Source organism: Ileibacterium valens, from assembly GCF_001945525.1.
GTDB lineage: Bacteria > Bacillota_I > Bacilli_A > Erysipelotrichales > Erysipelotrichaceae > Ileibacterium > Ileibacterium valens.
Genome location: NZ_MPJW01000199.1, coordinates 1 through 46176, shown reverse-complemented (window position 1 = coordinate 46176; position 46176 = coordinate 1). Strand labels below are relative to the sequence as shown.

The 46176-nt window shown below is 37.6% G+C and carries 41 protein-coding genes; all 41 read right to left on the bottom strand.

Going from position 1 to position 46176, the window contains the following annotated elements:
• A partial coding sequence (gene tnpA, locus BO222_RS10630) for an IS66 family insertion sequence element accessory protein TnpA (RefSeq protein ID WP_198931968.1) occupies nt 1–288 on the bottom strand: 288 nt, incomplete at its 3' end.
• 263 nt (nt 289–551) lie between these two features.
• Nucleotides 552–2423 (bottom strand): LCP family protein, encoded by a 1872-nt coding sequence (locus tag BO222_RS10625; RefSeq protein WP_075820778.1) that lies wholly within the window; start codon nt 2421–2423, stop codon nt 552–554.
• A 113-nt stretch (nt 2424–2536) separates the two neighbouring features.
• Nucleotides 2537–3982, bottom strand: a complete 1446-nt coding sequence (locus BO222_RS10620) for a flippase (protein ID WP_075820777.1) — start codon at nt 3980–3982, stop codon at nt 2537–2539.
• 60 nt (nt 3983–4042) lie between these two features.
• On the bottom strand, nt 4043–5149 hold the full coding sequence (gene glf / locus BO222_RS10615) for a UDP-galactopyranose mutase (RefSeq protein WP_075820776.1): 1107 nt from the start codon (nt 5147–5149) through the stop codon (nt 4043–4045).
• A gap of 52 nt (nt 5150–5201) precedes the next feature.
• A complete protein-coding gene (locus tag BO222_RS10610; RefSeq protein WP_075820775.1) occupies nt 5202–5990 on the bottom strand; it encodes a hypothetical protein in 789 nt (262 codons plus the stop codon).
• Nucleotides 5991–6042: 52 nt separating this feature from the next.
• On the bottom strand, nt 6043–6849 hold the full coding sequence (locus tag BO222_RS10605) for a hypothetical protein (RefSeq protein WP_075820774.1): 807 nt from the start codon (nt 6847–6849) through the stop codon (nt 6043–6045).
• 66 nt (nt 6850–6915) lie between these two features.
• Nucleotides 6916–7671, bottom strand: a complete 756-nt coding sequence (locus tag BO222_RS10600) for an ATP-grasp fold amidoligase family protein (RefSeq protein WP_158024600.1) — start codon at nt 7669–7671, stop codon at nt 6916–6918.
• A 108-nt stretch (nt 7672–7779) separates the two neighbouring features.
• Nucleotides 7780–8709 (bottom strand): glycosyltransferase domain-containing protein, encoded by a 930-nt coding sequence (locus BO222_RS10595; RefSeq protein ID WP_075820772.1) that lies wholly within the window; start codon nt 8707–8709, stop codon nt 7780–7782.
• Nucleotides 8710–8916: 207 nt separating this feature from the next.
• Complete coding sequence (locus tag BO222_RS10590) at nt 8917–10191, bottom strand: lipopolysaccharide biosynthesis protein (protein WP_075820771.1); 1275 nt, start codon at nt 10189–10191, stop codon at nt 8917–8919.
• A gap of 160 nt (nt 10192–10351) precedes the next feature.
• Nucleotides 10352–10525 (bottom strand): hypothetical protein, encoded by a 174-nt coding sequence (locus BO222_RS13810; RefSeq protein ID WP_158024599.1) that lies wholly within the window; start codon nt 10523–10525, stop codon nt 10352–10354.
• Between the two features lie 3 nt (nt 10526–10528).
• Complete coding sequence (locus tag BO222_RS10585) at nt 10529–11182, bottom strand: reverse transcriptase domain-containing protein (protein ID WP_083647797.1); 654 nt, start codon at nt 11180–11182, stop codon at nt 10529–10531.
• 39 nt (nt 11183–11221) lie between these two features.
• Nucleotides 11222–11416, bottom strand: a complete 195-nt coding sequence (locus BO222_RS10580) for a hypothetical protein (protein WP_075820769.1) — start codon at nt 11414–11416, stop codon at nt 11222–11224.
• 699 nt (nt 11417–12115) lie between these two features.
• Nucleotides 12116–14077, bottom strand: coding sequence for a hypothetical protein (locus tag BO222_RS10575; protein ID WP_075820768.1), 1962 nt, complete (start codon nt 14075–14077; stop codon nt 12116–12118).
• A gap of 43 nt (nt 14078–14120) precedes the next feature.
• A complete protein-coding gene (locus BO222_RS10570) occupies nt 14121–15233 on the bottom strand; it encodes an ATP-grasp domain-containing protein (protein ID WP_075820767.1) in 1113 nt (370 codons plus the stop codon).
• Nucleotides 15234–15256: 23 nt separating this feature from the next.
• Complete coding sequence (locus BO222_RS10565; RefSeq protein ID WP_075820766.1) at nt 15257–16411, bottom strand: EpsG family protein; 1155 nt, start codon at nt 16409–16411, stop codon at nt 15257–15259.
• Entirely contained in the window at nt 16408–17334 is a 927-nt protein-coding gene (locus BO222_RS10560; RefSeq protein WP_075820765.1) for a glycosyltransferase, read from the bottom strand. The genes BO222_RS10565 and BO222_RS10560 overlap by 4 nt, the downstream gene beginning before the upstream one ends.
• A complete protein-coding gene (locus BO222_RS10555; RefSeq protein ID WP_158024598.1) occupies nt 17318–19699 on the bottom strand; it encodes a glycosyltransferase family 2 protein in 2382 nt (793 codons plus the stop codon). Before BO222_RS10555 ends, BO222_RS10560 begins: the two co-directional genes overlap by 17 nt.
• 164 nt (nt 19700–19863) lie before the next feature.
• Nucleotides 19864–20628, bottom strand: coding sequence for a glycosyltransferase family 2 protein (locus tag BO222_RS10550; protein WP_075820764.1), 765 nt, complete (start codon nt 20626–20628; stop codon nt 19864–19866).
• Between the two features lie 50 nt (nt 20629–20678).
• A complete protein-coding gene (locus BO222_RS10545; protein ID WP_075820763.1) occupies nt 20679–21716 on the bottom strand; it encodes a GDP-mannose 4,6-dehydratase in 1038 nt (345 codons plus the stop codon).
• 65 nt (nt 21717–21781) lie between these two features.
• A complete protein-coding gene (locus tag BO222_RS10540; RefSeq protein WP_075820762.1) occupies nt 21782–23476 on the bottom strand; it encodes a hypothetical protein in 1695 nt (564 codons plus the stop codon).
• Nucleotides 23476–24246, bottom strand: coding sequence for a DUF4422 domain-containing protein (locus BO222_RS10535; protein WP_075820761.1), 771 nt, complete (start codon nt 24244–24246; stop codon nt 23476–23478). Before BO222_RS10535 ends, BO222_RS10540 begins: the two co-directional genes overlap by 1 nt.
• A 352-nt stretch (nt 24247–24598) precedes the next feature.
• Nucleotides 24599–25453: a dTDP-4-dehydrorhamnose reductase gene (rfbD, locus tag BO222_RS10530; RefSeq protein WP_075820760.1), complete on the bottom strand. Its 855-nt coding sequence runs from the start codon at nt 25451–25453 to the stop codon at nt 24599–24601.
• Nucleotides 25454–25518: 65 nt separating this feature from the next.
• Nucleotides 25519–26553: a dTDP-glucose 4,6-dehydratase gene (rfbB, locus tag BO222_RS10525; RefSeq protein ID WP_075820759.1), complete on the bottom strand. Its 1035-nt coding sequence runs from the start codon at nt 26551–26553 to the stop codon at nt 25519–25521.
• A 119-nt stretch (nt 26554–26672) separates the two neighbouring features.
• Complete coding sequence (gene rfbC / locus BO222_RS10520; RefSeq protein WP_075820758.1) at nt 26673–27254, bottom strand: dTDP-4-dehydrorhamnose 3,5-epimerase; 582 nt, start codon at nt 27252–27254, stop codon at nt 26673–26675.
• Between the two features lie 9 nt (nt 27255–27263).
• Entirely contained in the window at nt 27264–28151 is an 888-nt protein-coding gene (rfbA, locus tag BO222_RS10515; RefSeq protein ID WP_075820757.1) for a glucose-1-phosphate thymidylyltransferase RfbA, read from the bottom strand.
• A 126-nt stretch (nt 28152–28277) separates the two neighbouring features.
• Entirely contained in the window at nt 28278–29468 is a 1191-nt protein-coding gene (locus tag BO222_RS10510; protein WP_075820756.1) for a methyltransferase domain-containing protein, read from the bottom strand.
• Between the two features lie 6 nt (nt 29469–29474).
• A complete protein-coding gene (locus BO222_RS10505; RefSeq protein WP_075820755.1) occupies nt 29475–29942 on the bottom strand; it encodes a DUF2304 family protein in 468 nt (155 codons plus the stop codon).
• Nucleotides 29942–30649, bottom strand: coding sequence for a glycosyltransferase family 2 protein (locus tag BO222_RS10500; RefSeq protein WP_075820754.1), 708 nt, complete (start codon nt 30647–30649; stop codon nt 29942–29944). The genes BO222_RS10505 and BO222_RS10500 overlap by 1 nt, the downstream gene beginning before the upstream one ends.
• A gap of 52 nt (nt 30650–30701) precedes the next feature.
• On the bottom strand, nt 30702–31679 hold the full coding sequence (locus tag BO222_RS10495; RefSeq protein ID WP_075820753.1) for a glycosyltransferase: 978 nt from the start codon (nt 31677–31679) through the stop codon (nt 30702–30704).
• A 132-nt stretch (nt 31680–31811) separates the two neighbouring features.
• Nucleotides 31812–32582 (bottom strand): glycosyltransferase, encoded by a 771-nt coding sequence (locus tag BO222_RS10490; RefSeq protein ID WP_075820752.1) that lies wholly within the window; start codon nt 32580–32582, stop codon nt 31812–31814.
• A 22-nt stretch (nt 32583–32604) separates the two neighbouring features.
• A complete protein-coding gene (locus BO222_RS10485) occupies nt 32605–33564 on the bottom strand; it encodes a glycosyltransferase (RefSeq protein WP_075820751.1) in 960 nt (319 codons plus the stop codon).
• 30 nt (nt 33565–33594) lie between these two features.
• Entirely contained in the window at nt 33595–36024 is a 2430-nt protein-coding gene (locus BO222_RS10480) for a glycosyltransferase (RefSeq protein WP_075820750.1), read from the bottom strand.
• A gap of 226 nt (nt 36025–36250) precedes the next feature.
• The gene (locus BO222_RS10475) at nt 36251–37030 is read right to left on the bottom strand and encodes an ABC transporter permease (protein ID WP_075820749.1); all 780 of its coding nucleotides are present in this window, start codon (nt 37028–37030) and stop codon (nt 36251–36253) included.
• Nucleotides 37027–38151 (bottom strand): ABC transporter ATP-binding protein, encoded by a 1125-nt coding sequence (locus tag BO222_RS10470; RefSeq protein WP_075820748.1) that lies wholly within the window; start codon nt 38149–38151, stop codon nt 37027–37029. The genes BO222_RS10475 and BO222_RS10470 overlap by 4 nt, the downstream gene beginning before the upstream one ends.
• Nucleotides 38152–38199: 48 nt before the next feature.
• On the bottom strand, nt 38200–39579 hold the full coding sequence (locus BO222_RS10465; protein WP_075820747.1) for a hypothetical protein: 1380 nt from the start codon (nt 39577–39579) through the stop codon (nt 38200–38202).
• A complete protein-coding gene (locus BO222_RS10460; protein WP_075820746.1) occupies nt 39572–40864 on the bottom strand; it encodes a lipopolysaccharide biosynthesis protein in 1293 nt (430 codons plus the stop codon). Before BO222_RS10460 ends, BO222_RS10465 begins: the two co-directional genes overlap by 8 nt.
• Nucleotides 40851–41984 (bottom strand): dTDP-4-amino-4,6-dideoxygalactose transaminase, encoded by a 1134-nt coding sequence (rffA, locus tag BO222_RS10455; RefSeq protein WP_075820745.1) that lies wholly within the window; start codon nt 41982–41984, stop codon nt 40851–40853. The genes BO222_RS10460 and rffA overlap by 14 nt, the downstream gene beginning before the upstream one ends.
• Nucleotides 41985–41989: 5 nt before the next feature.
• The gene (locus BO222_RS10450) at nt 41990–43156 is read right to left on the bottom strand and encodes a glycosyltransferase family protein (protein ID WP_075820744.1); all 1167 of its coding nucleotides are present in this window, start codon (nt 43154–43156) and stop codon (nt 41990–41992) included.
• A gap of 5 nt (nt 43157–43161) precedes the next feature.
• A complete protein-coding gene (locus BO222_RS10445; RefSeq protein ID WP_075820743.1) occupies nt 43162–43587 on the bottom strand; it encodes a hypothetical protein in 426 nt (141 codons plus the stop codon).
• A 184-nt stretch (nt 43588–43771) separates the two neighbouring features.
• Nucleotides 43772–45601: an LCP family protein gene (locus BO222_RS10440; protein WP_075820742.1), complete on the bottom strand. Its 1830-nt coding sequence runs from the start codon at nt 45599–45601 to the stop codon at nt 43772–43774.
• A gap of 255 nt (nt 45602–45856) precedes the next feature.
• A partial coding sequence (locus BO222_RS10435) for an IS66 family transposase (protein WP_143357008.1) occupies nt 45857–46176 on the bottom strand: 320 nt, incomplete at its 5' end.

The following is a 46176-nucleotide window of genomic DNA, read 5'->3' as shown; positions in this document are numbered from 1 at the left end:
ACGGATCGTTCGGTCGCTGTCAGTGATTTCAATCACCGGCTTTGGACTCTCGTCTGATCCTTCCAAATCCAGGAAGACCGTCCTGTCAATTTCTACGAATTCAAGAGCCGCTGAAGCAGGCGATACGGCGGCAGCTTTTCTTCGCCAGTACTGGAAGGTGGATAAAGCCAGGCCGTTTTGGACGCAGAAGCCAGCCTGAGTCAGACCTGACACCTGGTATTGATCAACCAGGTTCATCCACTGTTCCTGATTCAGTTCACGGGATTTGGAAAACAGATAATTATGCATAAAATCCTCCAGTTCTAGTCGAATACAGAATATCGACTGGAACCGGAGGATCTAAGCCCGTGCAAATTTCAAAAGGTTACTGTCTGTCTGAGCTTTCAAAGCGTATCCGACATGAAAGCGTAGAAATCTGATACGAAAAAGTCTGACTTGCTTCTTTGGGCCAGTCAGACTTTTTACTTTTATTCATTCAAAAATTTCATGCCATCTCTCAAAATCAGCCAGTCAAAACACTTATTTGATCTTGTAAAGTACGAATTATATTTTCAGGCAGCCGGTTGTTGAGTAACAGCCGCCGGTTCCTGAGAGGGTTCAGGAGCAGGTTCTGGAACAGGTTCCGGTTCAGGCGTTGGTTCAGGAACTGGAACAGGGGCTGGCTCAGGTTCAGGCGTTGGTTCAGGAACTGGGTCTGGTTCAGGAGCAGGCGTTTCTGGAACCACCGGCGGAGTATAAATCGGCGCTTCTACAACCGGCGCATTATAGACGGGCTCATTATAAACTGGTTCCTGGACCGGTTCATAATATTCGTACTCAGCTGAATATTCAGGATCAACCTGATTATTGCCTTCAGTTTCTGCTTCTCCATAGTCTGGAGCCGGCGCTTCATACGTATCAATCATATCTGTAATTTCTTTTCCAGAATCTCCACTTTGAACTGCTTTGATCAGTTTATCTGCAAACTTCACCGTATTCTGATCAAGAATAACTACAGAAGCGTTTCCGTAAGCTTCAGCACAATATCGATTGTCTGGTGTTCCGGATAAAGAATAAGAGATAAATGTCCATTGAGGCATCTGATCAAGCTGAAACTGAATCAGTTCAGAAATTTCATCCTGGGAAACGTCAGTCCAGAAGTTCCCTTCGATCGCATCAATCAAAGCGGGATATCTGGCAATAACTTCTGGGGAGGTTGCTTTCCTGGCAATCTGAGTCAGAACTTCCTGCTGGTTTTTAATTCTTTGAAAGTCACCTTCAGTATAGGCATATCGCTCTCTTGCATAACATAGAGCAGCTTCCCCATTCAGATGATTGACTCCCTCTTCAACACCATATTCGGTTCCAAACATATCGTTGGTATAGAAATAATCTACAGCATAACCAGGGGCTACATTGACATCAATTCCGCCTAACGCGTCTACGATACTGACAACAGCTGAAAAGTTAGCCCGGAATACATAGTTGATATCAATTCCCATCAGCTCTTCAATGGTTTTTGCGGTTGTATTGTAAGTATGAATTCCAGTATGAGTCAGTTTATCGTACTGTCCTTCCAGACAGTCATATTCAGGATCGCAATATGTCTTAACATAAGCATCCCGGGGAATACTAACTAAAAGCACAACATGGGTCTTTGGATTCACCACCGCAAGCATATTTACATCTGAACGGTCAGTATCACCCAGCCCACCGCGTGAATCAGATCCATTAATTAACACTGTAAATGGTTCTTCAGTAATATCGGTTACTGCATCAGCCGCAGATGTCGCATTCGTATAGTAAGTAAACGAATAAATCACTTCTGCCTTATCTTTAAAATCTGTGAATTTAGCTAAATGGGTAATATTGGACTCGTGAACCTGATTAATTGCGATTGCACTGACTTCCTTATCGTATAATGCATCTGCTAACGGACCAAAATTATCGTATTGTTCTTCCTTAACTGTAATTCCCTTATCCTTTAAATCATTCAGTAAATGGGTTATTCCAACTGCATTTACATTTTTGACGACTCCGATTTTCTTATCCTCAAGATCTTTATCTGATTTGATTGCAGAATCTTTCAAGGCATACACCTGAACGACATTGGCAATCTTACCTGAATGAGCTGCTGTCAGGGCTCCAAGCATATTCCCGGTCTTGGCTACATAGAAAGAACCAAATCCACATCCCGCTGCTAAAGCCACCGCCAGAACAGAACAGGCGATCTGGGTTCCTGTCTTTTTTGCCGCAAATAAAACAAGCACCGAGACCAGACCGCAGAGTATGGCAGCAGCGGCGATCAGAATCAGCATATAATTCTGACTCAGAATATTCAGAGCATTAATCTGACCGACAAAAAGCACGGTTACAATGCATAACAAAATACAGATCAGAATACGGATGAGTAAAAACTTCTTCGATGTACCGTCTGAATTCATAGACTATCCTCACTTTCAACTCAATCGTCGATCTTCAGGCAGACTGAGTATAAATGAAATTACTTTAAACATAATAAAATAATCCGCGCTGAAATCATAGTTTCTTATGTCAATCAAACCTTACGATGGATAATTCCATTCAAAATCTGTTCACCAGAGAGCAATAAAGTAATCCCTATCATTCCAAAATATATAATTCCACTGACGGCAAGATAAATAAAAACGGGCAATGAACTAAAGATTTCCAGTCGGATAAGCCAGAAAGCAGGAATACTGACCAGAAGAACAAGTATCAGCTGTTTCCACTCTGTTTTGGGTAATATTTTCCTTAGCATTGAACGTAAAATCCAGAATTGCCAGGCAGTGACAACCGTCTCGGCAATTAATGTTCCAATTGCAGCTCCGCTGCTTGCCATCGACGGAATCAGAAGACAGTTAATCAGTAAATCAGTCACTGCTCCGGCACAAACCGAAATCATGACCTGCTTTTCTTTGCCCGTTGGAACCAGGATCTGTATCCCTGTAATATTCGAAAGACCAATCAGGACAAGAGTAGGCATCAGTATAATCATCGGCATTGCCGCTGCGAGATAATCCTGTCCACTGATCAGAAGAATCGTTGGTCTTGCCATGACCATACAAAACAGACTGACGGGGATTGAAAACAAAAGCACAAAGCTGATGGCTTTTGAAATCAAAGCTTTGAATTCTTCGTTTCTATTCTGGGAAGCATATTCGCTCAGTCTTGGAAGCATGACAGTTCCTAATGAAGTGACCAGTGTCACCAGAAGTGACTTTATTTTAATTGCAGCGTTATAAATCCCAACATCATAATCAGATTTCATAAACCCAAGCATGACTGTATCCAAATTGGTATAAACCGTCGTAGCTACCGTCATGCCAAAGAAAACCATGATTGGTTTCATATGTCTTCTAAAATCCATCTCCATTCCTTTGGCTGCTTTCAAATAAGGAATTGCCCTGAAAAAATTAACAAATCCAGAACCAAAAGAAGATAGAACCGTCATCACTCCATACCATAGGTAATCCTGTTCCGTATGGATGAATAAGAACATTGTAACAACCGCAATCACTTTAAAAATCAGGGATACAAGCGTAATTGCAGAATAATCCTCTAATCCCTGAAACAGCCAGGTGACACCAATCACATTAAGGAAAATCGATGCTGAAGCGATGATCATTAACGTCTTCTCAGCAGCCATCTGCGGAACAAGAAACAATGCCGCTCCAAAAGCTGCATAGGCAAACAAGGACATGAACAGGTTGATACACAGAAGCTCCTTGAGTACCAATGCCAATTTGACCGGATCATTTTTATTCTGAGCCACCGCTCTGACCCCATAAGTTGGAATTCCAAGCATGGCAGCCATAGTAAAATAAGCAGCTGTTGACATGGCAAACGCGACTTTTCCTGTTCCGACGGGCAGAATGACGCGTGAAACATACGGAAAGGTGATTAACGGAAAAAGAATGGAGGATGCGCTTAAAATAAAATTCATGATGAAGTTGTAATGAATAGAATGTTGTTTCTGTTTCATATCAGTCTTCCCACCTTTTTGAACCATATTAGTTATTCATATAGAAAAAAAGAGAATCTTTTACTGATTCTCTTTCATTCGATCATATTTTGCAAGCGCGGAGGCAATGACCTGATCCATATCGTAGTAACGATATTCACCAAGACGTCCGCCAAAGATAACATTCTCTTCCTGATCAGCCAGCTCTCTGTATTTCTGATAGAGCTCAGTATTCTTTTCATCATTGACAGGATAATAAGGCTCATCACCTGGTTTCCAGTCCATCGGATACTCTCTGGAAATGATCGTCTTATCACTGCCGGTATCTTCAAACCATTTATGTTCAATGATTCTTGTAAATGGAGTTTCACGATCCGTATAATTTACGGCAGCATTTCCCTGAAAATTCGGAATATCGAGCTTTTCTTCTTCAAAGCGAAGCGAACGGTATTCGAGCGGGCCCAATTTGAAGTCAAAGTAAGCATCAATTGGCCCGGTATAAATGGTCAGATCCGCCAGTGAATCAAGCTCTTCTTTATTTTCAAGATAATCTGTGTTCAACCGAATATCTGCACCATCAAGCATATTCTCAACCATCTTCGTATAGCCACCCATTGGAATCCCCTGATAGAGTGCATTGAAATAGTTGTTATCAAAGGTCATTCGAACCGGCAGACGCTTAATAATAAAAGCTGGAAGTTCGGTACAATCCCGTCCCCATTGTTTTTCAGTATATCCTTTAACCAATTTTTCATAAATATCTCTGCCGACAAGCGAAATGGCCTGTTCTTCCAGGTTTGTTGGCTGATGATCAATTTCCTTTCGCTGTTCATCAATTATTTTCTGGGCTTCATGGGGCGTACTGACACCCCACATCTGATTGTAGGTATACATGTTAAAAGGAAGTGAATAGAGCTTTCCTTTATAGTTTGCAACTGGAGAATTGGTAAAACGATTGAATTTAGCAAAACGGTTTACATAATCCCAGACTTTATCACTATTTGTATGGAAAATATGAGCACCATACTGATGGACATGAATTCCATCTTCAAAACGGGTATATACATTTCCTGCAATATGATTTCGTTTATCAATAACAAGAACTTTTTTTCCATCGTCCATCAGCTGCCTGGCCATCACCGCACCATACAGACCGCTTCCGACGATCAAGACATCATATTTTTTCATAAATAACTCCTTTGTTAGACTATGGGAGCTTTTACAGTTGGTAACACTCAGCTTACTTCAGACGAAACTGATCCAGACTGATATGGCTTCCTGATTGAATCTGACCAGTACTCACCTGCTCAAAGAATTGCTTCATTGCCCCGGTATTGATCATTTTTACGTTATAGTCAGAAAACCGTCTGCTCTTTTCATTGGTATATATTTGATCGGGTCCTGTTTCAGTAGAATGAATTTCTTCCAAAAGTCCATCCTTGTTCAGTGTAAATGACAGTGAATTTTCTGAACCGGGAACCTGGGAGTCGGCTGCATTTTTCGCTTCGACTTCAATTACATAGCTGCCCTTTTCCGTCGCTGTACTTTTAAATTCATTTCCTGAATACAGATAGGCTGCAGGTATGGAAATATAATCCTCCACCTGCATCTCTTCATCGACCTGATAAAAGTCCTGAAATATACCCCCATCATCAATAAAAGCCCACATTCCTGAGAGAACTTCGAGATAGCAGCCATCTAAAGTATGTTTATGCCCATTCTTTAGTCTGTATTGAGCAATTCGGCTGCCGCCTTCTGGAAATTCTGAAATCATGTATAGATTTTCCTTGTCAAATTCCACACTGACTTCAAACGACGTATCTTCATTCGCTTCAGGGGAGCGGAACTTTTCGATCGAATTCATTCGATAGCTGGTCAGTCTGAGATCATTGCGGTCAACCTGCTCAAGAACCTCATGAATAGAAAGAGTTGAATTTTCTGTCTGAGAGGAAGAGTTTATGGGTGCTGCACAACCGGCCAGCATCAAAGTACCTAGCAAAGCAGCATCTCTGGTTTTTGATAATGTCATTCAACTTTCCTTCTCTCTTTATGTTTATAAAATCCTTTATCTTCTATCTTATTTAATCATGTTTCCAGAAAAACCAATACAATAATTTACGGTAGACTTTAAACCAGAATTTATCATGATATTTATTTTGAAGGTGATATCTCTTCTGAGAATCTTCCGGCAGCAAAAATTCCATGCCTGCCCCCATCTTGACTTCACAGGGGTGACACATCCCACAGGGACGTCCCTGATAAGGCTGATGGCAGAACCAGACATGTTTCATAATATCAAGATAACCCCATTCCTTAATGAGTCGAAGCATGTCTGATTCAGTTTTTTCAAAAATAGGCAGCAGGATATTTCCAAACAAAAGCATTCCATCTTCGGATGATTCATCAGGATCGGCACAATACTCTTCAATCCCATTGACTTCTTTACGAATCACTTTACAGGAATCAAGAACCGCATGAATCATATGTGATTCTTCAACAGGTAATTTCTCAATTCCTAATTCAATTTGAGGATGATCATAAACATAGCTTGAAAGATATTCCATCTGAGTGCCTAACCCAGTTTTTTCTCTGACTCTTCGATAAGCAGCGGAAACTTCAGGATGAAGTTCGATATTTCGAATATCTACACTGATCAGATCAAGAAAATCAGCCTGAGTTTCTGGCCGTTCTTTCAAAAGCTGAGTAATTTTATCCATGGCTATGCGTTCAAATTTTTCGGAATGACGATCATCCCCATGAAGATAGTATGGCTGGATCTGAACCGGCATTCGAGAGAGTTCACAGATCCTGAAACTTGAATCCCATCCTCCAGTCCAGAAAATCTTTACTATAGGTTTTTCACTTTGCGTTTCGTTCATTTTGTTCATACTTTCTAAGACATCTTGGTCATTTCAGTTTTTTAAAAGGCTCTATTTAACTATTTAACTACATAACTAAATCCATTCACCGAGCTTTTTATCCCATTTATCCGGTTTGAATCCTTCAAAGCCGCAGGCAGGAATAAAAGTCATTTCTCCAAAATAAACAGAACCATCGATTTCAAACAGATCCACTCGAACGAATTCAAAAGGTTCTGAAAGCTTTTGAGCCATAGAAATCATTTCAGATAACTGCTTTGGTTTTTCAGGAATCGAATCTGCGTTTGGATGTTTCACTCTTTCCATATCGAGATGATTCCAGGAACAGTCGAAGAAATCTTCTTTTAAATTGCTGGATCGTTCGGAACAAACCAGAATAATTTCCGGTTTTCCATGAAAACAAAAAAGCTTATAATCCTTCAAATCATTTCCCATATATTTTTCGACGATCAAAGCGGGCCTGACATCTTTGTACGGAGCTTCCCGCCATTGATTGTAATAATTCTCTTTCAGATTTTTCTGAATCTCTTTTTTTATCTTTGAGGAGTATGGATTCTTTTCAGAAATAATCCATACTCCTCCTGAATTATGCGTTGTTTTTAAAACGAATCGCCTGGGTAAATTTGTTAAAGATTTTTCAAACTCTTCGAGATCTGAAAAAGTCGCGATCGTTGGAATAATGCATTCTTTTGACAGCAAACTGGCCGCTTTAGATTTCGCAAGATGTTTATCTACCCATTCACTGTAAATTGGACCAGAATATTTCAGCTTGAGCAATTGAAGTTTTTCATTAAAAGTTTCAGGTGAATTCCAATTTAATTTTTTATTCATCAATCCTCGAAAAGTGCAGCTCAGATATAGTCGATCTGGCAATAGTTTAAATGGAATTTTTGATTGAACCACAAATGGAATTTTCCATAATTTATTAATTAACGACATTTAACTCGCATGCCTTTCAATTTCAACCAGAGGGTTCTTGTAGATATCATTTCCCAGATTCCCTATATCTTCGATCATCAGATTATTTTCCCAGAGTACAAATGGCCAGGCTAACTGGTCTCGAAAACTCTCGGATTTGATAAATTCCTGCCACCATAACTCCAAAAGTTCAACAGATTTTTCATTTTTAAGATCACTCACAATCACCGTTGCCTCGTTCATTCCAAAATGAGCCGGAAAACCAGCACTCTTATATCTTGTCATTTGAAGATCAATTTTATCTGGATCTCCTCTTCGAAGCAGCTTGCAGGATTCAGCTTCAGAGAAAATATCATCGCGCTCTCGATGATTATGCATAGCAATTCCAGTTTGTACAGGAACTCGTTTAACCATTTTTCGAATATCCGCCGTGACCCGAACATTTCCATCCAGATAAATTGCGTAATCATATCGATCTTTAAAAAACTCGGCTGGATGAAATTTCGCGTAGCGATTTGCCAGGATATTTCCAAGATTTAGATGAGATTCATCTAATGGAATAATTTCAAAACGGTCTGAAAGAAATTCATAATTTTCTGGCTGATCTGTAAGTAAAAAGTAATCAGCATTGTCAAAATCAGGAAGATGATCAGGTATCTGATCATAACCACCAAGAACGCAAGTATAAATTGCGATTTTAGCTTCATTAATATTGACTTGATTTGAGTCAACTTCAGGACGATCTAAATGATTGAAATAACGTTTTCTGATTTTTTTTGTTGCTTTATAGTCTTTCACATCTTTTGACAGGCCCTTAAAATCGCCTTTCTTTATCTTAGACCAATAATTCAAAAAGGCTCTTCCTATTGAATTTTCTGGACTGTTTTTGATGGCAATTTTCTCGTTGGAAAGTTGTTCAAGCCATTTCAAAACTTCATTACTATTATCCATATTGTTACCATATACTCGTTTCTATAAATTAAACATTAATTCAAATTTGGCCTTTTGTTTCTGTATTATTAATAAATAATTTAAGATTATTTTTTTATATTATTCATTTAGAATAGCAAGTGGTTTTTAAGACTGTTCCGATTAACATTTTTAATAATATCTTCATTAAAAGAGAGAAATATCAATGATTTCCGAGATCAAGAGATTTTAATTTCGTAAGTTTGATCTCAGCCGACAGATTTTAATAATCAACACAATCAGACTAAATACTATTAAAATTATTGATGGAAGAGAATAGAGAATTGAAGCTCCCATCAACTGATGATTCATAACAATCGTATCTCCATACAACACCGTAATTAGAATTGCAACTAAATAAATAATTAGATTCCAATGATAGCATCCAATTATCACCATTATCTGATTTATAAAGATCGCCAGTGTGTTTAATCCTCCACCAATTAATAAAATGAGAAATTCCGACATATAGGGCATTAAATCTATCGAATAAACCATTCCAAGAAGCTTCAATCCAATAATATAACCGAATACTATAATTGTCAGAGACAACAGTATAATCACAAAAACCTGTTTTAAAATCATTTTTATGAATTGTCTTTTTCGTCCATAAGTCCATTCCACACTAATCTGTGTTATATATGGACGGTATATTACAGTAGCTAGAAGATTAATAGTAAAGACAGGTACAAATAGTATCGCAAATATTCCTTGAACCTGATCATTCATCACGCTATCAATGGCATATTTCGGAGCGTTCGTGAGATAGATTGATATAAAACCAGCAATACATATAGGAAGACAAACCCATAATAAATTTTTAAACTTAGCGATCTGTAGTTTTCGTATATGGCATCTAAACGACTCGCAAAAATCTTTATTTTGTATATAAACTAGAAGAATAGATATGATTAAAGCTCCGATAATTCCAATAACCAAGCTACCTGTAATTAATAACAGTACAATCAGGACTGTCAATGACACCAAGTATCGAATAGTTTGTAAGATTAATCCAATATCTATTCTTCCTTGTCTCTGATATTCGTCATGAAATAGCGCTTCATAAACATCAATCGCTCGGAACAAGGAGTAAAACAACACAATCAATGCTTTTTCGCCAGAATATCCATTTTTAAAAATGATAAAAATTAACGATACAATCATGAGCACCGATGAAAAGAGGTTAATATATACAAAATCCGAAAACGAATATCTATTGGTAACATCTGCTATATGATAATTTCGAACACCGAAAAAGCCGATGGCCTGAACCTGATAAGCAACTGCAGTGGCGATTGAAAAAAAACCTGCAATCTCTGTCTGACCTGCTCTGGTCATAAAAAAAATAATAACAGCTGTCATAGATGCATTTAATAAACTCGAAATTAAATTCCAAAAGGTAGCGCGTTTCAAAATAACCTTCTCATTGTTGGACTCAAACATCCAAGTTTTGAATTTTTTCATATCAATTCCCTTCTGTGATAGATAGATTTTATTTACATGTCAAAATCATGCGGATAGCCTTTTTGAGGTAGAAATTTTCTTTAAAAAACTTAGATTACTCACTAATAACGGCTGAAATAATACAAGCGCTTATTTTTAAAACGGTATAAACTATTTTGAGCTATTTGTTAGTAATTTTTTCATCAACGGGAGTATAGGCATGGATGATCTGTAATAAGTCCACTGTCATAAAGTTAGGATTGTGAATCTTTCGTCCATTAACATTGACTTTTTGTAAAAGCATATTAACTTCTCCATCTTTGCATTCAGTCAATTTGGACAGATGTTTGAACATTCACTAATCATATAAGTCACTCTGGATTTCGCCAAACCGGGAATTCCTGAATATGCTTTTTATAAGCCTGACCACTTTGATCTTTTCAGCACTGACATTCAAAAACAGTTTATTGCGGATCCATCGGCTGACAGACTCCATCACTCGATTGGCCGCCACTTCCGATTTAGTAAGGATGAGAAAATCGTCGGCATAACGGACATAGCGCAAACCTCTTTTATCCAGTTCCCGATCCAATTCCGTTAAGTAGATGTTTGCAAGTATTGGACTCATGGGGCCTCCCTGAGGAGGGCCTTCTGCCGTCTTAACTTTTACTCCATCTTCCATAACTCCGGCTTTTAGAAACTTCCGGATTAGATGCAGGATCACATCATTATTGATTTCTTTTCTAACGCATGAAATGAGTTTATCGTGGTTGACTCTGTCAAAGAATTTCTCAATATCAAAGTCAATGATCCACTCATATCCTTCGTTCAGGTACACAAGAGCCTGATTGACTGCGTCCTGTGCTTTCCTTCCAGGACGAAATCCATAACTGAATGGACTAAATAGGGGTTCAAAGCAAATTTGAAGGGTCTGAGCCGCCATCTGTTGAACTGCTCGATCAACCACATTAGGGATTCCTAATGGTCTTTTCTTGCCATTCGCTTTTGGAATATAAACTCGCCTGACTGGCTGAGGTTTATAGGTCTTATTTCAAATGTCCTGAATGAGCTGATATTTATTCTCAGCCATCCACTGATCGAGTTCTGTGGTTTTCATTCCATCTGGTCCGGGAACGCCTTTGTTTGCCATGACAGCTTCTACTGCCCGCTTAACATTGTCTTCGCTAAGCATATGGCTCAAAGGATCCCACCTACCAAATTGGTGCGTTTCGTGATACTCGTTCATTGTTCTGTCTTTCCTTTCTGTCATCTTTACAGTGAAAGAATCATCTCATCTGGTGAACAGCTGACCTTTAGACATACGTTTCTATCGGCTTTGCATCCAAAATTGCAGACTATCTAAACACTTAGCAGACTTACTTAAGACTTGTTTATCTGTTCAGCCCTTCGGCTTATGCCTACTATGGCTTCTGCTGACTTCCTGCAATAAACCTTTTTCGACCACCGGCACCGCTTTGAACCTGGTCCATTGACTGATTCACGAAGACAAGCACGGATGTTTGCAGGATCTTGCGGAGCAAGACACATAACTTTCATTTCATGGCCTCCTGATTTACCGCTTCGGTATTCGTTCATCCTTAGGGTTAAGGTACAAACACGCCCGCTTGTGCTTCTCTATACTCGCCGATGAAAACCTGTGACTAGACTTCACCATAAACTACACACCTTGCCCTGTACACCAAAAAGAACATAAAAGAAGGTAATCTTTTATGTTCTTTTTCTCTTCTATTTATTAAAAACATATTACAATATTGAGACTTCTGAAAACCAACTCGCGTATCTCAGACAGTTTCTTTAATCTAGTTACGCAAAAAAATAATTTCATTAATATACTAGATTCGATCATGAGCAGACAGCACTTTTTTAAGTACATCAGCTAAAATACTAAGACATCATAACTAAGGTTTCAGATGAGAATATCTATTTATTTAACGTAAACATAAAATTTTCGCCCATCAGAATCTTCAGATGTTGTACCGTACAAATGGAATCCAAGATCAGAAAAGTTAACTTGAGAATTTTCAGTAATCAAGGTATTAATTTTATATTGATCAATTACTGACTTAAGATCAACTTCATTCACATCATCTGGATTACTAATATATGCGTCATAAATAGCTAAATCTTCAAGACTAAACGATCCAAACTCTGGATTTTCATTTTGAGGATATCGATGATTATTGCACAAAATAATTGAATCAGGCGAGAAAAGCCTTAGCTCCAGTGGAATTTGAGCATCTACATTGTCAATTACATAGGACATATTTGATAATACGATTCTTTGTCCTAATTCTTTTGAAGCTTCATTAAGAATATTCCCTATTTCAACAGTTACTTTTGGCGTCAATGCTGGATGCTCAAAGATCACTTCATAAAATTTACTAATCGGAACTTCTCCTGGTTTATCAAGCCCAGTAATAGCTCCACCACTTACACCATAAGTATATAGAACAAAGGACGAAAGAAGAGCTGTACTAACGTCCCCAAAAACCATCAACATACGTTGCGATTTAACAATGTAGAAAATAATACCCAATAAATAAATCCATGCTGTAAACGCGATAAAACAAGTTAATGCTGCTGTTGCTCTGGCGAGAACAAAAGGATAGATGGAAATTGCTGCTGTAAAAGTATTTAAAATAGGACAACCTATTAAAAGATAACATACAACGATAACAAGATTATATTTATATATCAGTTTACTTTTAAATATGAAAGAACCAATGAAACTAATTAGAAATAATATAAAGATAGGTTTCTTGATAAATGAATTTAATAAGTGAACTGAAGTTTCAGACGTTACTTTAATAGGCATTAAAAGGGGAATATTTCCACAAGCCATATATAAAACAACATTACCTAAAACCACCACAGCAAGTAGAATAAAAGCAGATTTCTTCGAACTGCTTTTCCTAAATAGCAAAAATACGAATAAATACGAAATTATACAAGTTATAATCAGAGGAAGTGCGACGCCACTTTTAGTTAATAAAACAAACGAAATAATTAGAACTTTTATAATTAAAGAGAGATTAATTTTCTTCTTTTTAATAAACGGGGCAATTAGCCATATAAAAGAAACCATTCTAACAAGTACAGAGCCATAATAAAAAGCAGAAGAAATTTGGTTCATATCTTGCATATCTATCAAATTCATCTCTCTGGATAGGACTTCATTTGAAAGAAAAACGATGAGGATGACTGTTGCATAATCCGAAATTGGATAATTAAAATTAAGTCTCATTGCTCGAAACAGAATCTCAGATAAGTAAGAAACTGTACAGCATGTAATAAGTAAGTTTATCCAAGCCATAAAAAATCTGGCAAAGAGTGTTGTTGGAATCCTAATCAAACTCAAATAATAACCATATTCAAGTTCATGAGTATTTAAAGAATAGGAATCTATATGATGAAGCTTTCCAAAACCACTCACCAAGTTTTCCGAATGAAAATCATCTATCTGCCATGGTATACCTATTTTTGATAGATAAAAACCGTCATCCAGGTGGTTTGACAACCAGAATCCAGGATAATTTCCCATCTGTAAAAATAGAAGGATAAATATCAGTAGAAATAGAAAATAATGTTTTTTTATATCATTTAATAAACTTCTAAACAGATTTACTTTTTTTTCTTTAATCATCAACAACCCTAATAAGACAGCCAATATATGCCAAATAGTCATTGTTATGGCAAAAAAACTCCATGGTAAAAAAAGAATCTGCGTTATCACTCCTAAGATTCCGGCCATTAAAGATGTAGTTAAATATCCATAAATTATCTTTTTATAAAACGAATTATCATTTGGATAAATGCTTCCAAGTAAATATATATACAGAAAATAAATCGTTAAAAACAAAAAACCTTTTATATAATCAATGACCATTTCCCCTAACCACCCCTTTAAGCGCCATTCTTCCGTTTCTGATTTAATTGTTTGCTATTATATAGCAACCTAACCGGGTAGATGAATCTTTGACTTCTTCGTGCTGTGATGACCGAAGATATGGGATTGCAGTCACATTATTTTCGACTTGTAAAGTTTTTTTGAAATTTAACAATTCTTTATCATCCATAATAAAGTGTACTTCAGCACTTTGGTGATGTTCATGAATATCCATACTAATAGGCCAGTTAAGTGCACATTCAATGACCATACGACAATAATCATACCCAGTTGTCAGTGGAACAAGATGTGAACCTATGCAATCTCCACCCATTCTAGCCCCAATTTCAATAATTGTAATATCATCTTTGTAGATTTTTATTTCAGTGTGGGAAGCCCCTTGTTTAATATCTAGGCTATTTAATGCATGCTCAACAACTTTTTTAACTTTTTCTATCATTTGAACAGATAAACCAGAAGGTTGGATATGTCCTTTTTCAATAAAGTGAGGAGCCCCAGTAGTTAATTTCTTGGTTGCTGTAAGAAAATGATGTTTTCCATTTTGGGATATATACTCGACAGAATATTCATCTCCTAATACATAATCTTCTATTAAAACGACCTGATTAAAACTCTCTTGCCTAGCTGCATTAACGCCCTCTATGATTTCTGATTCTGTGTTTGCTAGATATATACCTCGGCTTCCCGATCGGTCTGAAGGTTTTATAATCAATGGCCAAGAATGTGTCGCTTCAATTTTATTTAGAGGATTGTCTTCAGGAAAAACTACTCGGCTTTTACAGCTCGGATCTGAATTTTTATTAAATATTTCCCGCATTCTCACTTTATCAGTAGATAATTGTGTGCTTTCCAAACTGTTTCCAGGAAGACCAAGACGATTCGCCACATAATTAACAGTTTTAACCGCCAGATCAGACGCGATCGTACAAATACCGTCTATTTTTAAATTATTACATATTTCTGTAATTTGTTCTTTTTCTATTATTGAAATCGGATAAAAATAATCTGCTAACGTTTCTCCTGGATCACCAACTTCCCAAGCAAAAACATGAGTTTCTAATCCGATGTTTTTTGCTTTCTGAATTAAAGGTTCCTGAAGATAGCTTGCTCCGATAATTGCAATTTTCTTTTTCATTTGATATGAACCTCATTAGTATTTTAGAGCAAGTAACCAGCTATAATCTGGAAGGTAAACAAAGTAATCAAATACAAATTTTCACAAATCGCAAGAGTAATAACACCCCATTTTAAACATTTTTTACCATTATGATTCACTAATGAATTTCGATTAAACAGATAGGAAGTGCAAACCATAACAAATATCAGCCACCCAATTCGTTCCAGGCGAAAAAAATTAGAATCCAATTTACATAATGGCAAGATTATTAATGATATAACGCAGATACCATAAGAAAGATTAATGTTCGACAGTCCCTGTTTACTCCTATTTATTTGTTTCTTATATTTTTGTAACCAAATCAGAATTATTAACTGTGAAAACACAATAGTGCAAACAACAAATAAGCCAATTGTTCCAATTGATTCTCCTGAAGTAAAATACCTTTCTAGGCGATCTCCTTGTATAAAACAAGACGCAATACCGATTAAATAATCCTTAAACATCATGCCTATTAAGGAAATACTAAGGAAACAAACAGTAAATATTCGTTGCCCAAAAGGATATAAATAAACCAGTATAAACAAGCTGTAGAATAAAATGGAAGAATGAACCAAAGTTCCAATTAATACAAGACCGAGGTAACAAGTTATATTTTTGAAACTAAAGCTTTTTAGATATCTTAATCCGAAAATAACCAATGCACTTCCAGCGAAGAAACGGATTTGAGTAATGTCCAATAAAATTGGAAAGATCAGCATGATCCCCCAAAAAAACATTCGCCCTTTAAATGATTTGCAAAAGAAATTCACTGAAGAATTGACCAGTAACAACGCTCCAAAGGCAATAATCGCTTTGACTAATGAGTAACTGAATCCAAAGGTGAATCCGATATTCATCAAGATATACCAACCTTTTCCTAAATAGGAATAGGGAATTCCTAAACTCATCTTATTGTATGCTGCGGCATAATTTGCAAAATCAGGAACCGATGCAGCTCTAAAGCAAATCAATGTAATGAAGGCAATAATCACGTATTCCCATATCATTTCTGAGTTGATTCGTTTCAGAAATAATACCGATTGACTAGGTTCAGCATGATCTAACAAATGTTCGAGCTTTTTATTAATCTGCAAAAGCCACTCTGTTTTAAATAAAAGAATAAAGATTATCAGCAGGTAGGCAATTAAAATCATTGGCTTCTCTCCATTAGGGCAGCTGCATCACTTCTTCCTTTTTTCCATGAATTCCACATTTTTTTGCGGCTACGATTTTTTGGAAATGTCAAAAAATAATAAACAAATTGAGCTGTCATCCATAAGTTAGACATTCGCTTACCAGCCAGATTAGGATATTTTTGATTAATGTAAGCAGAATTTCTTGCAATATAATAGAGTCTTAAGTCTGAATAAACTGGGCTAACAGAAAGTTTCTGAAAAATCGATTTACCAGTAATCTGATAAAGGAACCTGAATATTTCTACCTGCTTCCCCTCGCCCATTTGCTGTAGAAGATAGCTATCGTTTACGCGATATATAGATAACCCCTTCTGCATAAGTCTGATATTCAAATCAACATCAATACAATCAATAAAAAGACGTTCATTATATCCACCAACAGTCTCAATTGCGTTTGTCTGATTAAGAGAGGCAGAAGTTATGCAGTCGATTGGCTCTCGAATCTTCTCAATATCAGGAAGTTCAAGACTTTTATACTCTTCTAGACTGATTTTGTTATTATTCAATAAAAAAGGACACAAAATACCAATATTTTCTTTCATGTATGGTCGATAATTTTCAATCAGGTTATGGCTAACTACTGAATCCTGATCCATAGACAAATACCATCCATATTCATTGTCAACAGCATATTGAAACACCTGATTTAAAGCCGACGCTAAACCTTTATTGGTTTGATTTAATAAAACATGTATTGAATCAAATGAATTAGCTAAAGCAATGATCTGATCGCGATTTTCTGAATCATTATCGATAATTATTATCTCACTTACTTGATCCTCTAATGCTCGAATATTTTTACTCAAGAGAGTGATTTCAGGATTACAGGTGACAATCCCAGCTAATATTTCCGGCTCACCACTATTATTCTTTTTCATCATCCAGCCGCTTTCTTTCAATGTCTCTTTTTTTACGAGCATTTTTTAGTATTTCATAATCGCTTTGTTCATCAAGTGTTCTTGGAGTGTAATACCCACGAGTTAAAGATAAGTTTTCGTTATAATAAGGATCTCCATGTTCGAAATGATCAGTCCAGGTATCAGTTAAACGATCAAGTTCTGAGTAAAATCTATTCAGTTTTTCTGGGGTATCCTCTAACCCACGCGATAATGATTCATAATGATACATCGAATATTGAGGAAGAATAACATTATAGTAACCAGCATCTAAAAGTTTCAAACAGAAATCAACATCGTTATAGGCGACTTGATATCTTTCGTCTAATCCGCCTACTTCCCAATACTTCTTCTTAGTCACCATCAAGGCTGCACCAGTCACTCCAGCTACATCATGCTGAACCATTTTTAAATTACCATAGGAATTCCCCGCAACCTCTTCTTCAAGAAATAGATGATAGCCTCCTTCGATTCCCCATAGCACTCCATTATGCTGAATTCTTCCATTTTTGTATAGGAGCTTGATTCCCACAGCTCCAACCTCATCTCTGAGAGCATTCGAAGCCATTCCGTCCAACAAATCTCCATCAATAATTTCCATATCATTATTCATTAATAGAATAATTTCACCCTGACTCTGTCTTACTGCATAGTTATTGATCGCAGAATAATTAAATTCATCTTCCCAATGAAGCAATCTTACTTTGGGAAATTTGCTTTCAATAGTTTCGTAAAATCTGAAAGTTGCTTCTTCCGTTGAATTATTTTCGACAACCAGAATCTCATAATTTGGATAGCTGACTTTTTCTTGAATGGAAGATAATAGAACCTCCAATTCTCCAATATGATCTTTATTCGGAATGATAATGCTGATCATTGGATATTCCTGCATTTTGTATTTGACCATATAGGTCCCCAAATACGGACCATCCGAAACTACAGCATTTTTTCCATTCCTATCCATATAATCCTGGATAGCTCTTCTGCCAGCATCAAATGCCCAACGTTTGCTCTCAGGGTTAAGTGCAGTAGAATCCTCAGTCATTCGCCAATGATAAACCGGCTTAGATACATGTACAATTTTTTCAGCAGGAACGATTTCAATCATTCTCAGAAGAAAATCATAGTCTTGAGCACCATCGTATTCACTTCTCAAAAGACCAATTCTATCTAAAATGGATTTCCGTACAACAGAAAAATGATTGATGTAATTACATGAGAATAAATAATCAGGAGAATAATCCGGTTTAAAAAAGAGATTTCCAAGTTCCCCTTTTTTATTAATGATCTTATCTTCATCGGTATAAATAAAATCAGGATCTTTTTCATTGATTACCTTGACGACTTCAAACAGCGCATCTGGTCTTAAGGAATCATCATGATCAATAAATCCGATAAAATCTCCTTCAGCCATTTTTATTGCTTCGTTTGTATTTCCAGCAATACCCAAATTATTCCCAATTCTCTTATAACGAATTTTCGGATTATCTTTCAGTTTTTTTGCAACATACTCTTCAACAGAACGATCTTCTGATCCATCAGCTATACACAGTTCCCAATTGGAATACGACTGCTGATTCAACGAGCGTATTAAAATGTTTAAATATTTGAGGTCTGTATGGTAAGCAGCACAAACCAGAGAAATAAGTGGTTCATAACTGAACTTTGTATTTTTTTGTTTAGCTAGGTCATTTTGCGTAGGTGTATTTTCTCTATACCATTTCGTTTCTGCCTGTGCATCAACAATACTGTAGAGTTCATGTCTAAAAAGTCTGCGCGCTAAAAAACGCGATCCATTGGCTTTCCATAATGGATAAATACGCCCGATTCCTAAAACAGAAAAATTATTCATCAAAATTTCCGGTCTTGACGAACTCATTGATAGTGGAATCGTGAATTGTTTACTGTCTTTTTCAAGAACCAGATGAACAGAATTTTTATTATCAGGATGACAGAATACAATATCAAAACCAGCGTCCCGAACGTGCTCATCAAAATAAAATGGAGATTTATAATCAGGTAATTTGTTTAATTGCTGGTCAATTTTTTTGTTATCGCCATCAACAAGATAAACATTTACTTTTCCATTTTCAGGAGAAGCAGCAAAACCAGCTACCCGGTACAGAGCATCCCCTTCCTGGCGTAGAGTAAAATCATACATAAAATCGTCCTTGAGAACACTGCGCTCAAATTCAAGCCCTTTTAATTCCAGTACAGTTTCTCCATTTAAAACAAGTTTCATTTCTTTTGTTTTCTCACTCATTTTAGCTTTAATAATAAAGCCGCAATGAACAGTACTGTCAGGAGCCTGAAGACTGTTTAACACATCGGGACGGCTGATAATTGTCACATCTGCAGATACTGGTGAGTTATCAGCATAGACTTCTACATTTAATGATTCATGATTCTTGGTTAAATACCATCCACGGACAAACAGTTCATAGCCATCACTGGATTCATAATTTTCAAATTTTTCAAGACAATAGCGTTTTTTCATTCTGACACCTTTTGAAATTAAAAATATCCCCATTTTTTAAAGTATTTAATCCAGCTTTGAATATGTATTCTGAATAGATGAAAATTCTTATGTGATCCTTTTTCCCATCGATGTTCAACAGTTGTATAAGGACAATACATTACATCGCTGATCTGATTCATCCTTCTGCATAAATCAGCATCTTCAAGATACATAAAATAGGATTCATCAAACCCGTTTAATTGTTTGAATAAGTCGGTTTTGCAGACCAAAAAACTTCCCTGTGCAAATGGGACTTTAAACGGCTTAGAGTAATCTTCATGCGACAGCTCGTGAACGGCCACTTTTTCCGGAAATACGGAACGAAACCAGATTCGGCATAACATATCCAACAGATTAGGATCTTTTCGATAAGCTGCTAATCTTTCGCCATCAGGAGTTACCAGTTTGGGAACAGCCATACCGCAGCCTGTTTTTTCTATAAAATCGATTAAAATGCTGAAAGCATCATCTTTCAGAAGAACATCTGGGTTTACGATTGCATGATATTCTGAGTCTAGATTTGACAATACATAATTATGCCCTTTCCCAAATCCAAGATTCTTTCCCGTGTGAATGTAGTTCAGTTCAGGATATTGTTTACCCAATTCCCGAAACTGATCCTGCTCATTGGCATTATCAATCACATATATTTTCATGGAAAGCTCAGATGAAGTATTCCGTTTAATGGATTCAAGCAGTCGCTTTATATCATTAAAATTATGATATGAGACGATGCTAACGCTGAGTTTTACAGATGTCATACAATATCCTCATGTTAGTTCATTTAAAACAGTATCTAACAAAAATCAAATCACTGTTCACAAGTTCCATAATAGTCTGCATACCATTCTGCAAAATTTCGAAGGCCTTGTCTCAATGAAGTGTTAGGCTGAAAGTTAAAATCCTTAATTAATTCAGTTACATCCGCGTATGTAACTTCGACATCGCCAGGCTGCATGCCAACCAATTTCTTATGCTCTTCAAAGTTGTAATCTTTCGGTAATACATGAGCACGAATTAATTCTTCCTGCAGAATCGTAACAAAGTCTAAAAGATTTTCCGGTTCATTATTTCCAATGTTATAAACTTTGAATTCAACACCGTTTTCATCTTTTTTCGGAGATTTTTCCATCACTCGAATTACACCTTCAACGATGTCATCAATATAGGTGAAATCGCGTTTGCAATTTCCGTAGTTAAAGATCTCAATTGTTTCATTTCTTCTGAGTTTATCTGTGAATCCAAAATAAGCCATATCCGGTCTGCCTGCTGGTCCATAAACGGTGAAGAATCGAAGACCGGTTGCCGGGATCTTGTAAAGCTTTGAGTATGCATAAGCTAAGAGTTCATTGGATTTTTTTGTAGCTGCATAAAGAGACACCGGATGGTCTGTTTTATCCTCAGTCGAATAGGGAATTTTCTTATTTGCTCCATAAACTGATGAACTTGATGCGAATAAAAGATGTTTTACCGGATAATGACGGCACGCTTCAAGAAGGTTATAGAATCCGATTAGATTACTTTGAATATAGGCATCCGGATTTATGATAGAGTATCTAACTCCAGCCTGAGCGGCCAGATTCACGACAACATCTGGATGGAATGTTTCAAAGATCTGATCAATTAATTCTTTATCAGAAATATCTCCTTTAATAAATTCGAAACGAGAGTCCTGATTTAGATCTTCCAATCGGTTATGTTTAATCTGTACATCGTAATAATCATTCAGATTATCAATTCCGACGATCTTGATGTCTTTGAATTTCTTCAGCAGGTCTTTAGCGAGATTAGAGCCAATAAAACCAGCTGCTCCTGTGATCAGCACTTTTGAATTTTCTAAATTAATCATTTGATCCTCCGTTTATTCATAAACTTATCGTTAAATTTTTATCTTTTAAAGATTCATTATTGCGGTCATTCTAATTCCAATCGGGCTTTTTCAACTTCATTTTTGATTTCATTCAGAGTTTTAGCCTCAGATCCCTGTTGGTTATTCACAAGTTTCTGATAAATTCTCTCGATGGTCTGCTCATCGAGCTCTGATATTTTCCCGAAAGCCTCATCTGAAAGATTCCTTTTATCAAATTGATAAACTTTCTTTTCATATGAGTCAGTACTTTCGACCGCTTTGTAGATTGTACTTCTCCAATTGAATGGATCTTCAGATTCCGAAGATTCACTCATCCATAATTCTCTTGTATATTGATCTCTATGATCGATTAATTGATCGGCAAATTTTTCTCTAGCTAGACGAATTCTCTGCTCTCTTAACCTGAAAAAACCAAAGACCAAAAGAATTCCTAGCAGACTTACAAATAGTGCTTTTTGCCAGACTGAAAGCTCTCTTGTTTTATCCCGTATCCAGGACAGTTTGCTGATCCAGGTCTCGACCTGCACATTTGAAGCTAAACAGGCTGGTCCAAATAATAAAAGTAAAAAGTTGAACGGGATCAGCACCAGTCTTGGTTCCATCATTCCGAGAATGAAAAATACCCAGATGATCGTAAATCCCATTAAATTCTTTGAACGCAGCATTCTGAGCTGAAGCCAGATATATCCCAGAATTTCAAGAGTCCAGAAGATAATACCGTTATCAATCAAATCCTTAATATAAGAATTATCAACATAATTATAGGCACTCTCCCAGACATAAACTCCTTCCGGACCACCCGAGCCAAGCCACTTTACAGTCTGGCCAAACAAAGTCAGCGGATAAGTCTGTAAGGCAGACTGACCTAAGCGAAGTCTTCCAGAAAGCATATCATCAAGACGTTCCCACGCCAGCAGGTCCGGATTATATGCCAGACACAGAAAGATAAAGAACAGAAAAACAAACACGGTTAAGCCTGGTATAAGATAACGCCAGGATTTCCATCGACAAAGGGAGTCCTTGAATCTTGAAGGCAGCAAGGCGATAATCAAACTCATTATGGCTGCAAACTCTGCCAGAATAAAAGACGTTCTGGCAATAGTAAAGTGATACAGTACAAAATTCAAAACACTAATGCCTAAAAAACTCTTCCATCCATGCTGCTTTGGATAAAGATACAAGTACATCAATGACAGAATCAGAAAATGAACATGGAGTTCAAGTGGAAAAATATATCCGAAGGAATAGCGGATTCCTCTTAAAAACGTTGGATATCCCAGATTTTCAATGACTCCCACTAATGAAAGCAAAATGATTCCAACGGCCGTAATTGTCTGTGTAAAGAAAATCCATTTTAAAACCTTCTCTGTCTTTACATATTGCATTACGCCAAACATTAATAAAAGAGCAAAGGGAATCAATGAGCCGGAAGTCAGATAAATCATGATTGCGATAAAAGCAATCAGGCAAAAGAACAGATGATTGACCAGCCAGAGAGTAAATTTTGAAAAAAAATCAGAAAATTTACTGACCAACTCTCTTGAGCAGAATTCAACTCCCCATAAAATCAGCAACGCCGCATAAATAGCGTATCTGACCAGTTTTAGCAGAAGAGGCAGAACTGGGAGATAGTGAATCATTGTTGATACTTCAAGTGCACAGACAAAGTAAGCAGAAATGCAAAGACAAACAAGGGTGGAATAATGATTCTCTATGAAGGTACTTATTTTTTTTATCATCAAAAGCTCCCTTTATATTTTTTATGGAAGAACTTTGCCTGAAGAAACGCAATGATCTTTTTACGCCAATTAATCTTCTCAAGATAAATCATAGGCATCTCTTTATAGTTAATCTGATTGGTATCAATCCAGACATCCAGCAAAATTTCACCAATTCTTCCAAGAACTCTGGCCTGAAACGGATCATACGCTTCCATGTCCAGCTCAGATTCAAGCTTCCCGAGAATACCAAACAAAAACTTACAGTATTGGTCTGCTAAATCGCGGCGCATGATAAACATGTTAAACATATGAGAACTCCTTTTCTCCATATGTCTGTCAAATGCATTCAGATACTCTGGGTAATATTCTGCAATGATCTTTCTGGTTTTCTGAATATCCTGTGCATAATGAGTATGATCGTAATGCGAATAAATGGTCTCAATCAAGTACCGCTGTTTTTTTGGAAGAATACAATCCGTGGTATTCAGAATCTCTGCAGCTTCCTGATCAGAAAGAACCTTCTCCATACCCTTGCCTTTTTGCGAACCTCCAAAATAGCGTCGGTAATGAACGAGTCCAAGATAATCACTTGGTAAGTTTTTCCATGCCCAGTACAATCCTGTAAGTTCGCAATAGTTTGGATTTTTATGAGAAATATTTTCGCCCTCATCATCTCTTTGATAGCCAATTGATTCCCGCTGAAAAGCTCCGACCTGTACGGGCAGATAAATCGATTCAGCTGAGATAGGATATTTTTTATGAGCAGCAACAATTATTTTTATATTCATAAACAGGTCCTTTTCAGATTGATGTCATTCTTATTATAGAGGAGAATGGTTTCTCCTCAATGAATGGAGCATGATTTGATCCGCCAGGAAAATTTGTTCGTCTCCGGCAGACGTGCATTAAAAATATAAAATGTCATTTTTTAAAAGAAAAGATTTTCTATCTGACAAATACATGTTAACCGCATTCAAAATTGTATGATTCTTTTCGAGACATTAAACATCCTCTCTTCTCTTTCTCATCGATCGTTTTCCGAATCATCTGTTCATAAACGTGGAAAAAGGATCAGGAGTTCTGATCCTTTTATCCATGGACAGATAATTATAGAAAACATTCTGATAAACAGATTCCATTTTAGTTCTGCTTATTGAGCTGTTCGAGGTATCTTGACAACGCATCCTGCCATGTCGGCAATCGATCAAAACCGTGATCATCAAGATTAGTTTGGTTCATTCGTGAGTTCGATGGACGTTTAGCTTTGGCTGGATACTGATCACTGCTGACTGGCAAAACTTTTACATCCATATTGGCCTGCTTAAAGATTTCTTTGGCGAAATCATACCAGGAGCATTCTCCCTGATTCGTTGCATGATAAGTTCCATATTCATCAGTAAGAATCATATCGACGACCAGTCTGGCCAGATCATAAGTATAGGTTGGTGAACCAACCTGATCGGAGACAACAGTCAGCTGATCATGTTCCTTGCCCAGGCGCAGCATAGTTTTAATAAAGTTGTTCCCGTTGCGTCCAAACACCCAGGAAATACGGATAATGAAGTGCTTTGGATAGCTTTCTACATATTCTTCGCCTTCAGCTTTAGTAATCCCATAAACATTCAAAGGGTTTCTCGGAGCGTCTTCCATCCAGGGATCTTCTCCCTGGCCGTCGAAAACATAATCAGTTGAAAAGTACATCAATGGGATATCTTTTTTTCGGCAGGCTTCCACAATATATTTGGTTCCTGTGGCATTGACCTTGCGTACAGTTTCAAACAATTCAGGTTCTTCTGCCTTATCGACTGCGGTCCAGGCTGCGCAATGAACGACTGCATCATAATCTCCATTCAGAATGACGTCGTTAACCTGTTCTTCGTTTGTAATATCCAAATTTTGAATATCTACACCAACAGCTTCAATGCCCCGTTTTTCTGCTTCTTCTACGACGTCAAATCCAAGCTGTCCATTCACTCCAGTTACTAATATTTTCATTTGAACTCCTTTAGATTTATTTTATGAAAAGGCAGGAACTTCATCCCTGCCTGATTAAAATTCAATTATTCAGAAACTCTGCCTTTATCTACATACATTTTCTGGAAGTAATTCTGATAATCTCCAGACAGAATATTTTCCCACCAGTCTCTGTTATTCAGATACCAGTCAATGGTCTGAGCGATTCCAGTATCGAAATTATATTCTGGTTCCCAGCCCAGCTCATTTTCGAGTTTTGCAGGATCAATCGCATAACGCTGATCATGGCCTTTGCGGTCTTCGACATAGGTAATCAGAGATTCCGGTTTTCCTAAAGCTTTCAGAATAGTTTTTACAACTTCAAGGTTGGTTCTTTCATTATGGCCACCCACGTTGTAAACTTCACCTTCTTTGCCTTTGCGAATGATCAGATCGATCGCTTTGCAATGATCAAGAACATGGAGCCAGTCACGAACATTTGCACCATTTCCATACACTGGAAGGCTTTCATCTGCAAGAGCACGCGAAATCATTAAAGGAATCAGCTTTTCCGGGAATTGATATGGACCATAGTTGTTTGAACATCTCGAAATCGTTGTTGGCAGTCCATACGTACGATGATATGCCTGAACAAACAGATCAGCGGCAGCCTTACTTGAAGAGTAAGGGGAGCTTGTATGTAATGGCGTTTCTTCTGTAAAGAAGAGGTCTGGACGATCTAACGGTAGATCGCCATAAACTTCATCAGTAGATACCTGATGATATCGTTTTACGCCATAAGTTTTTGACGCATCAAGTAAAGTGGTCGTCCCTAAAACGTTAGTACGAACAAAGATTTCAGGATCTTCAATGGAACGGTCTACATGAGACTCAGCGGCAAAGTTAATCACAACATCTGGTCTTTCCTTTTCAAAAAGATCAAAAATAAATTCGCGGTCAGCGATATCTCCCTTGATAAATTTATAATTCGGTTTATCTTCAACAGATTTCAGCGTCTCCAGATTTCCGGCATATGTCAGATTATCCAGATTGATAATCATATCTTCCGGATATTCATTCACCATATACTGAACAAAGTTACCGCCGATAAATCCGGCACCGCCTGTTACGAGTATTTTCATAAAATTTCTCCTTTTGTTATTACAGACTGGCTTTAAATTCCTTATTTCCTGGAATGATTCCAGCCTTCAAAAATATCTTTTCCTTAATATGAGATACATCAATAGATTATCCAGAATAATTATTCTGTAATCATTTCTTCATATACAAACTTGTTATCTGAATGAGTCAGGTCTGGAGCAGCCATATCTTTTTCGGAAAGAACGGGTTCAATTCCCTCAAGCAATGTTCCCCAATCTACATTGACTTCAGGGGCGTCGTACTGCATTCCCCCTTCAGATTCCTTGTTATAGACATTATCGACCTTGTAGCGGAATTCAACATCCGGACTTAAAGTCAGAAAGCCATGAGCAAACCCTCTTGGAATAAAGAATTGTCTGTGGTTTTCTTCAGACAGCTCACAGGCGACCCATTTTCCGAACGTTGGCGATCCCTTACGAATATCTACCGCTACATCAATCACCCGGCCTTTTGTACAGCTGACAAGTTTTGCCTGAGCATATGGAGGATTTTGCCAATGCAGACCCCGGAGCGTTCCAGGCTGAGCTGAAAAAGACATATTGTCCTGCACAAAATCAGCATGAATTCCTGCGGCTTCATATTTGGGCTTATTATACGTTTCTGTAAAGTATCCCCGGTGATCTCCAAAAACATCTGTATCAATAATCAGAACACCAGGAATCTCGGTTTCATGTACTTTCATAATCTATTCCTACACTTCCTTATCTACATATTTGCGGTCAATCAGCTTTTTGAGATAAGCACCGTATTGATTCTTCTTGTATGTCTCGTAAATTTCCTTCATCTTATCCAGATCGATCCAGCCATTTCGAAACGCGATTTCTTCGAGACAAGCAATTTTTCTATGCTGGTGCTCTTCTACAGTTTTTACAAAGTTGGTTGCATCTACTAAAGATTCATGTGTTCCTGTATCAAGCCATGTAAAGCCATCGCCCAATAATGTGACCCCTAATTGACCTTTATCCAGATAAATCCTGTTCAGATCTGTGATTTCCAGTTCTCCTCTTGGAGAAGGCTGTAGATTTTTTGCGTATTCAACGACATTATTGTCATAGAAGTAAAGCCCTGTAACGGCATAATTCGATTTAGGATTTTCTGGTTTTTCTTCCAATGAAATAGCATGGCCGTTATCATCAAATTCAACCACTCCAAAGCGTTCCGGGTCTTCAACATAGTAGCCAAACACAGTTGCACCATCTTCTTTAGCGGCAGCTGCCCGAAGACGTTTTGCCAGTCCATGACCATGGAAAATATTATCGCCAAGGATCATTGCTACTGAATCATTTCCAATAAAATCTTCACCGATGATAAATGCCTGTGCAAGTCCATCAGGTGACGGCTGCACTTTATAAGACAGATTGACTCCAAACTGATGTCCATCCCCAAGCAGTTCTTCAAAACGCGGAGTATCTTCCGGAGTAGAAATAATAAGAATATCCTTGATTCCAGCTTCCATGAGGATGCTCATTGGATAGTAAATCATTGGTTTATCAAACACAGGCAGCAATTGTTTACTCGTTACCTTCGTCAATGGGTACAGACGGGTACCTGATCCGCCTGCAAGAATAATACCTTTCATGAAATGCCTCCTCGGACCTTTATCCTGTAATTCGTTAACTGAATACATAATAAACTATGACGTTACGTAATAGAAAAGGGAAATCACCAACTTTGATGATTTCCCATAATCTTTTGAAAAAAAAGTTTATTTTTTAGCGATGAACAGCCCAGCATCTTTGGTTATTACTATTTTCCCCATTTGTTTCATTTTACAATCCAGAAACTCCAGGAATTCGTCAATTCGTCCACGCAGACGTTCATTCTGATTTCCATGACACGAAATAATATAATCAGCCAGATCTCTTGAATCTGTTACTTCAAGATGATCTTCATAAGGAATATAGACAATCTCGTTAAACCATGTGGAAAGCAGTTCTTTGCCATTTTCCTTACCAAATCGATCGAATAAATTTTCATCTGACAGGTAAATCTGTGGATCAAACTCCTTAACAAGTTCAGTGACTTCCTTCATATGGTTTTTTCCATATGCTGAGGCATACAAAGTTCCATGATCGCACAGAACTCGATTGATCTCTTTCATACCCTGCGAAAAATCCTTCAGATAAAACAGCATATGGTTTGCGATCACTGCATCAAAATAACTGTTTTTAAATGGAATCGACTCGGCTGCAAACACCATAAAAGAATAATCATAGGTGTTGAGCTGTTTTCTGGCTTCATCAACCATTCCTTCAGAAATGTCTGAAAGGAAGATATCTCGATTGCGCATAGACCGGCTGCAATTTTTCCATAACAATCCATTTCCACATCCAATTTCCAGAATTCGATTCACGTGATCAAACCGGAGCTGAGAAAATAGCCATTCAAACCAGGGAACTTTTGCGGTTGAATACTTCTGATGCAAGTTTGTTCTGATTCTCAAATTATTAGCGGTTTTATACTGCTCGACCAGATTTTCATCTTTTTTGAGTACCTGTATGAGGTTCAGGATAACGTCTTCAGAATCTGAGTTTCCAGACTCTAATTTCAATGAAGCCAATCCAAGGGACTCATGAACATTTTTTAAATGATTGATTTTATCATTGACCAGATCTTTTTGAATACGTATTGAATTCAAAAGATCCTTTCTTGAATCGAGCAGGAGCATCGTAATTTCATCCAGTGAAAATCCCAGTTCCTTAAACATTAAAATCTTTTGAAGACGTTCTAAATCTTTTAGAGTATATTTTCGATACCCATTGTCTAGGATATAACTAGGTTTCAGTAATCCTTTTCGATCGTAAAATTGTAGAGTGCGTTTTGTTACCTGAGCAATTGATGCAAATTCCCCTGTGGAAAATAATTTTTCATTTTTGATATCATTTCTAATCTTCATCACTAATTAAATATTTATTTCTTCTTCAGAATAAGATTCGCTTACGAGGATTTCCGAATTCTTTATGTTGCTTTTTCCAGCCCCTTTTTCCAGCTCGTTTTGAAGATTTTCAACTTTCTTTTCCAGGCTTTCCAGATAAATTTTGTCATCTCTATTTTTCAGTGCGATCTGCTGGGTAAGATTGTCAATACGATTGGTTAAACGTGAGTTTTCGACCGACATCAGAAAGACTTTGACGAGCATGATAAAAAGAATAACCGCAAATAGAAGATTTGCTTCCGAATAAATTCCCAAAACATCGCTGAACGATCGCATAATACTCGGGTATATTCCCAAAACAATTAAAATAAATGCTAGAAAAATCCAGAATATTGAATCAGAAATCTTCATCCTGGAACGATTAATCATTCTGAACATCCAATAGGTAGCAAAAATAACTGTACCAATTAATAATAGTCTGAATAATATTGACATCAGTTTTTCCTCGCTCTGAAAGGCTGTACAAACAAGATACTTGTAAGCATTAGAGTCATGTATCGAATAGATTTCGAAAGTGTCAGATAACTTTCTCCAGCCAGCCTCTCATCCATCTCCACCTGCACTTCATCCACAGAAGATCCAGTCTTAAGTAAATATGAAATTGTATCCGGTTCAGGAGTCAAATTAACATTATTAGCAAATTTTCGGATAACATTACTTGAATACATTCTCATCCCACTCGTTGGATCCTTAACATGCCGCCCGGTTGTTAGTCGTATTGCTGTCTCAATCAGTCGACTTCCAAACATTCTCATTGAAAATGGTTTTTTATGTTTTACAAACCGTGAACCAATCGCAATATCGTTCCCTCTTCGAATCGATTCATAAAGTTCCTGAATATGCTCAGGTTTATGCTGACCATCTGCATCAAATTGGATCGCACAAAAGTAATTATTCTTTGCTGCATATTTCATACCAGTTTGAAATGCACCTGTCAGTCCTAAATTTATTGGTAAATCTACTACATTAAAATCACAACGATGTGCAATTTTCGAGGTATCATCCGTTGATCCATCATTCACAATGACGTAATCAAACTGAGGATAGTGCTCGATAAGATTTCTGACGACTCGCTCAATGCATTCTTCTTCATTAAAAGCGGGAATGATCAGAAGAATATCAGACTGTCTTTTATTCTTCATTTTTATTACCTTTCTTAGTAATCCTAATTGATCACTTACTATTCGTTCCTGATTAGTGGGTTATACAGTAAATTAAATCCATAATCTGTCCAAATTTCGATTTATATTGATGGTAAAAGGGGTTAGAAAACTGTCCGATCAATGGAATAATTTTTTTGTATTCTATCAGTTTCAGGTTTTCTTTAGTGAATTGCAGTTGTTGTTTTCTATTTTCAGTCATCAGCTCCGGATAATTGATTTCCAAAGTCTCAAGAACTTCTTTTGACTGTTTGATGACTATTGTTCGATTATACAGAGTATTCATATTTTTAATTCGATTGAAAAATTCAAATCGACTGCTTTGAGGCAAACCGATCGTATTATCAGCATGAATGCGATAATCAAATAAAGGTTCGTTCCAAAAGTAAAGTTCATTTTTGCTTGCCGCAATCAAAGATAACATCCAATCATGAGGTAAATAAGGATTATTGATTTTCAGATATTCTTCGGCAACCGATTGGTGAACAGCCATAGCACACCCCTGAAAATAATTATGAAAAGTAAGTTCATCCACCGAAATAGGTTCCAGCCTGAATTCTGAAATCACTCTGGGAATCAGATTCTGGTTAGACCATCCCTGTTTTAGCGGTATAGAGTATATTTCAGATTTTTGATTCATAAAACGAAATGAACTGGCGATTGCTGACATGTTATCAACCTTTTGAATTTGCTTTTCCATTTTCAGAATTCGATCTGAATCCCATCGATCATCCTGATCGCTTAGGAAAATCCAATCCATTTTGTTATAGGCTTCTGATAACAGCAGCCGAAAATTCTCTTTAAAACCAACATTTTGTCCCTGAATAAAGTGGATGCAAAGCTCTGAATGGTCTGTAATAAATTGCTGAACTAATGGCTTTGACTGATCAGTGGACCCATCATCACGGATCCATATAGCGTCAGGTTTTCGACTCTGATTGGCAATCGATTCCAACTGCTCCAACAAAAAGCGTTCACCATTATAGACAGCAACAATCACACCAATCTTCATGACTTTCTCCTCATATTCCAAATGACCTATAAGTTTCATCAAGTTTCTATACTTATCGATCTTTAATCTCCATAAATGTTACTTCAGAAATATTCTGTTTGATCTGACTATGTTTTAGTTTCAATCTTGAAATCACTTCTGTAATAGAGCCTTGATTATCTGAAATCTCCATTGAATCATCTGAGTAAGTTTTGAATGGGTTAAATCTGAAGCGTTCTTACCATGTCTACGGTAACTGATCAATGGCTCTTTCAACCATTTTTGTCTCCCATATTGCCGTGCTTTTAAACCAATCCACTGATCGTGCATCGGTATTGGCTGTGGAAATGGAAGAATTTTTTCCAGAAGCTCTGCTCGAAAAATCATACAGCATCCAATATAAGAATTTCGAACCAGATTATCTAAATATCCTGGTTTAGTCCGATGCAGTTCAAAGTAGGATTGTTCCAGCATTAATCCGTTTTCATCAATCAGATCACAGTCATGAACAAGCAGATTGATAGGCTCCTGTAAAAAAAATTTCTCAACAACAGGAATTTTATTCTTATGCCATAGGTCATCCTGGTCACATAAATAGATTAAAGTTTTCTGTAAGCATTCCGGATCATAATCTCTTCGTTTTTTTAAATACACCTGTGCTTTACTAAGCAGGAATTCAAAATTCTTCTGGATTCCCTGTCCTGGACCATTGAGTGCAAAAATTCTTGAATCCTGTTTTTTAAAGGTATCAACTATCTCTTTTGTTTGATCCTTTGAAGGATCGATACTGATGAATAACCTGTCGTCTTCATTCAACTGATTAAGAATCGATTTGATCTGAGCGTCTATATACTTTTCACCATTACAGGCTGCCATACAGACCAGATTATATAAATGATTTTCATGACTTGCTTTCTCACTCATAAGCATTCAGACCTCATGACTTTTATGTCGATTTTCTCGAATCAAAAATGGATTTGATATCTGCACCGATCGTCTGATACAGAAATGGATATTGTAAGGATTCAACCAAAAGCATAGAAGCTGCAGCCAGATTTTTCTGTTTTAGCATCTGCAGACGTTTTTCATAAAATTTTTCAACTTTCTTTGCCATATTCTGGTCATTCTTTCGCTTTGAGAAAGTTTGAACCAATGAAGCCAGAGCCTGTTTTTGAGTATAATCTTCAGCTGCTCTTTTTTTTCTGTTTTCCAGAGAACTGAGATGTTTTAATCCATAAGTATTGGAGCCATGCTGCCGGTAAAGTGTTGTTTTCTTATCCAGATAAAATAGTCCATCGTTTAAGGCAGCAATCGCAAACAGGGCCCAATCATGAGGTAAGTCACCCGTCCATTGTAAATAGTCGTTTTTTAATGAAGATCTGATGGCTGCAGTACATCCTGGAGTAAAGTTATAAATGGCGATATCTCTGTATGCCAGTGGCGTCAGCTTTCCTTTTTCGACTTTCTTACGAAGCAGATTATTATTGGACTTTCCTTTGTGAACAACTATTGGTATTGTCTGATCGAATTCATCGATTGCTTCAAAGGAAGTTCCTAATGCGAGAATCTCAGGATGGATCTCAAATTCATGCTTTATGGACTCCACTTTATCTATCTTCCAGATATCATCCTGATCGCAAAGAACAATTATATCTCCAGAAGCCAGACTTAAACCCTTTCTGAATGTCTCAATGAAGCCACGATTCTTTTTGGATTTATACAATTTCCAATGATCCAGAGAATATTTTTCAATATAGGAATTGACTCTGCAGACTGCATCATTTGTTGAGCAGTCATCGACCAGAATAACTTCATCACAGGCACTGCTTTGATTTCGAATTGAATCCAACTGTTTTTCTAGAAATTCATTTGGATTATAAACACTCATAACTGTTGAGACATTCATCGGATTCATCTCCTCTTTTCTTCAATAGACTTAGCTTTCAGGAATATGGAATGGTTGTAAAGAATTTTCAAAATTCGGATTGTAGAATGGATCTCCATTTCTAAAAAACAGAGGTAAGTTCTCTCTTAAACTCTTTTGAACATTCTGTGAATTTGAAAGCTTCCTGCTCCTTGTATTTTTTATCCAGTTTCGGTTTGTAGGTACCGTAAAAAGTGCAAAAGGATCTGCAATATTCCAATATCCTTTATTCAAAAGCCGAATACAGAATTCGGCTGCAAATTCATTATCCGAATAACTCTCTGAAAACCCGCCAAGATTCATGAATACATCTTTTCTAACCATTAAAGCTGAATCTGAAAATGCCGAAAAATTCGAAAGAGTCAGACAGCGTCCCTGATATCCAGCATGAAAGTATTCAAGATTTCTGAAGGCAGGAACCTGCAAAGCAGATTGTTCAGGACGGATTACTGTTCCAAATTCACTGATCAGACCTTTTCGGTTCAAAATCTTTCCTGTTACAGCTCCTGTCCTGTCCATACGGACTAAACTGGACATCTCTCCTAAAGTTTCACTGTCCCTGATTGAAAGCTCTCCACTCATAAAGAGAAGCAGATCTCCATGGGCATGCTGTGATGCTTTATTGAAAAATTCTGCTTTATTTTCTTCATCCAGATGTGAAATTTCGATTATTTTCCCTGCTTTTTGAAGCTGGATATAAGCTCCATCTTTTTCAATCAATGATCCGGGTGCAATCAGAACCTCAAAATTCTGATACTCAGATTGAAGCAGACTCTCTGCTAATTCATCGGCATAAAATCTCTCACTTGATCGATCAAATGGACGATCAACCAGGATAGAGATTTTCAGATTTGGATCCTGCGGATAATACACTCTGAATTTTCCATAGTAAGGTGCAGGAAGCATTTCAACTCTGGCCATAATATTCATCCGCAAAAGGTGATCTTCAAGGGCTTTTTTTCCATTTTCAAAGCAATACATCTTACTTGCAGCCTTCATAGCCGTGCTGTCTTCATGAATCCGCCAATGATAGAGAATTTCGGGAATATGGGCAATCGAGCCTGCAATTTCACTAGCTCGAAGAACATAGTCATAATCCTGTGATCCTTCGTATTCTGATCGAAAACCTTCAAGCTGACTGGCAATAGAACGGCTTACAACTAAAAAATGAGTAATGTAGTTTTCAGATCTTAAAAGATCAATAGAAAAATTTGGTTTATAATGCGGTTCGGTAAAAGTTTCTGTTTCGGAGACATATTTATCTTCATCCGTATAGAGAACATCATATCTGTGGGTTTGAAGAGCCTGTACTACCTTAAAAAGACAATCTTTTCGCAAAAGGTCATCATGGTCGAAGAATCCAATATAATCTCCAATTGCCATATTTAATGCTTCGTTCATGTTTCCAGCAATTCCCTGATTCTCAGTCAGCTTTTTATACTTGATTCTTGGATCTTTAATTCTTTTTAGCCATTCATCGATATTGTTATTATCCGAACCATCCGCAATGCAGAGTTCCCAATTGGAATAGCTTTGATTCAGCACACTCTTAATCATCTCATTGAAGAATGATTCTGGGGTATTATAAGCTGCAACAATCAGTGAAATCAGAGGTTCATATTCAAATTCAGTTTGTTTTTGTCTGGTTAATTCATCATCTGAAGGAAGCTGTCTGATGGCGTAATGGTGATAACTAGTTCCTCCAAAATGCTGACTGCTTTTTTCTACTGCCTTCGATATTGTCTTTCTTAACCCAAACTGACTCAGATATTCTTTTGAACGATTCAATTTACTGACGTTTTCACTGTTTCGGGTATCAGAAACAATATCCTCAAGCGGAATCTGCTCACTTTCTTCCTGGCTTTCAAGAACAAGAGCCAGATTTTTCATACGATCTAAATCCGTTTCAATGGAAAAACCACTTGCCAGATTTTCTTTTTGAGCATAAAAAATCTGCAGCTGCTCATCATTCATTCTCTGGATTTCGGGAATTCTTATCTCGGAATCAGATGATCCATCGGACTCATCATCCATATTGACCAGGCTCAGCGAAACTTTTTGTCCATCCCCCGCAAAAACAGAACCATGAATTTTTATTTTATTTTCACTTATGGGATCAGCAGCTGCACGGATCCGAAATGAATTCTTCTTCAGAGCATTTTTCAGCTGTTCTGAATCAATCACCGAATCTGGAATTCCGTTTGCATAAATTTGGATGGTTTCGGGCAGGGCAGTAAGTTTTAATTTAACCACCCTGCCAGACGGATGATTGATATCTCGTTCGGGAACCATCACCATATAAATTTCTGGTTCATTGATCAGCTCGCTGACTTGATCAACTGATATCAGGATCTGTCCCTGGTCGAGAATTCCATTGATAATCAGACTATAGCCATCCGTAACCTTCTGCGCATAAATATCAGATATTTTAAAGTGATTCATTAAAACCTCCCTGTGATCATTCAACAGTACGATCAACACACTTCAGACTAATAAAAAAGAAACCAGTCATGCAAATAGAATGAGCTGGTTTCGAGTGTTCTGTCTGATTCAGAAACATTAAATAAAAGTCAGTTCTGCAAAAAGAAAAATTACTGCTGAAACTCAACCGGACTGATCCAAAATCAGACTTAAAAGCAAAAAAGATAAGATCCAATACAAGCTCATATCAGAGAACTTCAGCAAAATTTCTCTCGAGTTTTCTAAAGATCATCATTCCAATGATCAATAACAGCAGGCTGCCAGCCAAAACAATGAGAATGGCATTCATATCTGGCCAGACATGGTAAAGAAAGCAATCCCTGTAAGCATTAAGAAGAACTGTTAATGGGTTGTATTCAATGATCTTGAGCAGCCATCCTGCATTTTGAAACTGAGTAATTGTATAGATCACTGGTGTTCCATAGAAACCCATCTGCAGGATAAACTGAACAATAAACTCCAGATCCTGAATATAAGGTTCGATCGATCCAAGAATCAGAATTAATCCCAAAGACAAAACTGCCTGAATCAAGGCGATAAATGGGACCAGAAGAACATGAATGCTTATACCTACTCCTCCAAAGAGACAGAAGATCAATATGATCAGACAGGATATATAAAAATTAACCAGCCCGGATAATACCTGTGAAATCATCAGAATTTCTCTTGGAAAGTAAACTTTCTTGATGATCCCTGCGTTATCTTTGATGCATCGGGTTCCCCCGGTCACAGTACTTAAAAAGAATGTCCAGGGAATAAGACCGGTAATCAGATAGATCAGGTAGTTGGGGATCACATTTCCGAGAAGATACGGAAAAACCAGATAATAAACAAATACCTGCAGAAGTGGATTGAGAAAAGACCAGATGACCCCTAATACACTTCCTTTGTACTTTCCTCGAATATCCTTTTTAACATTTGTGAGCAGGAGCTCTCTATACTGATAGATTTGTCTGAATAAGCTCATTCTTCCACCCTCAAACGGACTTTCTTTCGATCAATTATTCGACCATCTGCTTTCAACACCGCGGTTAATCTGGCATCGCCAGAAATATCTTCCGGAACCATGATCTGTATATTAAATCCGAGAATATCGTCCTTAATCAGGCCAGCATATTCCTCTTCATAGACTTCGTAAACATCTGGTCTGGCAATCTGCTTTTCGACTGGATTCATTGACTGGTCAAATCCAATCTCAATTGTTTCCTTTTTTGATGTTGACACAGCCCATCCTGATACATTCAGGATTTGCTTGGCCTTAATGGATTCAAAATTGTGCGGAGTATCAATATGAATTACTCCTGCATGCTTATGAGATTCTTCTCCATCGTTTTTACTGAAGTTTTCTTCGTTGTCCAGCGCGCTTTGTTTTAAATATTGTCGAATGACATAAGCTGGATCTCCATCTAACTGTATGCGACCATGATAGACCCAGATCGCTCGGGAACAAAGATTTTGAACAGTATCCAAAGAATGAGAAACAATAACAATTGTTTTATCTGAATCACGAAGCTCTTCCAGTTTTTCAAAGCACTTATTCTGAAAGTGCTGATCCCCGACAGCCAAAATTTCATCAACCAGCAATATATCCGCATCAACATTAATTGCAATTGAAAAAGCCAATCGCATATACATTCCTGATGAATACGTTCGAACAGGTTCATCAATATTTGGTCCCAGTTCAGAAAATTCAATAATACGGTCAATTCTTTTGTCAATTTCTTTTCTGGTCAACCCAAAGACTGAGGCATTAAAGTAAATGTTTTCTCTACCGGTAAAATCCATGTGAAATCCGGCCCCCAACTCAAGCAAACTGGTTAATTTTCCCTGCGTTGAGACTGTGCCTTTATTCGGATACAGGATTTTGGTCATCAACTTTAACAGGGTTGATTTTCCACTTCCGTTTGTGCCAATTAAGGCAACGGTTTCCCCTTTATGGATATCCAGATTAATATCTTCCAGCACAGTTTTTATCTCTGGTTTTGAACCCGCTCGAACAAGACGGTCCTTGATGGTTTTCGCCTGATCCTTGTAAATTTTGAAGGATTTCGTCATATTTCTTACTTCGATTGCATTTTCTTTTTCCATCAATTCCATCCTTTCTCAAAGTCCAAATAATATCATAAAGTCTATCGTTTAAAACAGCCTTGACAGGTTTGTAAACAAAATTTCAGCATTATGAAGATAGTAGAGCTGCAGTCCTTTATAACAGAAGAATAAAGCTGTGATTAACGATAAGCTCAATCTGAAATCTGGCTTAATTCTAAAAACTGTATTCAACAACCATCCCTGGGCTCGATCAAAAATCGTTTCAAGCTTAGAAAAACCATAGGCCACGCAAAGCATAACAGCGCATAAGCTTGACATCATATATCTTCCCTGGGGTTGATAATCATTTACATATGAGTTATATGCGCTTAAAAAGACCGGAAGAACAATCGAGATTACCAAAGCGATCATAAACAGTCTGTTTTTATTCATTTTAATAAAAGATTTCAGGCTGAATACAAAACCTGTTATAAATCCCGAACCCAGAATTAAAAAATAGAAAACATAGTATTTCCAATGCATAACCACTGACATGGATTGAAATACTCCAATGTAAGACATCAAAGAGTGTCTCCACCACAGCATAGCTTCATCGCCCTGTCCAACAGGTTTAAATATCATATCGATAAAACTCATGGTATCCGCTGGGTGGAGCAGATTCAGATTCTGTCCATACATCTCCTGATAAAATTCAGTGGCTTTAAACCCCAGAAAATCAAAGGCCATAAAGTTTGCATTTTTGATAAACCACCATCCGCCGATCGTAAAGGCAATCAGAAATACAATAACGAAGCGGCTCCAAAAATAAATCTTATCTGTTTTTTCTTTCCAGCAGGAAATACAGAAAACAATAAGGCTGGCTAACAGGTAAGCATATCCAAAATAATAAGTGATCGACATCAATCCGCATAAAATTCCCAGATGAACACATTGAGTACCTGTCCAACCGTTACGTAAAGCCCGAATCCAGCAATAGACAAAACCGTATCCAAGAAAAATACTGAAGATGTCATTGTTAAAGTAACTGGCTAAATACAGGAATTGCGGAAGAAACAGCGACAGGCTGACAAACAGCAATTGCACACCATACCTGTGAAATACATTCTGAGCAATAAGCATACTGTAAATGCCTGTTCCTATAACAGATATTGTTGATACCTGTCTGAATGCAGCCAATAAAATATATGGATTATCAGTAAACAAGCTCGCAGCCTTCATAAATAACGAGCCAAGAATCGTTGGAAAATATGGAGAAAAAGAGTAATTAAAGCCCCACACCGTTATAAGTTCTGGCTCATCCCCCCAAGGAAGATAACCATTCATGACGATAAAGTCTGCAATCTGTTTACGCATGACTTCATCTGGTGCATATCTTGTATCTAAACCGAGTGTACATACGATCGTAAATCCCGCAGCCAAAATGATTAAAAGACTTGCGCTTATGGGAAATAATTTCTTGTTATTCATGCCGGCCCCGCTTCATTTCTTTCTTTCTATTCCTGCGATGAATCGCTAAAAAAATAAACCCGAATAAAATCAATGCCGAAACAAACAATCCCAGACACAGCAGGAATACAGAGCCTATCATTCCAGACTTTTGAAGGATCATCGGAGTAAACAGGAATACAATAAGCACCGATGGAAAATTGCCAATCAACACTTCATCATTTTTCGAAAAAGATGTCAGCACTGAGCTAAAGAAAGTCACGCAGCTCAGAATAATTGAAGCAATAATTGTTGGTGCAAGCAGATTCATATAAGGTAGAATTTCTTTTCCAAACAAAAGTGAAAACACAAAATCACCAAGCAGAGCACCGGCTCCAACACCTGCAAGACACAATAGGCCAAAACCAGCAACCGCAATCAGTATCAATCGGATCAGCTTCTTTGTTTTCGCTTCAGCATAAAGAATCGATATCGTTGGAATCAACATAACGAACACTGAAGTCATCAATACATTTAATATGGAAAGCACCATTGTAACTGAGGAAAAATAGCCAAGCTGTTCAGTACCAAACATTTTCTCGATATCGGTACGCATGATCAAATTGAGCGCCGGAACAAGAAGTGAATAAAGCATTAACGGAAAACAATCTCTTAATAATACCAGAGCCTGATTTCTGGTCAGCTTCGGTCCAGTTAATCCCTTTTCATGCTGGATATCATAAAAGATTAATACAACAAAAATCCCCAGCGTATTAATCAGTAAAGTAGCCATCAGTGAGTGAAACAGGATCATTCCAAGAGTGAATGTTGTTACTGAGACAATTCCTTTAATCATATAGGAGATTGCAATCTTTTTGACTTCATCTCTTTTCTGAAAAATCCCAAATAACACATCCATATAACTTTCGCCAAATTTATAAAACAGATAAATCAGACAGCATACGCTTGTGTAAACAGAGTATCCAAAAAAAGGAAGACTGATCACAAACAGCCCTAAAGCGATCAGAGTGCACAGATGTCTGAAATGAATATAATCTGAATCTGAAAAACGATTTTCAATATCAGCAACCTGATAATTACGAACTCCATAAATCGAAACACAGTAGAAAATGTTTGTAATGGATAGAACAATCGAAAATATTCCGGCATCCATAAAATTACCCAGGCGTACGACCAGAATCGTAAGCAGATACTGACAGAAAAAATAAAAGAATGTTCCGAAAGTATTCCATAAATAGTCTTTACCTGCTGCTTCCATCTGTTTTGGATTTACAGATTCAACTTTGATTTGATTATCTGTTTTCATAAAACTCTCTGATCACCGAGACCGTCTTTTTTGCATCTTCAGATGTCATTCCATAATACATTGGAAGACGCACAAGTCTTTCACTTTCAACAGTAGTAAATTGATCTTCTCCAGACATTCGGCCATATTTAAGTCCGGCTGGAGCTGAATGAAGTGGAATATAATGAAAAACGAGCTGAACTCCTTGCTCCCTGGCGAACTGGATCAGCTGCGACCGTTCTTCGAGATCTTTGGTTTTTATATAAAACAGATGGGCATTATGTTGTGCACCTTCAGGAAGGTAAGGCAATTCAATCTGACGTTTTGCCTGAAGATCTTCAAGCTGCGAATAATAGAAATTCCAGGTGTTCTTTCGATCTTCATTAATTTGATCAGCCTGTTCAAGCTGAGCAAACAGATAAGCCGTATTCAGCTCACTTGGTAAAAAAGAATCGCCTCGATCCACCCAGGTATATTTATCGACTTGGCCTCGATTGAATTTTGATCTGTCAGTTCCCTTTTCTCGTAAAATTTCAGCCCGTTCATTGTACTGAGGATTGTTAATCAGAAGAGCTCCACCTTCACCCATAGAGTAGTTTTTGGTTTCATGGAATGAATAGCAGCCGAAATCTCCAAAAGTACCTAAGGCTTTTCCCTTAAAACTTGCCATGACTCCCTGCGCAGCATCTTCAATCAGGATCAGATTATGTTCTTTTACAATATCCATAATTTTATCCATGTCACAGGAAATTCCGCCATAATGCATAATGATCACAACTTTTGTTTTATCAGTAATCGCCTCACGAATCCTTTCAGGATCAATATTCATCGTTTTCGGATCCAGATCTACAAAAACAAGAGAGGCTTGCGATAACAACGGAGCAGTCGCAGTAGAAGAGAAGGTAAAACTAGGCAGAATCACTTCATCCCCTTCTTTGAGATCGCACAACATTACTGCAAGATCCAATGCGGATGTTCCACTGGTCGTCATCAATACTTTCTGAACTTTAAAACGTTCTTCCATCCATTGCGAGCATTTTTTTGTAAATTCGCCATCTCCACAGATCTTCCTGTTTCCGATGGCTTTTTGAATATATTGAAGTTCATTCCCCGTAACGGGAGGAATGTTAAAATTAATCATGCTTTCTATCCTTTCCTGACAGGCTCTGTCATCCATTGATTCTGATTAGTATTAACAGTCTCAAGCTTAAGAACTTCTTCAAAAGCATGGATCGAAAACGAATGTAAAAAGAGCTTCCGGGCAGCTCTTCTCATCCTTTGATTATCCATTTCTGACTGTTCGATGATTTTCCTGGCTACTATCTCTATATGGTCTGCATCCAGGTTATAGCCTGCATTATACATTTCAATAAAATCCCAGGTATCCCCAGACAGATTATTGATTACTGGAAGCCCTGACTGAAAATAATCAATGGACTTCATCGATAAAGCCACAATAATATGCGATTTCATTAAATTCAGCCCAAACCGGCATCGATTAAATATTTCCTGCTTTCTTGTTGAATCATAGACTTCGCCATGGTCGATCAAATCCAGATTGTTAATCAATCGTAATCGGCTGCAGAGTTCTTCCTTTTTTTCTCCAGCCCCAATCAAATGGAAAACTACTTTTTTATCCCGTGCAATACACGTCATTAAAGAAACCATGAGATCAAGATCCAATATATGGTTTATGCTGCCTAAATAGGCAATATCGATGCTGCTCGAATCCCAGTTCTGTTCAAGTTTAGGCTCTTGATCGATCCCAGCCCAATATAAAGTCTGCGCTTTATCAGCAACCGAATCAGGTAAAAATTGTTTGTAAAACTCACATTCGGTATATACCTGGTCAGCCTTTTCAAGAGCACTCTGTCTCAATTTTTTCCACAGACCAAACCCAGGAATATAACGCCCCATACTGATGGGAAAAGATTCAGGCCAAAGATCGAGCACATCGAAAATCAGCTGTGTTTCTGGATTTTTCTTCTTGTAAGCAGCCATTTCAGGACCAAGAGAATTAGCAGGCATCAGACAATGGATACGATCTGGAGAATAATTCTCAAGAAAGAGTCTGCACCTTCTTGCAAATAACCAATGCCCGACCATTCGTCGAACAGATAGATTTTTCTTATAGGATGGATGATGAATCAATTTGATTTGAGAATCATCTATTTCGATGTAGGCCTTGTTTCGATGTGAAAAGTCAGGAGTCAGGATAATCACTTCGTCATGGCAAACATTAGTATAGAAATCTTTCAACTGCTTTCCTCGAACCAGATAAGGATCGCTGATACAGATAATTGCTGTTTTCATTGGGATTACTCCTTATCTGAGGACTCACTCAGAACGATCTGGATGATCTGATCCTGATCATTAAGCCCATCAATAATAAATGTTCTCTTCCGTTCTACCGGATATAATTGATATTTTCTGGATAACTCCATATCATCAATTGCCTCTACTACAACTGACTGACCATTTTTCAGTGATGAATCTGGGAAGGCTTCGTACTCAATCTGTGAAAGATAAATATTTCGGATTGGATCGGCCTGATTTTGCTGATTCGAAATTGAGACAATTTCTCCGTATCCATCCGTTCCCTGGATTTCGATCACAAGGTCAGCAGTTAAATTGATCTGGCTGGTCTTTCTGTATAAAATAGCTCCAACAAAAAAAAGAATGAGCATAAATAGCAAAAGCCAGCAAAAATAGATCAGTTTTTTTCTAAGCTTTTCTGCAACCATATAGCTACCATTATAAACATTCGACTGATCATTTCGAAAGAAAGCCAATAACTCTGAACTTCAACCATTCAATATGTGTGGTCTTATATCATAACTTCTAAAAAAAACACGAATTAAAAAACGCTTCCATAAACCAGGAAGCGTTTTTTATACTCAATAAAATCACAGAAGCTTAATAACGAACTTATGGCAGAGGTTCTACGAATACCTCTGGATCATAATGCTGACCTTCATCGAATATAGTCTCATTATTTTCCGGTTCGCTCAACGGTTCCTCATTCACTGAAGCGCCCTGATCGTAAAGATCTGTCTGTTGGTCAGAATATTGTTCAGACCATGCATTATCGTAAACATCTACAGGCTGCTGATAGGTGTTTGGATCGTAATATTCGCTAGAATATTCATTGACCTGTTCAGCTGTTCCATCCTCACTGGTATGGAAAGTATTCGAACTGGTACTGTAAATATCGGGAATTACCGGGTTATTTCCATTCAGAACATCCATAATCAAATCATGAACAGTCTGAAGCTGGCCTTCATCAGCCAGAGTGACTGAAGCAAATCCCTGAACTGACGGCGAATACTCCATCGATGATGAATTGACCAGTGCGACCGATTGAATATTCCAATTTGGAAAGCGGCTCAATTCTAAAGTCAGCAGTCTTTTCACATCTTTGGTACTCATGTTGGTCTCAAAAGCGGTTGATAAAGCTTCCATTACTTTCGGATAGTTGGAAATCATCGAAGGAGATATCATAGCTCGAATCAGAGCTTTCATAACGGTTTGCTGGTTTTTAACCCGTTGATTGTCTCCATCTGAATAAGCGTGTCTCTCTCGTGAAAAAGCAAGAGCTCTCTCTCCATCCAGATGATTCCATCCTGCCTTAACCCCTTCCGTTCCGTTTGCATAGAAGGTTTCAACTTCAAGTCCAGGTTCAACTTCTACCTCAATTCCTCCAATGGCATCAACGATGTTGATCAATGAAGAGAAGTTCAGCCTGACTGTATAGTTGATTGGAACATCAAGCAAATCTTCTACAGTGGATTCTGTTGTTCCTACCCCATAAAGACCAGAATGAGTCAATTTATCAAACTGTCCCTGTAATCCTTCACAGGCAGTTTGGTTCTTTTTGCATGTGATTTCCGTATAAGTATCACGAGGCAAAGAAACCATCAGTATTTCTGCCGTTTTTGGATTAATCGCAACCAGCATATTGACATCCGACCTGGATACACTATTTAAAGTTCCGTAGCTGTCATTTCCTGAAATTAAAACGACAAACGGATCTGTCATGACATTATTCACAGGGTCAGCAGGATTAAGCATGGATGCGTCTCGATCTGTGTAATAAATGTACTGATCGACTACATTTGTAAAAGTCGTCAGCGCATTGTAGCGATTGACATCATTTGCCGCTTCATTTAATGCATCATGCAGTTGTTCAGGAAGAGCAATAGCACTTATCTCTCCATTATATAGATCATCAACGAGCTGATAGACTGAATCATATTCTACTGTTTGTGGATGAATCCCTTTTTTATCCAGACTATCCAGCAAGCCCTGAGTTCCTTCAGGTTCTTCCTGCCTCATGACTCCAAGAGAAGTCTGATCCAGATCTTTCTCAGAATCCATATTATTAATCATGGCATAAACTGTGACTGTATTTGCCATTTTGTCTGTAAGATCCGTCACGCGATCAAGCATGATAGATGTATCTTTAACATATTTTCCTGCCAGCGAACAACTTAAAGCCAGGATAATTACGATCAGTCCTGTTAAGTATCTTGAAATTGGTCTGCGGCTTTTGAATAACCAGAATCGGATAATCAAAAAGCTGACGAGAATCAGTCCCAGACATACAAGAATCATCATATATACCGGAAGAATATCCAGCCTGATTAATTCAAATATTAAATATCCAACAGCTGCCAGTGCAAGCAGAGAAACAATCCAGCATATTGGGCCTGCTCTTCGCCTGAATTTGCGGCGCCTGTCGACTTTCTTTTTTGCCATTCTAATTCCCCTCTAATTTTCAGCATCAGACAGCCAAAAAAAACTGTCTCAATTATAAACATCCTGAGCCATCATTTCAAGGTTTCCTAAGATCCGAAGCATGACTGTAAGTTCTTTATATTTGACGGGTTGCCCGAAATGAAATTACCTATATACCATTAAAGGCGAAGAATCTTTTGAATTCTGCAGTTTTCCTCTCAGGAAAGCTGCAGGACGCAAAGAACTTCGCCTTTTTTACATTGAAGTATTATTGATTCAGACTGACAGAGCACAGAGTTCTCTGATTTCATCATTCCAGGGAAGAACGCTGTCAATGACATCAGCCGGTATAACTGAACCGCGCCATTTCTGGAATCTGTTCATCACCAGTTCGAGATACTTGAGGACATTCAGTCCGCAGCGTCTGGCTGTCTTGACTATCGAAGACAGAAGCGTCAGCGCTCTGGCTCCGTCTTCACTGTATGCGAACAGCCAGTTATGCCGTCCTCTCGCTATGGAGACAAATGCTTCTTCTGAACTGTTGTTATGGGCCGGAACCAGCGGATCATCAAGGAATACTCTCAGACCGGCTTCAT

What these genes read in the sequence shown, in the direction of transcription:
- rfbD (WP_075820760.1), bottom strand. Translation starts at nt 25,453, where the DNA reads ATGAAAATATTAGTAACTGGAGTGAATGGACAGCTTGGATTTGACGTC.
- BO222_RS10485 (WP_075820751.1), bottom strand. Translation starts at nt 33,564, where the DNA reads ATGAATGTCTCAACAGTTATGAGTGTTTATAATCCAAATGAATTTCTA.
- BO222_RS10590 (WP_075820771.1), bottom strand. Translation starts at nt 10,191, where the DNA reads ATGAAAAAATTCAAAACTTGGATGTTTGAGTCCAACAATGAGAAGGTT.
- BO222_RS10560 (WP_075820765.1), bottom strand. Translation starts at nt 17,334, where the DNA reads ATGATGAAAAAGAATAATAGTGGTGAGCCGGAAATATTAGCTGGGATT.
- rffA (WP_075820745.1), bottom strand. Translation starts at nt 41,984, where the DNA reads ATGATTAATTTTAACATTCCTCCCGTTACGGGGAATGAACTTCAATAT.
- BO222_RS10510 (WP_075820756.1), bottom strand. Translation starts at nt 29,468, where the DNA reads ATGAAGATTAGAAATGATATCAAAAATGAAAAATTATTTTCCACAGGG.
- BO222_RS10460 (WP_075820746.1), bottom strand. Translation starts at nt 40,864, where the DNA reads ATGAAAACAGATAATCAAATCAAAGTTGAATCTGTAAATCCAAAACAG.
- BO222_RS10490 (WP_075820752.1), bottom strand. Translation starts at nt 32,582, where the DNA reads ATGAGTGAGAAAGCAAGTCATGAAAATCATTTATATAATCTGGTCTGT.
- BO222_RS10540 (WP_075820762.1), bottom strand. Translation starts at nt 23,476, where the DNA reads ATGATAAAAAAAATAAGTACCTTCATAGAGAATCATTATTCCACCCTT.
- BO222_RS10495 (WP_075820753.1), bottom strand. Translation starts at nt 31,679, where the DNA reads ATGAAGATTGGTGTGATTGTTGCTGTCTATAATGGTGAACGCTTTTTG.
- BO222_RS13810 (WP_158024599.1), bottom strand. Translation starts at nt 10,525, where the DNA reads ATGTTCAAACATCTGTCCAAATTGACTGAATGCAAAGATGGAGAAGTT.
- BO222_RS10550 (WP_075820764.1), bottom strand. Translation starts at nt 20,628, where the DNA reads ATGACATCTGTAAAACTCAGCGTTAGCATCGTCTCATATCATAATTTT.
- BO222_RS10565 (WP_075820766.1), bottom strand. Translation starts at nt 16,411, where the DNA reads ATGATTTTAATTGCCTACCTGCTGATAATCTTTATTCTTTTATTTAAA.
- rfbA (WP_075820757.1), bottom strand. Translation starts at nt 28,151, where the DNA reads ATGAAAGGTATTATTCTTGCAGGCGGATCAGGTACCCGTCTGTACCCA.
- BO222_RS10610 (WP_075820775.1), bottom strand. Translation starts at nt 5,990, where the DNA reads ATGACATTATCAAAAACCAGAGATGCTGCTTTGCTAGGTACTTTGATG.
- BO222_RS10575 (WP_075820768.1), bottom strand. Translation starts at nt 14,077, where the DNA reads ATGGTCATTGATTATATAAAAGGTTTTTTGTTTTTAACGATTTATTTT.
- BO222_RS10580 (WP_075820769.1), bottom strand. Translation starts at nt 11,416, where the DNA reads ATGAACGAGTATCACGAAACGCACCAATTTGGTAGGTGGGATCCTTTG.
- BO222_RS10545 (WP_075820763.1), bottom strand. Translation starts at nt 21,716, where the DNA reads ATGATTAATTTAGAAAATTCAAAAGTGCTGATCACAGGAGCAGCTGGT.
- BO222_RS10500 (WP_075820754.1), bottom strand. Translation starts at nt 30,649, where the DNA reads ATGAAGAATAAAAGACAGTCTGATATTCTTCTGATCATTCCCGCTTTT.
- glf (WP_075820776.1), bottom strand. Translation starts at nt 5,149, where the DNA reads ATGAAAAAATATGATGTCTTGATCGTCGGAAGCGGTCTGTATGGTGCG.
- BO222_RS10535 (WP_075820761.1), bottom strand. Translation starts at nt 24,246, where the DNA reads ATGAATATAAAAATAATTGTTGCTGCTCATAAAAAATATCCTATCTCA.
- rfbC (WP_075820758.1), bottom strand. Translation starts at nt 27,254, where the DNA reads ATGAAAGTACATGAAACCGAGATTCCTGGTGTTCTGATTATTGATACA.
- BO222_RS10445 (WP_075820743.1), bottom strand. Translation starts at nt 43,587, where the DNA reads ATGGTTGCAGAAAAGCTTAGAAAAAAACTGATCTATTTTTGCTGGCTT.
- rfbB (WP_075820759.1), bottom strand. Translation starts at nt 26,553, where the DNA reads ATGAAAATACTCGTAACAGGCGGTGCCGGATTTATCGGCGGTAACTTT.
- BO222_RS10570 (WP_075820767.1), bottom strand. Translation starts at nt 15,233, where the DNA reads ATGAAAAAGAAAATTGCAATTATCGGAGCAAGCTATCTTCAGGAACCT.
- BO222_RS10600 (WP_158024600.1), bottom strand. Translation starts at nt 7,671, where the DNA reads ATGAATAAAAAATTAAATTGGAATTCACCTGAAACTTTTAATGAAAAA.
- BO222_RS10440 (WP_075820742.1), bottom strand. Translation starts at nt 45,601, where the DNA reads ATGGCAAAAAAGAAAGTCGACAGGCGCCGCAAATTCAGGCGAAGAGCA.
- BO222_RS10620 (WP_075820777.1), bottom strand. Translation starts at nt 3,982, where the DNA reads ATGAAACAGAAACAACATTCTATTCATTACAACTTCATCATGAATTTT.
- BO222_RS10625 (WP_075820778.1), bottom strand. Translation starts at nt 2,423, where the DNA reads ATGAATTCAGACGGTACATCGAAGAAGTTTTTACTCATCCGTATTCTG.
- BO222_RS10450 (WP_075820744.1), bottom strand. Translation starts at nt 43,156, where the DNA reads ATGAAAACAGCAATTATCTGTATCAGCGATCCTTATCTGGTTCGAGGA.
- BO222_RS10605 (WP_075820774.1), bottom strand. Translation starts at nt 6,849, where the DNA reads ATGAACAAAATGAACGAAACGCAAAGTGAAAAACCTATAGTAAAGATT.
- BO222_RS10475 (WP_075820749.1), bottom strand. Translation starts at nt 37,030, where the DNA reads ATGAGCTTATTCAGACAAATCTATCAGTATAGAGAGCTCCTGCTCACA.
- BO222_RS10480 (WP_075820750.1), bottom strand. Translation starts at nt 36,024, where the DNA reads ATGAATCACTTTAAAATATCTGATATTTATGCGCAGAAGGTTACGGAT.
- BO222_RS10465 (WP_075820747.1), bottom strand. Translation starts at nt 39,579, where the DNA reads ATGAATAACAAGAAATTATTTCCCATAAGCGCAAGTCTTTTAATCATT.
- BO222_RS10470 (WP_075820748.1), bottom strand. Translation starts at nt 38,151, where the DNA reads ATGGAAAAAGAAAATGCAATCGAAGTAAGAAATATGACGAAATCCTTC.
- BO222_RS10595 (WP_075820772.1), bottom strand. Translation starts at nt 8,709, where the DNA reads ATGGATAATAGTAATGAAGTTTTGAAATGGCTTGAACAACTTTCCAAC.
- BO222_RS10505 (WP_075820755.1), bottom strand. Translation starts at nt 29,942, where the DNA reads ATGTCAATATTATTCAGACTATTATTAATTGGTACAGTTATTTTTGCT.